This window comes from Tullyiplasma multilocale ATCC 49900, from assembly GCF_000483165.1.
GTDB classification, from domain to species: Bacteria; Bacillota_I; Bacilli_A; order Mycoplasmatales; family Mycoplasmataceae; genus Tullyiplasma; species Tullyiplasma multilocale.
The window spans coordinates 1-49738 of sequence record NZ_AXXW01000008.1 but is presented as its reverse complement, the minus strand read 5'-3'; the positions used below and the strand labels follow the sequence as shown (position 1 = coordinate 49738).

The following is a 49738-nucleotide window of genomic DNA, read 5'->3' as shown; positions in this document are numbered from 1 at the left end:
CGATAATGAAGTTCTCATGCGGTATTACCCTTCGTTTCCAAAGGCTATCCCCCGCTATTAGGTAGATTAGATACGTGTTACTCACCCGTTCGCCACTGGAGTGCAAGCACTCCCGTTCGACTTGCATGTATTAGGCATGCCGCCAGCGTTTATCCTGAGCCAGGATCAAACTCTCATTTGAAAAAAATGTGAATTGATTCTGACTGTTTCTTTTATTATTGTATATGTAATTTTGTTTACTCAAAAATTGATTTTGAACAAGATTGTACAATTTGTTGTTCTATTTAGTTTTCAAAGATCATTGTGTGTTGCCCTTAGTGGGCGACTATTAAATAATAACATATACTAGATGGAAAACAAATACTTTTTTAAAGTTTTTTTAAAAGTTTTTTAGGTTCATTTTCATTAAGTTAATTTATGTATTCAACAGCTTTTAACAAAATAAAAACTAGCATATATCTGTGCTAGTTTTTTAATTGTCAATTGGTGCGGGATGGGGGACTCGAACCCCCACGTCGAAGACGCTAGATCCTAAGTCTAGTGCGTCTGCCAATTCCGCCAATCCCGCATAATGGTGACTCGTCGGAGATTCGAACTCCGGACCCACTGGTTAAAAGCCAGTTGCTCTACCGGCTGAGCTAACGAGTCATGTCGGTTTATTTTATGCTTGATTGTCCAAGGACTATAAAATATTATCACTATAAATTAAATCTTGCAATATATAAATAAAAAAAGAACCGAAGTTCTTTATTTTCTTCAACTCTCAATTTCAATATTAAATGTAGTAATAAACTTTTCAGTTTTATTTGTTTCTTCTTTTGTTTCGATTTCTTCTTCTTTATGAATAGCGAATTCCATTTCAAATGATAGTGAACTAACCGGTTTAAAGATATTGTCTCAAATGTAATTAGCAAAATAAGTAACTTCTTCTTTGTCAAAATTATCTCTTTGGCTAGTTAATCATTCATCTACACTCAAAATTGTGTTTAAAGCAAATATTCTATCATCTGGTCTAAGTGCCCCATTAATTCTCAATGAAATATCAAGATTATTAAAGTCTTCCATTGTTGAATCTTTAGTTCAATCCATTTCCAAATTCTTATTAACTTTATTTAAAATGTTTTGTTCTTTGTCAAAACCTTTTATTAAATCATCAATAACATTTTGACTAAAATGTTTTTTAGTAAAAGTAGCATAAGACTTTTCATCAGGTTTTTCAGCTAGAGTTGATGGTTTTTGTTCTGGATCTTTTATTTCTAGTGATTCTCATAATTCATCTTTGTGTTCAATAATAGTTTTATATAGCGCAAAAATATTATTTAAACTTTGACGTTCTTTTAGATTAATATTTCCCTGACCGGTTTTCTTAATTCCAATATCAGTATTGTAATGTAAATAACTCACTAAGTCATCATATGTTAAGGTAGTTCTATATTCTCCACTATTATGACTTCATGTTCCATTGATAGTATCAATTTGAGTTCCACAAGCAACAACAGTTGCACTAGCAGTAGCAGTTAAAGTAATTGCCCCCAAAATAGCTAATAGTTTCTTCATAAGCATTCTCCTCAATCTTTTTAATATTATATAGGAACTTAAGTTTATATGAAAATAAAAAAAAGACACCGAAGTGTCTTTTTCAATATGCTTAATGGTGCTGACTAAAGGAGTTGAACCCTCGACCTACTGATTACAAGTCAGTTGCTCTACCAACTGAGCTAAGTCAGCATATTAAATCAAATAAAATGGTGGAGTATGACGGGCTCGAACCGCCGACCGCCTGCTTGTAAGGCAGGAGCTCTCCCAACTGAGCTAATACTCCAAAAATGGTAGCCTGTACGGGGTTCGAACCCGTGTATCCACGGATGAAAACCGTGTGTGTTAACCGCTTCACCAACAGGCCAAATAATAAATGGCGGCTTTTACAGGACTTGAACCTGTGACAAATCGGTTAACAGCCGATTGCTCTACCAACTGAGCTAAAAAGCCGTTTATAATTTGTGGTTAAATATTTAATTTCCTTCTTACCAGGACAATAAAAATATTATCATGGGAAAAACCAAAAGTCTACATTTTTTTAAAATTTTTTTTAAAATTGTGTTTTTTTAAAATTTTCAAATAAAAAAGCGACTATTTTAACTGTTCGCCCACTTCTTTATTCGATATCCTTCGACATCGGCTCATCGCTTTATTATTATATATCATTTATTACTAAAAAATAAAAAAAGAAGGTTTTACCCTCTTTTATTATTTATTTCTTCTTGAAAAGAAACCTTGATCTTCATCGTCGTTTTCTTTAACTTCTTCAACAGTTACATCTTTATTAACAACAATAATGTTTTCATCATCATTTTCAGCCACGATAACATTGTCAATTGATTTTTCTTTTTCAACAAATTGTCCATCTAAGATCATTTGTTTTTTAGCTTCGAAGAAAATAACTTTAAAGTCTGCAGAAAATCTTGAAACTAATTTTTCTTCATCAATATCTCCAGCTTTAATTTGGTTTAAGAATTCAACAGCTTTAATGTATTTAGCATCATAAACTTTTTGTTCTCTTTCTTCATCAGTTACTGTTTCATCCAATTTATCTTCGACGATTGATTCAATCGCTTCTAATTCTTGACTTGCTTCAATTGCTGTAATTTCAGTTTTATCTACTTCTTGAGTGAAAATCATTCAGATTCCCCCTGCCATACAAACAACTGAACCAATTGCAATTACTTCGATAAGAACTTTTGCAGAAGTTGTTTTGTTAGACATAGCACTTGCAGATAATGTCACTGATAATGCACACATCATTAACATGTATAAACCACAAATTAATGCTCATAACCCTTTTGTTGAGTATTTCTCTAAGATTTCTTTGTTAGCTTCACTATTGATAGCACTACTACTTAATAATAGTCATAATACTCCCATGAAGAATAGAATTGTCCCTGCGGCCATTCCTAATCCACCACAAATTAAAATACACATATTTGACGCTTTAAAACGCTTATTAAACTGTCATTTACGTTGACTGTTTGCTTTAACAGTCTTTTGATCTTTTTTAGATAAGTTCATAATTTTCTCCTTTTATTTATTTAATATATTATATACCTATTTCAAACCTAAATGTTTTTTATAAAGTTTGACTGTATTTTCCATTAATGTGATTACAGTCATTGGACCAACCCCGCCAGGAACTGGTGTTATATATCCCGCAATTGGAGCAACATTTTCAAAATCAACATCTCCAACTAATTTATTAGTGATTGGATCTCTAACAATTCCGATGTCAATGATTGTGGCATTTGGTTTAACCATATCTTTGGTAATAATAAATTGTTTACCTGTAGCTGATATTAAGATATCGGCATTTTTAGTATGCAGTGAAATATCAACAGTATTTTTATTACACATAGTAACAGTTGCTCCAAGATTTAATAACATTACAGCTAGTGGTTTACCAACAATATTAGAAGTTCCAATCATTGTGACATTTTTACCAACTAAATCAATATTATATTCTTTTAATAAATTAACTACCCCAAGTGGTGTACAAGGAAAGATTGAATCATAACCTTGTAGCATTTTTCCTTGATGAACATAATGAAAACCATCAACATCTTTATTTGGAGCAATTGCCTGTAAATAGTCTTCTTCAACAAAGCGAGGTGGAATCGGAAGTTGTAATAGAATTCCGTCAATTGTTTCGTCACGATTTAAATCATCAATTACTTTATAAAGCTCATCGTGAGTTACATTTTCATTCATTCTAACTGTAATAGCCTCAATCCCAACTTTTTCAGCTGTACGAGTCTTATGTTTTACATAAACCTTACTTGCTTCATCTTCACCAATTAAAATAACGGCAAGTTTAGGTTTACGATTTCCTTCTTCAACAAAACCAGCAATTTCATTTGCTAGTTTCTCTTGAGTTTTTAAAGCTAATGCTTTTCCATCTAAAATTTTCATATTTTCACCTATCCAATCGTTACATCTTCTTCAAGGTATTGGTAAGGTTGTTTTCTTGAAGGTTTGATGAATGCTAATAAAGTATTTGAAATTCCTAATTGTCCCAAGAACATACTGATAATTAATGTTATTTTTGTTAATCACCCAAATGCAATCATTTGTTGTTGGGTGAATGGATTCATCCCAACGGTTCCGAAGGCACTTGTAACTAAGGTGAAGATTTCAATAATTGAGTTGTTACCATTTTTGAATGGGGTATCCCCATCTAATCCCGGTGTTAGATATTGGGCAGAATCACAATATATAATTACAATTGCCAATGCAACAGCTACTGCTGAAATGAAGAATACGGCAAATGCTCTTTTAACTGTTCTTTCGGGAATAGTTTTTTTGAATGCTGAAGTATAGTTTCTATTTCTAATAATTGCTCAGTTCGCCAATAGAATAATGGCAAAAGTGGTTGTTCTAATTCCCCCCGCAGTTGAACTCGGTGCTGAACCAATAAACATTAGAATTGACATAATAGTTTTTGAACCAGCATTAAAGTCATTGATTTTAACAGTTGAGAATCCTGAATTTCGGGCAGCCGTGGTATTAAAGAAGATGTCCATTAACCCTGCTCCAAAGTTTTTCTCACCAATAATGTGAACACTTGAATATTGTCCAGTCACTGAATCTAAAGTATATTCGTAGTTATGGAAAATTAAAGAATTATCATAATTTGCCATTTCTGAACCAAACATTGATAACGGTCCAACCACAAATAAGAATAAGTAAATTCAGAAGTTTAATTTTGTAAATAAGCTAAAACGAACTTTTTGTCCTGTTCTTCTAGCTTTAATTTTTCTTTTAATATCATGGAAAGTTGGATATCCCAATCCTCCAATTACTCATTCTAATAAGAAAACAGTTTGAATCAAATAAGATCTTGACCCTTCAACATTATAAGGTTGGAGTGAATTTGATGAAATTAAATCGAATCCAGCATTATTAATCGCACTAGTTGAGTGAAAGATTGAAAATCATAATGATTTTCCAAAGTTATGATATGGAGAAATTACATCCATCGGAGTTTGAGTAGCCACACCATTCTCATCAATCATTCAGTTATTAGAAACTGTTCCGGGCTGAGAAAAGAAGAAAGCAAAGAATAGAATTGCTGCTGCAAAGATTTGAACCATTGTTAATCAAATAAATCCATCACGAATCATTTCAATAGTTGAACTGGTAGTTGAACTACCACGTTCAGATTGAGCAACAACTGTATCATTTAATGAAATTTTCTTATTAATTGCTAAGAATAAAACAATCTTAAATGTTAATACCCCAATTCCCCCAATTTCAATTAATACTAAGATGATTAATTGACCTCAAAATGAGTAGTGGTGAGATGGATCGACAATATTGATACCAGTATCACTAAATGCTGAACTTGCTGTGAATACCCCTGTTAAAAAGTCTCAGTTAAACTGTTCTCCTGCTTTAGTTAGAACTCCAGGAATAGATAATAAAAATCCACCAAGTAAAACTACTAATAAGTATATTAAAAAGATTCTTCCAGAAATTTTAGATAATGGTCATCAAATTCTAACTTTCGCAAAAAGACTTTGGTTCTTTTTATTACGTTCGTCTGAATCATATCTATTCTTAATGCTATCTTTATTATTTTTATCTCTTTTGAAAAAGCTTAAGCGTGAGCTTAATGTTTTATCATCTTTAGAAGATTTGTTAATCATAAACTCACCTCGTTTCATAAAATCATAATAGATTATATATTATATAAGCTTTAAGTGCTTTGATATCAGCACTTAAAGGATAAAAAAAGACCATCCGAAGATGGTCAAATTATTTTATTTTATTTCTGAGTTTTTTAAATATTATCAAAATATTTGAGTAACTAAGTTACATAGAAAGGAGGTTATAATATGAATTAACAAATTATCACAGGAATAAAAAAAGAAAACATATATGTAAAACAATGAATACTTCTGTTTAGGCAACCATATAAACCACTATAAATGAACTACGCTCTTCACGTGTTCTCCAACATCTACTCTTCGCATATTTGGATTTAATATAGCTTGAACTATGCAAACAGCACATAGTTTACTTGCGTATTTATATAATCACATTTACCTTATACCTCTTCACTATAAGTGCCATACGTAAATGATTTATGTTTTTAATGATAAACTAAGAGTGTTAAAATATCAAGACCTAATTATAAAAACTTAAATGTATGTTTATGTATATAAATATAGAACAATGTATAATAGGTAAAGATAAAGAGGAATTAATATGGCAAAGAAAAAAAGTTTCGCAATTATTGGTGCTTCAAACTTCAGTTTATCTGTTCTTAAAACACTAATTGATAAAAGACAGAATGTAACTGTATTTGACTACGACCAAGATCGTTTAGATTTATATCTTTCAGAATTTGATACAGTTGATGCAATTGTATTGGACTCCACTAACAAAATCGGATTAGCAAAAAATGGAATTAACGCTTATGATGGTGTTATTGTTGGGTTTGGTTCAAACATTGAAGCTTCAATGATGACTATCTTAAACTTACTAGACTTAGAATGCAACAACATTATCGTTAAAGCAAGAGATGAAAAACATAAGCGTATTTTATTAGCTTTAGGTTTAACAGAAAACCAAATCGTTTTACCCGATGTTATTGCTGGGAAAATTATTGGAACACGTGCAGTATTCGATATTGACATGGATATTGATGTTCAATCAATTGATGATGATTTCTTATCAACAACATTAACAGTTACAAACTTAGACATTATTGGTAAGACATTACAAGAAGCTGGACTATCAACAACAAAAGACTTTAACATTATTCAAATTAGACGTAAAGGTAAAACTTTACTTCCAGATGACTATACAGTTATTAAAGCCGAAGATGATGTTGTAGTATTCGCTAAAACAACAGTTATTAATGGTTTAGCTGAAAAAATTGTTGGGGATGGACTTGATGCTATGGATCATGCTTATGTTGACTTTGATGATCTAGTGGATGAAAAAACTAAACAAGAAGAAGTTATGAAAGAAGTTGTCTTTGATGATGACATCGATCAAATGGAAAGAACTGAATCTAGTCTTAAAAAGAAAAAAGATAAAGAAAAAACTATCAAGGATAAAATCTTTGATGAAAAAACAAATATGGATGATATATTTGAAATTGATGATAACTTTACAATTAAAGATGAAGATATTTTTAAATAATAAAAACCCTTTCTCAGAAAGGGTTTTTATTATGATTAAGCTTGGGCTGGTTTAATTTCACCAAGTCCATCAATAATGTTTTGAATTTCTTCTTCGATTTCAGCAACAATCCCTGTTGTAATTTCACCGATTGCTTTTTCAGCAGCTTCAATGTACGCTTTTAATTCAGCAATTTCACCTTCTAAAGCAAGTGCTTTAGTGTCTAAAATAGTAGTGAAGTTTTTAATTGCTTCATTCCCTGCATCATTAATTGCAGCAACTTCAGAAATAATTGTAGCTACGTCTTTTGTTGAGTCTGCAATAATTTCCTTAATTTTAGCAATTTGAGCAGCTGTATCAATATCACCGAAAGCTTCAGCAGCAGCTTCTTTATAAATTACAGATGTTGTTTCTTTAGTTTTAATAGTTTCAATTAAAGTATAAGTTTTTGAAACTGAAGTTCCGAAACCTTCTAAAAGATTTGCTTTATCTTCTTCAAGACCGGCAATCTTTTCATTTTGAGCTTCTACTAACTCTTGGATTTTAGCAATTTTTGCTTCAGTTCCAATAATAGCTATAGCTTCTTCTTCAGTTAAACCTAAAGTTACTAAAATCTTGTCTAAACCTTCAACTGTTTCTGTTGCTAAAGTTTCTAATTGTTTACTTGCTTCAGTTACTCATGTAGCGATTTCAGCTAAGGTATTTGAACTAGTTGGGGCTTCATTAGCTCCAAGTCATGTTTGTCCTGTTTGAGTTGTGTTTAAAACTATTGAAATAGGCTCAACTGATTTAAGTAATTCTGTTTTAACGCCTTCTAATGAAGTGTTAATTTTAGCCAATTGTTCTTTGAATCCTTCCAACTTTGTTTTTAAGTCAGCGATTTGTTGTAGTAATTTTGAATTTACTTCTCTTAATAGTTTAGCTTGTAAAGCTAAACTACTGTTTTCGTTCTTTTGATTCATTACAACATAAGTTGTGGCAAATACTCCTCCAGATAAAGCTAGTGCTCCTAGGGCTGCCATTGTCATTTTTAGTGATTTTTTCATATTATTCCTTTATTTCTATATTCCGATAATGTTTTCAATATCTTCAATTATTTTGTTTATTTGTTGATCTACAAATTGATTAATTTCACCAAGAGCTTTTTCAGCTTTTGCGATTAAATCAAGTAGTTGTTCTTTTTCATCTTCTAATAAAATTAGTTCCTGATTTAGAGTGTTTGTAAATTCATTAACTTTATTTATAGCTTCTTGATTAATTTCATCAAGTGAAGTTATTTTTTCGTCAATTGACAATTCTTCATTTGCAATTATTTCGTCAATTTTTTCAGATATATTACTTGTATCAATTTCATTCATTTTTATTAACTGAATAACTTTTTCCACAAGTTCTGATTTTTGTCCTTGGTTTAAAATCTCATCGATAATTCCATATGTGGAAATTACGATTTTAGCTAAAGTATCTAACAAAATTTTTCTCTCATTTGTTAGTTTTTGAATTAACTGATTTTGTTCTTGGATTTTTTGGTCTATTAATTCTAACTTTTTACCATTGTCTTGCTCAGTGTTTGCTATTTCTTCATCTGTAGCTCCAAGCTTTTCAAGAATTGAATCCAAAGCTGTGGTTTGTTCTCCACTTGAATTCTTAATTTGATTTGTTCCTTCTAAGATTCATTCACTTAATTTAATAAGAGAATTAACATCAATGTCTTTTCGTTGAGTTGGGGCCGGATTATCAGCTAATCACTGTTTTGAAGCTTCACTACCAAACAATTGGATTGAGTCAGCAATGTTTTGACTCGCATTAATTAAGTTTTGTTGTATCTTTTGTAATGCTAATAAAATGTTTTCCAATCTTTGTTTTGTTTCTTTAAGTTCGGAATCCAAATCTTCGATTTGTTGGGTTAACTTTTGATTCTCCCTTTTCAAAATCTGAAGTGCATTCTTCAAATCTTTATTCTCCACCTTAAGTGAATTAATTACCATCACAGATCCAACAATCGCAGTTGCACTCAATGCAATAGCAGCCGTAACTGCCATTATTTTGTTAAATTTACTCATGAGTTTCCTCCGCTGGCTTGTCTTGGATAACCACTATTCTAGATCAAACAACTGGATTAACATCTGTTGAGTTAACATATCTAACATATTTCAACTTAGAGACCTCATATCCTTTTGGATACAGAGGTGTGGGTTTTCCAGCTGTATAATAGTCAGCATTCTTGACATCCCCATCAACATGTCTAGAAAGTTCTTTAACAATCATTGTTAATAAATCTCCGTCGCTAATGTTGATATCAGGCACAACATAAATGCTTGGTCTAGTATTTTTTCAACGAGCAATATCAGTTCATTCTTCTCCCTTTTGGGGAGCTTCTAATAAGAATTGAACTCTTTTCTTTTGATAATTAATTTTCTCTATACTCTGTAACACGTTTTCAAATTCAAAGATGTTATCAACAATTGATTCTGATAACTCACGTATTAAATTAATCTTTTCTTTGTACGCATCTATCATTGACATCGTTAAGTTGTCAAAAATTTCTTCTGGAGTTTTCATTTCACGAATAATTGTTTCAATACTTGCAGACATTTCTTTTCTAACGTTTGCTTTTAAATTGAATAATTGAATATATTCTTCAACCAATTGTTTTTCTTCAGACTTGTCACCGTATTTTTTAAGTTCTTTTTCCACAAGGATAAATTTTATTTCTCATTGCTTTATAAAGTCCATAGTCATCTCTTGAGGCTTAGATATAGATTTTTGTACAAATTGTCCATACCATTCACTCAAAGTTTCGTTAGCTAAGAAATCTTGTTGTACATCTAAGTCAAGAACTTTTGAGTTAGCTTCTAGAACTACAGAAGAAAATATTATTAATCTATAAAACTTTTCAAACAACTTATCATTTTCAGTAACTGGTACCAAACTAATATTTTCATTAATGATTAAGTCCTTGAAATAATGTTGTTCCATTTTTAAATCTGTAATTTGTTTTTGTAAATCAGCTATCTCCAAATCCTTTAGTTTTAGTTCAGACTTTAAATCCGCTATTTCATCAAGGAGATCATTATTTTGCGAAGTAAGATCATTAATCTTAATTTTTAACTCATCAATGAATTTTTGGAATTCATTTATTTTTTCTTTAAAGACTTCATCCAAGCCATTTTGTCCAACTAATTTATCTTTGATGTCATTAAGTTTTTGTTCTAGAGTTTCGATTTGACTGATTAATCTTTGTTTTTGAATTCTAAAAGATTGTTCATTATGATGTTTTTGGGTAATTAAAACAGCTGGCACAATAGATGTGACAGATATGGCAATTGCTCCAATAGCTCCGTAAATAATATTTTTCTTCATCGATTCACATCCATTTAGTATTTATATAAATAATCATAAAGTGTTTTACTTCCCAATATGAGAGTTTAACCTTTCCAAAAAAGAAAGTAAAAGGAATAAAAAGCAGTCCTTGTTTGCAAAGACCGCTTTTTATTTTATAGAAGACACTTAGAAATTTCGTAAGCGACGTATTGATTTAAAATATTTGCCAGATTCCTATCATTTTCAAAGTCTAGCGAAATTCTGATATTTGGTTCGATGGCAAATTCGGAATTTGCATCAGAGATAACTATAATGTCGTCTGTAACTAACCCAACTCTTTCAATTAGTTTAACAAACTCTTTGTGCTCTTTATTTACGAAATTAAACACCACTAAGTCTTGGGAAGTTATTTTTGAAATTAAGATTTCGAAGATGAATGCTCCATTACCTTTATAAACTCTTTCCTTAACATTGGCCACGGTTGAATAAAGCATTTCAACAGCTTGATCATGTGTTTGGTCACCAAATATAAAGATTTGTCCTTCGGCTTTTTTAAGTTTTTCTGCAGCCTTTATGATATTTTCAGCGTATTGAGTGTGAAAGTTATTGAAAATGTTATTTGTGTTGGCAACGACTTTTTCAATTGATGAACAAACCTCTTCAGAACTAATGTGATATTTTGAAATCAACTCATTAAGTTCACTTGTCATTTGTTTATAGTTCTCAAATCCAATTTTCTTAACAAATTTAGAAACAGTGCCTTGACCTATTCCTAACTCTTCAGCCAATTCAGTAATATTAGATATTTTACCAATGACAAATATTTCCTTTAAAAGTTGCTTCGATATAACACTCGCACTTGATTTATTATCTAAATTTGCAAATGTTCTTAGTTTAGTTTCGATGTTCATAATATCATTCCCTTTGTTAATTTTCTATATTGTATCAACCATACTCAATTATTGAACATTTCTTAACTTTCCAAAAAAGAATGATTTAACAATTAAAAAAAACACCTTTAGGTGTTTAATAGAAGATTTTATATATTTGATATACCAGGTAATCTAACAATATTTTAAGAACAAATATATTAGATTCATGTTCATCACAGTCTAAAACTAATTTTACTTTAGCTTTTGTAAATAGTTTGGCTTTGCGACTAGTCGTAATAACAATTATGTTTTCTGTTACATTAGCCATTCTTTCATACATTCCCAAGATTTGCTCAGTCTCACTACCTTGGATCATTAATATTATTAGATCATTTGGTTTCATTTTCTTTATTACAAAATCACTAAAATATCTTATCTCGCTTCTGAATACATTAGATTTAACATTTGTTAAAGTTGCATAAACATAATCTGCGGAATCTGAAGTTTCTTGATTATTGATTACAAAAATATTATTACGTGTTGAAGTTATTATTTTTCCAATTTCTTCTATATTATCTTTATTGCGTTCATCAAAGTGATTCAAAGCTCCTCAAATGCCATCAGTGGCATTATTACTACTTGTAGTCGCTCTCTTTTGCTTTATGAAATCAGTATTAATTATTGCTTCCAATTCCTTTACTAATTCCTTATATCCAGTCAAACCAATTTTTTTAACATATTTAGAAATAGCACTTTGACTAACATTAACTTTTCTAGCTAATTCATTAATATTAAGAATTTTACCCTCTACGAATGTCTCAGTAATAATTTCTTTAGATATGACGCTTGGAGTTGAACCGTCATTAAGATTTGCATATGCTCTAATTTTAGATTCTAATCCCATACATTCACCGTTAAACCTTTCGCGTTATTTCATATTAAATTATATTCCATTTTGGAAACTTTTTGGGATAAGTGCATGTTTTTTATTATTACCAGCAACCTTCTTATATGGTTTTTTTAAATTTTAGTATAAAAAAAATCCCTTCCGGGATTTTAATTATTTACTTTCGATAACTTCAATGATTATTTTCATTGCGATATCGGGGTTGACATTTCCACCTGTAACTTTCATCAGTTGTCCCATTATTGTTTTTGTAACACGTTCGGGACGTTCTGTATATTGTTGTAATAGTTCACTATTTGATTCAAAAATAGGATTTAAGAATTCAACAATTGTATTTTTATCTGAGATAAGTTTCAAGTTTAATCTTTCAACAATTTCTCTTGGTGTTTCTTTTTCATCAACTAAGATAATAGGTAAGATTGTTTTAGTATGTTTAGAAGATATGATCCCTTCCTCAACTAAATTGATCATTTCGGCTAAATTTGCTGGTGAAATTGCGATTTCATCAATCGTCTTATTCAATTTGTTTAATTCAGATTGAATATCTGAAATTAAGAAGTTTGCAACTTTAGTTTTAGAATCTGTTAATTTAATAGTTTCTTCAAAGAAGTTTGTCATTTCTAAACTAGTTAGGATGATATTCGCATCTTCTAAAGTTAAACCATATTGTTCTACATATTTGATTCGTTTTTGATCAGCTAATTCAGGAGAATTTGCAATGATGTTATCAACTCAAGTTTGATCTAATTGAATTGGAGCAATATTTGGCTCTCTGAAGTATTTGTAGTCAAGTGCATCAGATTTAGAACGCATAGCAACAGTTTGACCAGTTGTATCATCAAATCTTCTAGTTTCTTGTTCAATCACTTCGTTGTTCAATAGCATTTGTGTTTGACGTTTAACCTCAAATTCAACGGCTTTTTTCATGTTTGAAATTGAGTTTAGGTTTTTAACCTCAACTTTATTTGAGTATTCTTTAGCCCCAAATGGACGTAAAGATATATTTAAGTCGGTACGTAAAGAACCTTCATTCATTTTTACATCAGAAACTCCTAAGAATAATAAGATCTCGCGTAATTTTTCAACGTACGCTGCAGCCTCATCAGCACTTCTCATAACTGGACGTGTAACAATTTCAACAAGACCAACTCCACTACGGTTGTAATCGATATAAGTTAAATCACCTTTATGAACTTGTTTAGCTGTATCTTCTTCCATGTGTAAACGTTCAATATCGATTATTTTTTTATCACCATTCGGTAAAGTAATTTCTAATGAACCATCTTTTCCGATTGGATTAAATTGTTGAGTAATTTGGAATCCTTTTGCTAAATCTGGGTAAAAGTAATTCTTACGATCAAATTTTAGTAAAGTATCTACTTCCATATTAAGAGCATTGACAGCTAAGATTGCTAATTCAACACCTTTTTTATTAAGGGTTGGCATAGCACCTGGGTAACCTAAATCAACTTCAGACACCATTGTGTTAGGAGTCGCTCCATAACTAACTAGACCTGGGGCAAACATTTTAGTTTTTGTTTTTAATTCAACGTGGTTTTCAATACCAATGATTATTTCAAAATTTTTCATATTAGTCCTCCACGATTCTATTCTTAATACCTGTAATATTTTCAGTCAATTTAGCTGCTTGTAAAACTTTTAAATCCGCTTTAGGTTTAGCATTAAGATTAATTCCAATCGGCATTCCGTCAACTTCAATAAATGGAACTGTGATTGAAGGAAGTCCAGCAAAATTGGCAATTGTTAAAATATCATCTAAGAATTCTTTGTCTTCGTTATGATTTTTATCAAACTCAACCGCAGCATCAATTAATGGAGCTGGTGTTGTTGATGGTGGCAAGATTAAAATATCTACTTCGTCAAATGCTTTCATAGTTTCTTCAACAATCAAGCGTCTTACTTGTTTAGCCTTAATTAAAAATTCAATTTGGTTCTCACGACGTAAGTTTAAAGCTCCAATTAAAAATCTTCTTTTAACAATTTCACCAAAGTTTTTTGTTCTTGTATTTGTCATTATTTCAGCAAAGTCTTCCCCAGCTTCACGTGTTCCGAAATTAATACCATCTAAGTTGGCACTTGTAGAAACAGCTTCACTGAAAGAAATCATCATGTAAACTGGTGCCAACGCTTCTAATAAGTCTTGTCTGTAATTTAATTCAATAACTTCAAATCCTTGTGCTCTTAATTTATCAAAGTAATCATTATAAGCTTTTGCTAATTCCGGTTCAAGATTTTCTTGAACATTTTTTAGATAACCAAATTTTGTTTTAGCATCGATTTTATCAATGTTTTTAAAGAAATCTTTTTGTTCAATTTCAATAGAAGTAAAATCCTTTTTATCATAGCTAAATGTCGCATCACTCAAGATAGCCATATCATCAACTGTTCTTGTGAAGAACCCAACTGTATCTAAACTTGGTGCATATGGAAGAATACCATATCTTGAAATAGCTCCGTATGTTGGTTTAAATCCAACAACACCATTGTATGATGCGGGTTTTCTGATTGAATCACCTGTATCACTACCAGTAGCAAAAGGAACATAACCTTTAGCAACTCCGTAAACAGAACCTGATGATGATCCCCCAACCAATCTTTTATGATCTCTTGGGTTAGTAATAACACCGTATGCTGAATATAATCCAGTTCCACCCATACCTAACTCATCCAATGCTGCCTTACCACTCATAAGAGCATTATTAGAACTTAAAGCTTCAATTACAGTTGCATCAAATACCGGTTTATAAGTATCTAAAATTTTTGAACTAGCAGTTGTTCTAATGCCTTTAGTAGAGAAGTTGTCTTTAGCTAAATAAGGAATACCAAATAGAACTCCATCTTTATTTGCGGCTGCATCCAATTTCTTGGCTTGTTCAAGCATTTCTTCAACTGGTAAAGTTAAAACAGCATTTGAACCTCAATCAGCTTTTAAGTTTTTAATAACTTCTTCAGTTAATTGTGTAATTGTAAATTCCCCATTAACAATAGCGTCGTGTAATTCGATAATTGATTTATTTTTGTAATTCATATTATTTAACCACCTTTACTATTGTGATGTAGTCACCATCTGTTGTTGGAGCATTTGCTAAAACATCTTTTTGTTCTGATTGAATAAACTCTTCATCTTCTCTTAAGAATGTATGATTATTTTCAAATGGGTAAAATAGAGGCTTAACCCCTTCAGTATCAATACTTGTAACTTTTCCAAATTTTTGTCTAATTGAAGATTCTGTATCGATAATATCTTGTGCTTCTTCTTCTGTTAGTTTTAACATTATATCTTCTGCTAAAATATTAATTATTTCATGTAATTCATTTTTTGCCATTTTAATTTCCCTCTCCTAATAATTCTTTAAATGATTGTTCATCTAAAATGTTGATTCCTAATTGTTGTCCCTTATCCAATTTAGAACCAGCAGCTTCTCCTGCTAATATAAAATCCGTTTTCTTAGAAACACTTCCAATAACTTTCCCACCATTTTGTTCAATTATATTTTTGAAATAATCGCGTGATTCAGATAATGTTCCTGTAATTACAAATGATCTATTTGCAATATTAGATTCATAATTAACTTGAGGACCAGTATATTCTAAGTTAACCCCTAAATTATTTAACTCTTCGATCAACTTTTTGTTATCCTCAATTGCAAATCAATCAACGATTGATTGAGCTAAAACTTCTCCAATAGAATCAATTTGACTAAGTTGTTCGAAGTTGGCTGATGCTAATTTATCAATTGAATTAAATCTCTCTGATAAAACTTTGGCAGTCTTAGAACCAATGTGTCTAATCCCTAAACCGAATAATGTTTTATCAAGAGAATTTAGTTTTGATTTTTCAATTGACTCAATTAAATTGATGTAACTTTTTTCACCAAACTTTTCAAAGTTAATTATTTGTTGCTTATGTTCTGAAATTTTATAGATATCTACAATATTTCTCACTAGGCCTTCTTCAAACAATTTCTCAATAGTTTTCCCACCAAGCCCTTCAATGTTTGCAGCTGGTCTTGAGGCAAAGTGTTCAAGCGATCTTAAAATTTGTGCTGGACATGAAAAGTTAACACAGAATTGATCAACTTCACCAAGACTTCTTTCAAGCACTGATTCACAAGCTGGACAAGTTTCATTAATTGTTCACTCTGGTAAAGAGTTATAATTTTCATCTTTAATAACACTGATAACTTCAGGAATAATATCTCCCGCTTTTTTAATCTTTACAGTTGACCCAACTTTAAGTTCCTTCGCCTTAATCATATCGGCATTGTTTAGAGTAGCGGCGCTAACTGTTGTCCCCGCAATTTGAACTGGTTCAAGTTTAGCATTGTAAGTAATTTTTCCTGTTCTTCCAACCGTTGGGAAGATTTCTAATAATTTAGTTTCTTTTATTTCTGCAGGAAATTTATATGCAATAGCTCATTTAGGAGTTTTAGCAGTATATCCAATTTGTTCATGTAAACTGAAATCATTTATTTTCAAAACTATTCCGTCAATTTCATAATCTAATGAACTACGTTTTTCTGTGTACTCATCAATGTAAGCTTTTACTTCTGCTAAAGTTTTACATAATCTTCCCTCTTTATTAACTTTGATACCTAAACTTGAAATCTTATCCAAAGCTTCTTTTTGCGTTTTGATAGAAGTGTCTGAATCGTTCAAATAGTAATACAAGAATGCATCTAGATTACGTTTAGCCACAACTCCAGAATCAAGTTGTCTTAAAGTTCCAGCTGCAGCATTTCTAGGATTTGCAAATAAAGGTTCTCCATTTAAAAGTTTTTCCTTATTAATTTTTTCAAACTCATTCTTAGATAGGAAAACCTCTCCTCTGATTTCGATTTCGGATTTATCCTCAATTCTTAAAGGAATTGATTTAATAACTTTTACATTCGCAGTAACATTTTCACCAACAGTCCCATCACCACGTGTAACCCCACTTTGTAAAACACCATCTAAATAATTAAGGGAAATTGAAAGTCCATCAATTTTAAGTTCAGCATAGTATTCATTATCTAGAGTACCAGTTTCTTTTGAAACTTGCTTATTAAAGTTTTCAAACTCTTCTCAACTAAATACATCTCCTAAAGAAAGCATCGGTTTTTTATGAGTGTATTTTTCAAACTTATCACTAATCTTTCCACCAACCTTTTGTGTTGGAGAATCACTTGTAACTAACTCAGGATATTGTTCTTCTAGTTTGATTAACTCATTCATCGCTAAATCATATTCAGTATCATCTACAGTCGGAGTATCTTCGACATAATACTCTTTAGATCATTGATTTAATTTTAATCTTAATTGCTCTACTAATTCAATAATTGATTTATCCATAATACCCCTTTTCACTCATTATAATTATATCTTTTTTTACCCATCTATTAAATCCATATAGGATTTAGAATAAAAAATAAACACCTGAGTGTTTATTTTGCTTTAGTTCCCTTTATTTTGTAAACTTTTGGTTTCTCTTTGAATTTATATTTTTTAATAAATTCTTCCTGATCAATTTCACTTTCCATATCATTGAACCCATTGATAGCTCTAAGAACAGTATCTTTTTGATTTGCCAAAACATCAATATCAACGTCTTCATTTAAAAGACGTTTAATTTTTGATTCTTCTTTTTGACGTTCAATAATTTGTTTAATAATCGGTAAGTTAAGAATTAATGACAGAGCAACCTTTGGTCTGATAATAGATGGTACAACAATTGATGCCGCAAAACCTAAAACAGCAGTTACTACCATTACCCACAAGATCGTTGGTGCCCCAATTTTAGTTATAGTAATGTCATCAACGCTTATTCCACCACTTCCATCCATTACAAAGAAATCGGTCATTTGAACTGTTTTTGATTTTCATAGTAAAAGTAAAGTAACCATAACTGATAGTGCTATCGGAATTATTAGTGATAAGAAATTAGAAAAGACACTTTTGAAAGTTGAATTATAAGTAACTTTTCGTCATGTGTAAAATCATAAATAAATATATGCACTTCCAATAAATAAAGTTTTCATTGCATAGAAAGTAATTAAAATTGTTTTAATTTTTTCAGGATCTGTATCTGGTTTAATAATATAAATCAAGAATGCAGTTAAACCAGTAGTAACTAGATAAAGTGCTGCCACTATATTAATACCTCTTGTAACTTGAGTATTAACTCCTTTTGCTTGAATCAAAGTGATTTGACTTTGGAACAAAATAATTACCACCATTGAAGCTGAATACAATAATGAAAATCAAGGTGAAGAGAAAATGAATTTCGCAGCTTGGTATTGATTCCCCATTGTAGATTGATATTGCCCCATAATTCATTCAGCTGAATTTTCAGGTAAATTAGCTCAATCTAAACTAGTAAGGAAATTGTATGACTGAGAGTTTAAATCAGCTACAATTGTCTGACCATAAAGACCCGTAACGATGTAAGGACCTAATGTACTCATCAAAATAAAGGTAAAGGCTGCAATTACATACGTATATAATTCATATTTAGAAAACGCTTCTCACGATAGCCTTCCCTCTTTAATGGTTACGGCTAGGAAGTATTCTCTGAATGATGTAATGAAGTTTGTCATTACCAAACGCAGGTTAACTGCAATTACCATGTAAAGAGATAGCATAGATGTAATTTGAAGTCCTGATGTTCCCAAAACTACCATTAGAATGATTAAATCTGAATTCATCAAGATATTTTGTCCAAGGTTTGCTAAGAACAATCTACTTGCAGACTTAGATAACTTGAAGTTATTAAAGTCACCGAAATATTTCAATCACGGATAGAATCTTCTAACATATATCATGATAAAAGTACCTCTTACAATTGGATACGCTATCAAAACAATGAATGGAATAATTGGATTTAATGGTTCAGTACCACTAATTGATATATTTAATAGTACAAATAAAATTCCATAGACGATAACATCGGTTAGCAAGATGATAATTCTTCGTAAACCATTTTTCTGATCGGCTTGAATAATGTTTTCATAAACACCAAAGAAACCAACGGTGAATACTTGCTTAAATCCAAAAAGCATGACAATTAAAATCATTTGTCAAAATGCTACTGTTTTTAAAGCTACTTCAGAACCAATTCCACCAACAGTTGCTTGTGAACCAGTTATTTCAATTCCCCATTCTGAGAATGGCGGAATTTCAGTTCCTCCCAAAATATGCGGGAATAATATAATTTGCATAGGATAAAGTACCGAAATTAAAGTAATCAATACAAATCCCTTTGTCATACCGCGATGATATTTTCTTCGGGCAGTTGAATAAATTTCATTTGCAGAAATTCAGTCATTTTGAGCTATGGGTTTCATTAGAAGAATAACTGTTGAAATAGCTAAAGCCCCTTCAGCAGAACCCCCAAGAATACTCAAAGCAATTGTAATTTTAATGAACCCGTTGAATTGAGTACCATAGGCACTCAAAATTCAATAGATCATTAAGAATTGGATAAATGCATTAGTAAGCGAAATAAGTACACCAACAAGTGCACTGGCTACACCTTGTTTGGCACCAGTATTGATAGTTTCCATTATTTCACTCCCTTTCTAGTATTATCCTTCTACCATTAAGTTTAATTCAACTTGTTCTCCATTTAAATAGTCTAATGGCGCTGGTAGTTTTTTAAAGATTAATTTTGATGCTGATAAGAAAATCATTCTTTCAGTATTTATTTTTCTTCCACCATATCTAAAGTCATTGATAATTGGGTATCCATGGTAAGCTAGTGTAGCTCTAATTTGGTGTTTTCTACCTGTTAATAATTGCGCTTCAATAATTGTTGCATCATCTTGTTCTAAGATAACATCAAATTTTGTTTCACAATATTTGTAACCTGGTTTTTCTTGTTCTGTATAAATAGAAACTTGTTTTTCTTGGTCATAAGTTATTCATCCTTTTGAAATGAATCCCTTTTTGAATCTACTATCAACTTTTGCTACATAGTATTTTTCGATATCATTCTTGTTTTGAATAGCTTTTAATAAAACATCTAAAGCTTGTTTGTTTTTTGCATACATTACTAATCCAGATGTCAATTTGTCTAAACGGTGTACGTGAGAAACTACGAATGAGTTTTCCACTTCTGGGTTGTATTCGTCGTGATCATATAAATATGATTTAACCATGTCATCTAGTGAGATGTTGATAGGTGAATGCATTTCAATATTTGGTTCTTTGTTAATGATGATAATGTTTTCATCTTCATAAGCTACCATCATTCCTTGTCAATCAACGTATTTAAATTCATCTCTAACTACTGGTTTATTTGTGTCATAAACCTCAACTACATCACTTGCTTTGATTAAGTATTTTTGGTCCTTGATTCTTTTACCATTAACTTTGATATCTCCCTTTCTGAATCATTTATAGATTACTGATAAAGGTGTTGTTGAATAACTTTTCTTAACAAACTTGAATAAAGTTTGGTTTTCATCATTATTATTTACTGTAAATTTTGTCATTTCTTTTTCTTTCTATTTGCTTATAATCATCATCAATGCTGTGAAATTATATAATGCATGTATCAATCAATTATATGTTATATTTCCACGAGAAATACTGAAAACTGTTGAAAGTATTAAACCAGCTATTAAATAACTTGGTAATTGTTCAACATCCCCACTACTTACGTGTAACATTCCGAAGAATAGTGTGGCTACAATCAATCCAACTGTTCTATTTCCACTTCCAACAAAAACAGCATGTCTTGCAGTTAATTCTTCGGCTAGCGGAGCCATCATTACAGTTAGTACGAATAAAGTGATTGTATAAACTATCTTAACTGTTTTGTTCGAGCTACCAAGTAATCCTTCTAGAGATTCCTGGTTTTGAGATTGGCCAGCCCCAAGTGCTTGTGCAATTGCAGAATATGCAAATATACAAATACCAATCATAATAACTGAACCTACAAAAACAACTATTAATAATTGTTTTCAATTTTGTTTGAAGGTTTTGATAACCCTCTCTTTCAAATCTATTGTGAAGGCGAATGCCATCCCAATAACAATAATTTCTCCAAGTATTTGGAATCATGTCGAAACTATCGTAGCAGTTTCGGTTAATTTCTTAACTCCATTATCATCCTCATAGCTCAAACTCGGAATCATTCCAATTATCATTGATCCAATTAATACTGAGATGAATGGGATAATTAGGAATGCATAGAATATAAACAAACCAGATTTCATAAATAATCTTGGTTGTCTTGTGTACAGTATAAAACCACCAACAACTCCAGATATAATTCATATTCCTTGATTTAACAAAGCCAATCACTCGGCTCCGTCTTTTCCCATGCCAAAGGCAAAACGGAAAATTAAAAGCGAGATAAAAGGAATTATAAGAATTGTTGAAATGAATATTGCACCTTCAATTTTAGGATTATAAACATTGAATAAAAAACCGTGTTCTTTATCAACTTCAGTTTCTTTTAATTGAACTTTTTCTCAAAAATTAGTTTTAAGTGTTTCCATTTTGTCCTTTCTAAAAAACAACAAAGAATGCCTTTAAGCATCCTTAGTGTTTTAATTTCATTTAGCTTTTTTAAAGTTAGTAAAACTTCTTCTTGTTAAGATGTAGAATTTACCGTCTTTTTCTAGTTGGTTTAAAACTTCTTCAGATGGTTTATTTTGGATAACAAATCCCATAACTTCATCATCGTTTAATGATTTATATTCATTTAATGTTAAGTTGTCAATAAAAATAGCTCTTTGCCCTGTGAAGTTTCTTTCAGTAGCATAACCATAATTCATTAATTCATTAAGTAATAAATCGGTTGCGTATTTAACATTAGATGCGTTTTCAGCCATTTCATCAGCTGACATCAATGAATAAGCATTAAAGAATTTTTCTCCAATTAAATAAACAGAGAACATTGCATTGTATCCCTTGTTTTTAATAAAGTTTTTGATGTCAGCTGTAAAAGTTTGATTTTCTAAAACTTTTAAAACTTCCATTATTTCTTGATCTTGTTCTGCAAATTTTTTGCTTGCTTTGATTTTGTTTTTTACTTCATCAATAGCTGTAATATAGTTTTTACTTTCTAAATTTAAATCAGTTGCTTTTGTACGAGGAACCTCGATTTTAATTTGACTTGATTTAATTAATTGAACTTCACTTGTATCAATTCCAAGTGCCTTAATTGGGTTAATTGATCTGTTGTTGATTACACCAATTTTGAAATCTTTTTTAGCTTCTTGAGCTTTTTCTAATCTCAATTGTAAGTTTTGTTTAGCAATCATCATTTTGTTTAAATCACGATTATTTTTAACCAAACCTCTTTTAATTTTCTTATTTTCTAAATTAATTTTTAAAGTTAAATCATCTAGTAATTCAACCAGACGTTCAATATATTCATTCTCTCACATAATATCATTCTCCCATTTATATAATTTTAAGTTATAAGCAAATAAAAAACAATCTATATACTAGATTGTTTTTTTATATTTATGAGTTAATTAAGCTTCAATTAAAGCTGATTCAACCATAGCGTTTCTTAAACCTTCAATAGCTGCGTCTGCGTCTGCACCTGTAGCTTCGATAGTAACATCTGCACCATGTTTAATAGCCATAGCCATTACGTTCATGATTGATTTTAAGTTCCCTGATTTGTCTCCTGAAACGATTTTGATGTCTGATTCGTATTTTGAAGCTTCTTTTGCTAATACTGAAGCTGGTCTAGCGTGTAAACCAACTTTATCAATAATAGTAGCTGTAAAATTTGCCATAATATTATCTCCTTGTTTTCTTTTGTAATAACTATTTAATTATACATACTTTAATTTTATAAAACAACAATTACCTTTTTTTATTATTTCTTAGATAATGTCGGATTGTCAATTGCAATCATCATCACTCCATACGAAGCATTGTTGAAAGCAATTTGGAATTGTCTACTAATAATTTTGATAACTACACCATCACCAAAAACGATGTGGTTAACTCGATCTCCGACTTTGATATCTGTTTCCATAACATCTGGCATCGCCACTCTTGATGAAGGATATGATGTTGGGGTTGCTTTGTTTGAAGTAATAACTCCATCAGCATGAACAAATAATCCTTGTTCAAAATTATATAGGTCATTGTTCAACTCGGTGATGAATTTTGATGGTGCTAATTCACCTTGTGAAATATATGAATACTCTCCACGAACATAAGAAATGTATAAACGTTGTTCTGCTCGTGTTAGTGCTACATATAGAGCACGACGTTCTTCTTCAAGTTCAGTTGTTGAATGCATTGATAATCTTCCTGGGAAAACGTCTCTATTTAATCCCACAACAAAGACTATTTTATTTTCTAAACCTTTAGCAGAGTGAATTGTTAATAATGTTACTTTATTAGGTTCAGCATTATCATCTTCTTCACTTGATAGAGATTCTTCTTGTAAGAAAGCAATTACGCGATTTTCTTCATTATAGAATTCTGGATCAAAGCTTTGATCAAAGTTATTCAATTGATCATAAAGTGATCGGATGTTTTGAATATCGTCTTCATCATCTAAGACTTTTAATCGTTCTTCATAACCACTATTTACAAGCATGTATTTAAGTAAATCTTCAATTGAGTTATTTGCATGATATATTTCTTCTGCATTTATTAAAACCTCTCTCAATTGTGAAAGGTTTTTAGTAACGGAATTAATGAAGCCTTCATTTGGATGAGTTATTAAATCAAAAATTGATAATTCCATTTCATCAGCCATGGCAATTATTTTCTGGATAGTTACAGCGCCAATCTTGGGAGTAAATCCTAAAACTCTCTCCATACTTAAATCATCTTTAACAGAAACGGATTTAATTAAGGCCATTGAGTCTTTAACAACTTTACGTTCTCTGAATTTTAACCCTCCAATTAATTGGAATGGAATTTTTGAGTTATCAAAAACTTTTTCAAATTCTTGAGATCAAGCATTCATACGGTAAAGAACAAAAACATCACCATATGAATAACCTTGTTTAACTAAATCTTTAATCTCGTTGGCCACAAATTTAGCTTCGGCATATCTTGTTGAACATTCTTTCATTTCAACTTTTTTACCAGAAGGGTTATTTGTATAAATGTTTTTCTTTTCACGATTTTTATTATGATCAATAAAGTCATTTGCTAGATCCAATATTTGTTGGGTTGAACGATAGTTTTCATTCAAGACAATAGAAACGGCATCTTTATATGCTTCATGGAAGTTCATAATAATATTTACTCTAGCTCCACGTCAAGAATAAATTGTTTGATCTGGATCTCCAACTACTGTTAAGTTAGTTTTACCTTTTGTTAAAAATTTAATTAAATCGAATTGCACATCATTTGTATCTTGGAACTCATCAACCATTACATAATCGTAACGGTTTCTTCATTTCTCAACAACTTCTGGGTTTTGGTTAAATAACTGATGAACTTTCATCTGTAAGTCGTTGAAATCGACTGAATTAGCTTCATTTAAGCGTTGTTCATAGATTTTATACACTCTTACAGCATTACGCTCATCAAGGCTGTAAGCATCGCTTGCAGCATCTTCAGGAGTCATGAACATATTTTTTCAATTTGAAATTCTATTCATGATTTGTTTTTCAATTTTACGTTTGTTTTCTTCAGTTGCTAAATCAAGTTCTTTAACAATTTTTTTAATGAATGATCTTTGATCTGACTGATCTAAAATTAAAAATCCTTTTTGTAATCCAACTAATGTAAATTCTTCTCTTAAAACTCTTGAACATCAAGCATGGAAAGTTGAAATGAAAGGTTTAGCATCCATTTGTCCTGTAATTTTTTCAACACGTTCTTTCATTTCTCTAGCCGCTTTATTTGTAAACGTCATTGCCAGTATTTTTCAAGGAGCGATTTTTTCTTCTTGAATTAAATATGCAATTTTTGTAGTAATAACTTTTGTTTTACCACTTCCAGCTCCAGCAATAATTCTTAAAGGTTGTTTTGTTGTTGTGACAGCTTTCAATTGTTGTGGATTTAATCCTTCTAATAAATTACTCATCGTCTTTTTTATCCCCTTTCATTTCAATTTCTTTTTTCTTAGCTTGTTCGATTTTTAAATTCTCAATTAGGTTTTGTTTTTCAACGTTAATTGATTTTTTGAATTCTTCTCTTTCAGAAACATAAATTTCATCAATCATTTCTTGATTGAAGTTACCTGGTTGTTCTGTTAGTGAAATGTGTTTATCCTCACGTGAAAGTTTCTTATCTTGTTTTTCTTTTTTGATAATTACCTTATCTTCTTCAGCAATTGCATTAACTACAAATATACCAAATTTGATATCAATAAAAGATTGTTGTTGATCTTGAACTTTTATTGAAAGCCCAATTAGAATTAATCATCCAGCAAAAAGTAAATAACCAATTTGTCCAATTATTACTCCCACTGCATAAATAGCTTTACTATTTTCTTGATCAACGTCAACTTGTTTAAATATTAAGAAAGCTATTATTTGAGTTATTAAGGTAACAGCTCAAGGTATAAGTATGAAAAATGCTTCACGCGCTGCCAATGCTCCAAAAGTTATCTTTTTATCTTCTTCTTGTACCATCTTGATTCTAAAAATAATTTTCCCCAATGTATTACCATTTAAGAAGAATGGAATGATTACGAAATATAAAGTTAAAAACGCCAAGTTAGTACCTAGGGTTGCGAACATCAAACTTCAATTTTCAATATTTGCCTCACTACCTGGTTTTAGGATTATCCCAACAATGAAACCCGGTAAAGATGCTAAGATGAAATCAAAAAGTCTAGCAAATAACACCCTGTAGATGTTTGCTAGACGATAAGTTTTCTTGTCTTCAGTTAGAGCAGAAATATTTTCATCGCGTAGTTCTAATTCTTGTATTTTATTAACATTGTTAGAACTCATGAAATATTCCTCCTATTTTCCTAATTTTCTTAATTCAGAAGCTGTAAAGTTTTCGAAAGTGTTAATTCTTTTAACAAATGCTTCATCGCGTCCTTCTACGAACACTTCATTAGATTTAATAAATCCCTTTAATTTGTTTTGAGTTTTTGTTTCAGCATATTTTAAAGCTTTTTTGTAAAGTTGTTTGTTGTCAAATTCTTTTACTAAGTTTAAGAAGTCAAAGTTTAATTGGTAGTAGTATGCATAGTTTAATTCATCTTTTAATTCTTTGTAAGCACCAATTCTTCTGTAATAGTTAAGAATATGTGGTCATTGATTTACTAAATCAAATGCAGAATATTTAAGAACGTTTGTTCTATGTGAAACCAATACTTTTGATGACACATGGAAAGTTCTTGCGTGTCCTAATGCTTTATAAACGAATAAAGTATCAAATCTTACTGATCTTCTAAAGTTGATTCTAAAGTCTTTAATGTATTTAGTTCTAAATACTTTTCCATATACTGATTGGTTTACATAAGCATAAACTTCTTTGTCAGTTGGTAAAGAATAAGTGTGATCTAATTTCATTACAGTACCTGTTTGAACTTCATAAATTCCTGAGAATTGTGATTGGTGTTCAATGATATCTAATTTAGGCTTTTTATTAGCTGTCATGTTTTTGATTTCTTCAACAAAGTTAAAGTCTAAGATATCTCCTTCTTTAACGATTGCAAAATAATCTCCACTTGCTAATTCAATAGCTGTGTTTCAGTTAGTTGATGAACCTTGTCCCTTGTTGTTGAATGCAACAATAACTTTTTCATTTTCTTTATACTGGTCTTTGATGAACTCAATTGATTCTTTTTCAATATTTGGGTCATCATTTACAATAATGATTTCGAAATCTGGGTTAGTTTGTTTTCTTAAAGAAGTAATAGTTTTAAATAACTTATCTTCTCTTCCTTGAGCTGAAATAATAAATGATAATAGCATGATGTTTCCTCCAAATATTTATATGTATCTTATATATTTTACACCAAAACCTATTAGTTTTTTTAATAGTGTCTAATATAAAAAGCAAAAAAGGCCATTTGGCCTTTTTTATTAGAATAATAAGTTTTTAGGTGTTCTTGGGTAAAGAATAACATCTCTAATGTTTGAAGCACCAGTAATGTACATTAATAATCTTTCAAATCCTAAACCAAATCCAGTTGATTTAAAGTATCCATAATCACGTAATTTAATATATCAATCTAAATCTTCAGGGTTGATCCCCATTTCTTCACAACGTGCAATGATTTTAGCTGAATCAGATTCTCTTTCTGATCCTCCAACTAGTTCACCAATTCCAGGAACTAATAAGTCAACAGCACCAACTGTTTTACCATCATCATTTTGCTTCATGTAGAAAGCTTTGATTTCTTTTGGATAGTTAATTACAAATGTTGGACATTCGTTGTAAACTTCACAAATATATCTTTCGTGTTCTGTACCTAGGTCTAATCCGAAGAAAATATTGTTATCTTCAAATTTATGACCGTTATCGATAGCTTTTTGTAAGATTTCTAAAACTTCTTCGTAAGTATTAACTTTGAATTGTGAGTTTACGATTCCTGAAATTTTTTCAATTAAACCTTCTTCTAAGTTTGCTTCTAAGAATTTCAATTCATTCATGTTTTTTTCCATAACGTATGAGATTGCAGATTTCAGCATGTCTTCGATTAATTTAATTCCACCTTGTAAATCCATGAATGCAACTTCTGGTTCTACCATTCAGAATTCTGAAGCATGACGGTTTGTGTGTGAGTTTTCAGCTCTAAAAGTTGGACCAAATGTGTAAACTGATTTAAACGCTTGGGCAAATGCTTCAGCATTTAATTGACCAGAAACTGTTAAGGCTGCTTTTTTACCAAAGAAATCATTTGCATAATCTTTATCCTCAGTTGTAGTAACTACGAATTGTTCTCCAGCTCCTTCAGCATCATTTGAAGTAATAATTGGAGTTTGAACATAAACAAAGTCATCTTCTTGGAAGAATTTGTGAATTGCAAATGCTGCAGTTGATCTAATTTTGAAGATTGCATTAAATGTTCTTGTTCTCGCACGTAAGTGAGCAATCTCTCTTAAAAATTCAGGTGAGTGTTCTTTTTTCTGCAATGGGTATTCTTCAACAGCTTGATCTAATAATTCAATATTAGTTGCTTGTAATTCAAATGGTTGTTGTTTACCTGGAGTTAAAATCAAAGTCCCTGTTACTTCAACGATTGAAGAAACTCTCGCTTTTGTTCCATCTTCAAAACCAACAGTAGTTGGTTTGTAAACTACTTGTAAGTCATCAAGATATGTTCCATCATTTATCACCATGAAAGAAACGGCTTTACCTTGTCTATTAGATCTAACTCTGGCAATGATTGAAATTTCTTTTTGGTCTAGAGATTCTTGCTCTCTAAAAATTTGTACTAATTCCATATTAATTATTTCCTTCTTCTAAAATATATTCATTGATAAATTTACCAACTCCACCATTTAAATTAGTGTCAGTGATATATTTAGCAAGTTTTTTAATTGGTTCTACCGCATTTCCAACAGCAACACAATTAGGGATTTTTTCAAACATTGATAAATCGTTCATGTTGTCTCCAAAGACAACCACATCATTAATGTCAATATTTAGCATTTCTGCTAATTTGATGATAGTATCACCTTTTGTAGCTTCAACATTTGTATATTCATAAATTGGCATTGACTCAACATTACTTCTCATTGAGTTGATAACTTTTGAAAGGTTTTCATCTTCAAATCATTTTAATAATTCTGGTTCTTGTTCATCTGGAACAAAAATCATCATTTGAATTACGTTATCAAATCTAAAGTCAACTTCATCAGAAATATCATGAACGATATATTTACTAATTCAGTTTCGGTCAACCATTGATTTTGCTGTTAGCTCAGAACCATTTCAATAAACATGTTGATTTGTTGTGTAGAATGCTAATCAACAAATATCCATTTCAGTACATTTGTCATAAACTTTTTTAACAATATCATGTTCAATATTGCTTACATATAAGGGCTTGAATTCACTAACTTTTGAAATCATAGCTCCATTTGCTAATACTATATAGTCTAAGTTATTTTCGATACCAAAGAAATCTGCTCTTGGTTTAGCACTTGAATAAGTTTGACCAGTAGCAATCGTTACTCCGATCCCTTTTTCATTCAATTTCAATAAAGCTTCTTGATCTGCTGGATTTGATAATTGCCCATGTTGTAAAACTGTTCCATCTAAATCAGTTATAACTAATTTAATATTATTCAACTTCGCCATCGATAACATCCTCTACTTTCTTAGCCTTTTTAGCTTTTTTAATTGGTGTTTTAATTTCTTTTCTTGTTGGGTTTGAATAGAATGTTGATATCTCATCACTTTCATTAAAATCATTGTCAATTATTTCTTGTGAGATTCCTAATTTTTCTAATGCGTTTTTTGTAGCTTCATCATTTCCAATTATCTTATTTTCAAATTGTAATCATCTATAAGCTGTCTGGTAATAATGTGTTTTTAATGAGAAACAATGTGCTGAAAAATTGTAAATCAAGATTTCATCGTCTGGAGAAATTGTTTTTCTATTTGCATACAATCTAAAAGTATCACTGGGTGGTGTTACTTTATCATCCATTCCATGTGAATAAAAGATTGGGAACGGTGCTGGTGCATCCATTTTTTCATAGTATTTAAAAATATCTAAATCTTCTCAATCTAATTTTGTGTCTTTGATTTGCCCATTTATTAATTTATTAATAAATTTCTTAACACTACGTTTTCACAATACGTGACGCATTCTAATATTACGTGTGTGTAATAATAGTGTTCTAATAGAACCATAAGCCACTTCACTAATTCCGAATTTAACTTTATATTTTTCCATTAATTCAGGATTTCTTACAGAAGTGTAGTTCATAGTGAAAGCACCCATACTTGCTCCAGCAACCCCCAAGATATCGTAATCATGATTTTCATATAAGAACTTCATAGCCCCGAGTAAATCTCTTTCTTCTAAGATTCCCATTGTTACATAATGTCCTTGTTCACTATCTCCATGATTTCTGAAATCAAAAGTTAAGACATTGTATCCTAAATCAATAAAAGGTTTTGCTCAATACATACTTCAGTATTTATGACCAGCAAATCAGTGGTTACCAATAATTCATTTTTTTGAGTTTGGATCAGTTATGTATTTCATACCACTAATGATTGCTCCATCGGTAGCTTCAAATTTCACTGGTATTAAATTATCACTAATTGTTATTTGTAATTCAGGTCTTTTGTAGAATTTACGCATGATTTTATTCATACGTTTAATTTCAGGATATAAATAAACATTCTTCTTGCTTCCGGATCCAATATCAGCTAATTTTTCTAACTTTGAATAGAATCTTTTAAATGAACCATTAACACGTCTAAATAACTTGTTACCATTAATTTTTTTGCTCATAGTATCCCCTTTCGCATATTTATATGATTATAAAATAAAAAAAGGCAAATTGCCTTTTATTTGTCTTCATTTGTATTTAAGTAGTGATAAATTAGTAAATCATTGAAATAGTGGAATGGTACTGATTTAGAAATCATTACATTATCATCATCAATTTCAACTCCATCAACGATTAAAGTGTGGATTGAATCTGCAGTTTTAGAAATTGCTATTGAAGGCATTCTTCCTGAAACAAAGATAACTTTTCCGCCTTGTAGATTTATCTTTTGAATGATTTTTTCTAAATGTTTAGATGTTCCATATTTTGTGAAGAGTATAAATAAATCACCTGACTGAACATTTTCAACTCTGCGGTTAATTGTATCTCAATCAGAATCTAATGATGTAGCTTGTAGATGTTGTTCATAAAAGAAGTTTTCAAGATCTTGAGCTGGTCCACGTAAAACGTTTTCTCAATATGCCACAAAGATTCTCGGTGCAGACTTAATTAAAGTTAGTGTTGAGAATAAAGTTCTTTTCTCAATTAAAGAGTAGTTTTGTTTAATGATATTAATGTAACCATTCGCTACATTTTCATCATTTTTAGCAATTTTTATTTCAGCTGAATCAGCATCATTTGCCAATGAAATTGAAAAGTCACGGTAACCTTTGATGTTCAATTTATTTAAAAGTCCATAAATGGCACTATATCCAGTTCCAACTTCTTGAGCCAGTTGTTCAATTTTCATATTGCTTTGAACAATATTTTGTAAATTTTCTCTAATATAATCAACAATTTGTAACTCTCTAGTAGTTAAATCTTTTTCTTCTATCGTTGATAATTTTGCTAAAAATGATCTCATATTATTTCACTCTTTCTATTTCGTATTTTATTTATATCTTGATTTTATCAAAAAAAATGGAAAATTTACCATTTTTAATTAGGCATTTTCCATTTACTATAAATAACTAATAAATAAACATTATTTTCAAGTTTGTTTTTCTCATGCTAATTTAGCGATCATAGCAGCATTATCTGCACAATATTCCATTTTTGGAACAAAAGTATTTTCAATATTATATTTTTGACCTAATCTTGAAATTACTTTACGCATTTCAGAGTTGGCACTAACACCACCAGCAACAGTCAATGTATTTGGTTTGTATTGTTGAATTGCTTTTTCTAATTTATGTTCAACTACTCCGATTGCAACTTTTTGGAAACTTGCAGCGAAATCTTCAAGATTTATTTCTTCATTTTTTTGTTTTAAATTATGAATCAAGTTGACTGATGCGGTTTTCAAACCAGAATAAGAAAATTCATAACTACCATCATCTCTCGGCATTGGCAATTTATAAGCGTCGGGATTTCCGGTTTGGGCAAGTTTATCAATTACTGGTCCCCCAGGATAACTTAAACCAAGAACTCTAGCTACTTTGTCATAACATTCACCGATTGCATCATCACCAGTAGCTCCGATAATTTCAAAGTCAAGAGGAGAGTTAACTAATTCAATTTGAGTGTGCCCCCCACTTACAACCATTGCTAAAACTGGATAAATAAATTCATGTTCGATTGATGCTCCATAAATGTGACCTTCAATATGATGCAATGGTAATAACGGTTTATCAATATATAAAGCAATTGTTTCAGCAACGGTTTTACCAACTATTAGTGATCCAATTAAACCTGGTTTTTCAGTATAAGCTACATAATCAATTTCATCAATTAAAACTTTTGATTCATCTAAAGCTTCATCAATAACTCAGTTCATATTTTGTAAATGCAGACGGGCCGCTAATTCAGGAACTACTCCACCAAATTCTTTATGTTGGGCAATTTGAGAAGAAATTACATTTGTTAAAATTTTTCCATCATCAATAATTGAGATTGAGAATTCATCACAACTTGACTCGATTGCTAGTATTTTCATAATTACTCCTCCTTGCATTGATATTATTATAAAACAAAAAAACCCAAAACATTTGTTTTGGGTTTCATAATATTCATTTACCTTTTTGCCTTATCAAATGGGACCCCATTGGCAGCAGGTGCTTTAGCTTTCTTAGAAAAGATTGCCATTACAACTAATGTAAGTATAAATGGAACTGCTTTAAATAGTTCTTTTAAGTTTTTAACTGTTTCAGATACATTATCAAAGTATCCAATACGTGAAGCTAATGCAAATAATACAGCAAACAATAATGCTCCCAGTGTTATTCATTGGATTTTTCATTGCCCAAAGATCATGATTCCCATAGCTAAAAAACCATAACCGTTTGTAGTTCCTCTGAAGGCTCCGACATTAATTGGTGAAATCACGAATATTCCACCAGCTAAACCAGCAAGCACTCCTGAAAAGAATACAGCTCAATATCTATATTTATTAACATTGATACCAGCAGCATCAATAGCGTTTGGATTTTCACCAACCATTGCATATCTGATTCCTGTTCTGGTGAATTTAAAGAATACGAATATCCCAATTCCTATAACAATAGCCACAAATGTTCACATGAAGAATACCCCGCCTCATTTGATAGCTTCATACCCATGTTTAATTGAGGCACCTTGTGAGTTTTCACCAAATAAACCAGGATAAGTGATTACAAAGGCTGCTAAACCCAAAGCTAAGATGTTGATAGCTGTTCCAGATATTACTTGATTAGATTTCAAAGTAATTGATGGGAAAGCATGCAACATTGCAAATAAACCCGTTAATAAAGAACATCCCAAAATAACTAATATTTGCATATTATTATTTTTAGCCATTCCTTCTTTATTTATTGAGGCACCAATAATTGCTACCATCATAGCCCCAAATGTCATCATCCCTTCAATTCCAATATTAACAACTCCAGCTTTTTCTGAAACCATTCCCGAAAGGGCTGCTAATAGTAAAACAGCAAATAATGCAATTGCAAATTCTAAAAATGAATTAAACATGTATTATGATCTCCCTTCAGTTATTTTTAAATATTTTTGTTCATTAGAAATGATGAATTGTTCTAGATTATCATTGAATTCTGTTTCTAATTCCATTTTTCTATTTTTGATTACTGTTTTTTCTTGATTAATATCAATTCCAGAAACTTTTGTTTTGTTTTCCTGTTTTAAGTTTTTGTAGTAAACAACAACTTCATTTAATAAGTTTTCGTTTTCAATTTGAACCTCATCCATTACAGATTCTATTTTTGTAATGATGTTTGCGATTTGATATTTAGATAAAAATGTTTCTATTTTGATTAATAGATTAGTCTTTTTGATCAAATAGCGTTTCTCATCTAGTGGAGAGAATATCTCTTCTCCTAAAATGTAGTCTTTTTGAACGATTGCTCTTTCATATGCATCAACAACTAGTTCAAATATTTTTTCATCGAATGAATCTTTGCTTGAAAGAATTTCTTCTACATTACTTTTCAATTCTCTATATAAATCTTTTAACGAAAGAACTTCGTTTTTAGTTTTATCTTTATTAATGAATCTCTTACCTTCAGAAATTTCAAATTCAATTTTTTCTAAATCGATTTTGTAATCTTTTTTAGCTTTTGCAATTGCTTGATTATGAATGTCTTTTAACTCATTAACTTTTCTTGGATCACGAATTAATTCTTCTTTTCTGAAGTTGAAATTATTTTGTAAAGTTGCAAGTTCTAATTTAGCATTAACTTTAGTTTCAGAAATTTTTTGTTTTAAAATTGAAATCTCTTGCTCTGCTAAAGTTTTCAATGCTTGTTTTTCAGATATATTATCTGAAGTTAACAGCGCAGATTTAATTCTTAAGTTAGATTTAACTTGATGTATTAATTCTTTAATTTCATAAACAGATTTATCCATGTCAGACTTAATTCTGATTTTTCCGTTAAATAGTTCATACTTAAGTGTTAAGTCTCCCATTGCCCCTTCAAAAGCGACGTTAGCAGCCAATACTTTGTCTTTATACACTTTCTTAACAATTTCTTTTTTACGAGAAGAATAGAATAAAATATTATTTCTTTGAGTTCTAATATTATCTTTGATAATTTCATCATTAAATCTAATTGATGAAATCTCTTCAAGCGCTTTTTCCCTTAAAGTATCGATCGTTGTGTTTCGACGAGTTTTAATACCTCTTATTCCCATCAACATTTTTTCTTGATTTAATGATTGTTTAATTTTTTGTGAATTTTGATTCAAGACATTTAGTTTTGAAGTTCACTTAACTTTATAATCAGCTTTTACGCTTTTAAGGTTATTTTGTAAAATAGCTAACTCTTGTTTTTTAATATTAACAATTTCAAGTTTATTTTTATTATCCTTAATTTCTAAAGTTAGTAAATTAATTTGACCCATGATCTCTTCAGTATCTTTTTTATAATCAGGATTTGATTTAGGGTTTAATATTCATAAGCGATATTTATTTTTCTTAATATTAATTTCATGTAAATTATTTCTTTTATTTTTAGATGTAAATATGTATATTTTAGTTTTGATCATTGCTACAGATCCAAATTTCATTAATAGATTTGAGATAGCAGCAAAGTAAACAATAATACCAAATATTAATCCAGGGATTTCTTTAGGCATTTGCATAATTCCAGCAGAAGCCATTCCACCAGTTTGAATAATTCCTCACAAGAATCCGACCGGTATCAGACCTAATGGATTACTAAATGCTACAAGTGACACAGCAATTGCATCAAAACCAATAGTTGGAAGAACATCAACACCAAAGTTAATATTTCTTGAAACTGTGAAAATTTGGAAGAAAGCAGCCACTCCAGCGATACCACCAGATAATAACATTGCTTGAACAATTTTAGCCTTAACATTAATTCCTGCATATTTAGCAGCTGTTGGTGAACTACCGACAGCTTTTAATTTGTAACCGAATGTAGTTTTTGCTAGAACTACAGCCACAATCAACACTAATACAATCGCCATGATGATTGGAACCACCATATTGTTACCATTGATCGCCAACATATCTGCTGGAAGTCTAATAGCTGTATTTCCTGTTGAATCAGTTCCTCCAGTTAATGAAGCATGATTCATAAATAGATACTTCAATACATAAAACACTGTTCAGTTTAACATGATTGTTGAAACCACTTCATGAATATTGAATAGTGCTTTCAATAAACCTGCCAGTCCCGCTAATAATGCACCCGACACCACACAAACAATAAATATTGTAACTACAGCTCCAGCTGTATTTGTAGATGATGCAAAGAACTTATTATAGAAGATGATAGACATTCCAGAACCAAGTAGCATTTGCCCACTAACTCCGATGTTGAAGACACCAGATTTAAATCCGACTGCTACCCCTAATCCAGTTACCATGAAGATAGCAATTCATGCCACAGTAATTTCACGATAGTTAGTTTGGAAAGCTTTTTCAAACATGTTTCCAAAGAAGTAAAATGGATTATTTCCAAATCCAACTAAAACAACTCCAGCAACTATAAAACCTAATATGATTGCTCATAATGATGATTTTAAATATTTACTTTTTTGTTTTGTTTCACTTGATATGAAGAAATCTTTAAACTTAGATTTGCTCATTCAAATTGCATTTTTAAATCGCATCTTTTACCTCCTTAGTTTTATTACCAGCCATTAAGGCACCAATCACTTCTTTTTTGGCACCTTTTCCTTTAACTTCACCAATCTTCTTACCATCATTTACGACAACAATTCGATCAGCCAAAGCCATTACTTCATTTAATTCATAAGAAACTAGAAGAATAGCTTTTCCTTCTTCTTTTTCTTTTAATAATTCACCATGAATATATTCAATGGCTCCAACATCTAATCCACGAGTAGGTTGAACAACAATTAATAAATCGTGATCTCTTCTCATTTCACGACCAACAACGACTTTTTGTTGGTTACCACCAGATAATCCACGAGCAACAGCTTTTCCTTCTCTAGCTCCCCTTACATCAAATTCAGTAATAATTTGTTGGGTATATTTACTAATCTCGGCGTCTTTTACAAAACCGAATTTAGAAAATGGTTTATTGCTAATTTCTTGTAATATAACATTATCTTTAACACTGAAATCAAGAATCATCCCATGTTTATGTCTATCTTCAGGAATGTGACTCATTCCCATTTTGTAACGTGTTGTAATGTTTTCTCTAAGAATGTTAATTCCTTTGTACACAACACCACCAGTAACGGGTTTTGTTAAACCAGTGATAACATCAATTAATTCTTTTTGACCATTTCCTTCAACTCCAGCAATTGCTACAATTTCTCCAGGTCTAACATCAACTGAAAAACCTTCTAGACCGACAATTTTATTGTTAGATTCTTTTTTAACAGTTAAGTTGATTACACTTAGAATTGGTTCATTACTTTGCACTGGTTTATAAGTATTTTTAGCTTCAACAATTTTACGTCCAACCATAGCTTCAGCTATTTCTTCTGGTGCTGATGTTTTGACGTCAAGAGTTTTGATATATTTACCATGTCTAATGATAGTTGCTTTATCAGCAACTTTTTTAATCTCATCCATTTTATGAGTAATAAAGATAATTGTTTTACCCATCTTTTTAAGGTTAACCATAATATCTAGTAGTGCGGAAATTTGATCTGGTGTTAAAACCGCTGTTGGTTCATCAAAAACAATTATTTCAGCTTTACGATATAGGATTTTAATAATCTCAACCCTTTGTTGCATTCCAACAGAAATGTTTTGGATTTTTGCATCAAGATCAACAAACAAGTTGTACTCATTCATAATTTCTGTTATTTTAGTTTTAATCTTATTTTTATTAATAAATATTTTACCAATCATGTCTTCTTGTCCAAGGGCTATATTTTCTCAAACAGTACTTACTTCAACCAATTTAAAGTGTTGGTGAACCATTCCAATCCCCAATTCATTAGCTTTAATTGGGTTAGTGATAATAGTTGGTTTACCATTAATAATTATTTCTCCAGATGTTGGTTGATATAAACCGAACAAAATACTCATCAATGTAGATTTTCCAGCTCCATTTTCTCCGACAAGGGCATGAATTTCACCTTTTTCAACATCTAAATTAATATCGTCATTGGCAATTAATGTTTCATTGAATATTTTAGTAATGTTCTTCATTTGAATTGCGTATTTATTATTCATATTTCCCCCTCTATTTTAAGTTTTGTAAATCAACATCAAATGCCGCTTTAATACTTTCTCAATTATCTAGCAACAGCTGAGTAGCTTTAGCCACTTCAGTTCCATTCATATATTCTTCTGTTCCTAATCCTGTACTTGCAAATGCCTTGATGATTGTTGATTGTAATTCTGAAACAGCGGCATCATAACCGACAGCTTCATAACTAACTGCGTGTTTTTTAATTAGATTTAAATGATCTTCTTCATTTTCGGCAATAACATTTATTGATCAGTTTTCATGTGGTTTAGCAATTGAACCATCATGAGCTTCTTCATCACTTGCTCCTAATGATTTGGCAGCCAATAATTCATCGGCAATTGCTTGTTCTAAGTTTTTAATAGCGCTTGACAAGAAACGTCCCTTATATGATTCATAACTGTGAGCTTGATTTGTATCAACACCAATTAATTTCATGTGTTTTTTAGTATCGTATGCTTTTTTAGCCAAGATAGCTTCAATTTGAACTCCGGCTACGGGGAATACAATATCAGCACCTTTATTGAAAAGCAGATCAGCCATTGCATTAGCACTATCATCAACTGCGAAACTTTGAGTAAATCATTGATTATCATTTGACTTAACAGCTTTCATATTGGCAAAATCCACAACACCATCTTTAACGATATTATCGTTCGCCAATTGGATTGCTTTGTAGTCTGCATCTCCAGCATTTAACTTATTATATAAATCAACACCTACCAACATTCCTCACATATAGTTATCGACAGAATATTTGTTAGACATACCAGCAAACGTTCCAATCTTGATGATTCCATCTCCATTAGCATCAGCTTCTTCGTAATTACCTTTAACTCAGTGAGCGGCATCAAATCCTGCTTGAAAACCAGCTAATTCAGAGTTGAACTTGATACTAATTACATTGTCGAATTTATCTCCAACTTCATTACCGTTTTTATCACGAGGAACACCATCTGCAAGAACGACTGTTTTACCATTCATTAGCTTTGAAGCCATTTCAATTGTTCCCTCATGAATGAATCCGGCAAGCACCATTGCATCAGCTCCACGATCAAAAGCAACACGATAGGCATCTTCTAAACTTTGAGCATTATTATTTTTAGCTTCAACATAATTGCCTCTATAATCTAAATCGAAATTATCTCTACCATATTTTCTAATTCCATTTAGAGCACCTTCGTTAAATGATTTGTCGTTTACATTTCCACCATCAGTTACAAGAACGGCACGTTTCCCTTCTTCTCCCGCAAGACTAACAGCCCCACAAGAAATTACAGAAGCGCCAGCACTACTTACAACAGCAATACCCATCAATACAGATATAAGTTTTTTCATTATTAATTTACCTCTCATTTTCTTATTTGAAAATTATAGAGAGTATCCAAAGAAAGGAGTGTTTTTTTATACAAAAAAACACTCCTTCAGCGACAGCTTACAGTCCCGAGATTGGTCTTGGGGTGGAGTCAGTAGCCCGTTATGCTACCCTATATAAGTTTTTCAATATTAAGTTAAAATAAGTATCTAACATCAATCTTCTTTTTACAATACGATTTGGTCGATAATAAAAATTTCCATTAACTTTTTTAATAATTAATTTTAGAAAGATTTTAAAAGTATTTCATTGTTTAAAATCTTCCATTTAGTTGATAAATACTACACATTTTATTTAAATGTTTTTGGAAAAAAAATTTCCAAAAAAAATAAGGGTTACCCCTTACTTTCTATTTCTAAGATTGTACTTTTAGAACTGATTACTTCTGTTAAAAATTGAGTCTCCGAAGTTTGGGTCATTCGATATTCATACGATCTATCAATACCGCCAATTCAGTCTGATAAATCCATATAGTTACCATTGACATTGACATCAGAAATATCATATATCGGTTCACCAGTTATGTAAATTTGCTTATTAGCGACACGATTATTAGTGTAATCAACAATATTACCTACTCTAGGAAAAATGTTGTTAGTTCCACCTGTGAAATTAGCTCATTTGTCTGAACCAGTACCAGAAATAAAAACAGCTTCTTCATCATTCCCGATGATTTCAACAAGTTTACCGTTAATTGAATTACCGCCATGATGTGGCATTACATAAATATCAACCGGTTTTTCACCCATTTTTGCGATGAACTTTTTATCTGAAGATAAAGTGATATCACCAGTGTATAAAAACACCTTGCCATTTACTTCAAATCTTAAAACCATTGTTGAAGCGTTAGGATCAGTTGAGGCTTCTTCGATTAAATTTTTTCGATCCGCAAACGCAGTTAAGTTTTCAAATTTAATATCTAAGAAGTTATAAGCTTTTGAAAAACTTGTATCAATATTCCCTTTGAAGTTTTCAAGGCCACGTAGTTGTTTATCTGCATTTCCATAATTTAATGGAAGAACTACGTTTTTCACATTAAAATCGATATCATTTGCTAAATTAAATAACTGATTATAGTGATCTGAGTGATCGTGAGAAATAAAGATTGTTTCGATTTCTTTGACTCCACTTTCAACCATGGTGTTTTTTACTCACTGGTAACTTTTTTGTGAAGCAGAACCTCAGTTCTTTGCTCTTGAATCATGTATTTCTACGGAATTTGGTTTGTTTTTTTGTGTTAAGCCTATACCAGCATCAATTACAATAGCTTTATCACCCTGTTTTAGGTATGAAAAATTACCATTACCAATTGAAAGGGTATAGTATGAAATGTCTCCAGTATAACTTGTTTCAGCAACTGGAGTTGACCCGCTCCCACAAGCGGTTACAAGGATTGGTAAGATTAATATTAATAATAAAAATAAATATTTTATCTTTTTAAACATTAACCTTTACCTCCTCCACCATTACGGCTTGTTAAACCTTTAATAATTCATTTGTTAAATACAACAAAGACAATAAAGATTGGAAGAATAGAAATAACACTGGCAGCCATTTTCATATTGATTGGATCATATGCAAACGGAACTTCTACGAAGTCTTTAATAGCTTCACCAGTAATGTTAATCATTCCATATAACATCATTGGAATAGTAGCCATTGTACTATCTTGATCCATAATTGTGATCGGTCATAAAACTGAGTTTCATGATTGAATGAATGCGATGATCATTGATGTTGCGATAGTTGAAGCAATACCAGGAATTGCAATTCTGATGAAGAAACTAAATGTAGATAAACCATCTACTTTTGCAGCTCTCTTCAAGTCAGGTGATAATGATGAGAAGGCATTACTAATTAAGTAAATTGTGAAGGCATTACCAATAAATGGAACAATTAAAGCCAACATACTGTTTTCTCAACCTAAGTCAATTGCAAATATATATTTCCCAAGTAATAGTGATTCTCCTGGAATCATCATCAATGAAAACATAATAACCATAAAGAATGGGTTTAATTTAGTTTTTCAATTATACAGAGCAAAACCACCAATTAATGAAACTGTCATTTGAGTTATTGCTGATAATCCTGCAACAGAAAATGAGTTTGTTAAGAATCTGCTTACAGGGATTGAAGCTTTTCCAGATTCAGTCATGTAAGTAAACATTGTAGTATAAGCTTCCAATGATCAATGTTTGGGTCAAAGGGTTTCATTTAGTGTTGGGTTTACATCAGCAAATGTTTTAAATGATGTGATAACCATTCAATATAATGGGAATAATATAATTATCGCCATAATAAAGATAAAGAAACCATTTATTGTTTTATTAACAATTCTCTTACCTAAAGTTTCACCAGCCATAGAAACAGTTATTCTTTTTCTAGCTTCAACTTTTCTTAAGTAATAGTTATTAGTTAACTTAGATATTTTAGTTTTAAATTTGATGTTGATAGAAGTACCCATTTTAATGAATAATCTATGAAATTTATTATCAATATCTAATAATTTTTCATCAGCTTCTTTAACGATGTCATTAATAGCAATTTGATCATTTTCAAATTGTTGTTTTTGTAAATCGAATTTTGATTGATTCATAAAGTCTCCTATCTATATTTTCTATTTAAGTATTTTGTCAGTTGTCTATTTAGGATTGTCATAATCATAATGAATCCCATAAGAGCAATAGCAGCAGCTCCACCTTTTCCATAGTTCGGTGCTTTAATAGCATTGAAGATATAGAAAACAATTGTTTGCGCTTCTGAGTTAACTGCAGTTGCATAATCTGGATATAATCCAAACGGCATAAATTTGAAAGCACCAATAATACCAGTTGTTACCATGTAAATAATGATTGGCATAATTTGAGGAATTGAAATTTTTCAGAATTGTTGTCATTCTGGTGTTCCATCAATTGATGCTGCTTGATAAAGTTTTGGATTAACCTTCATGAAAGCAGATGTGAACATCAAAATTTTAAATGGCAACATACTTCATGTACCATATAACACAATTAACATTTTTGAATATTTAGGATCTCTTCAGTTAATTGAATCGAACCCTAATTTTTGCATGATTTGGTTCAAAATAGATGTATCATAGTTTGAAAAAATCATTGAGAAAGCCATAGCGACAGCAATAGCTGATGTAATATACGGCATAAAGAAAATAGATTGCATAAATGAAAATGCTCTCTTATTTAAAATATTTGATAATAGTTTGGCAGTTAGTAAAGCCACCAATAGAGATAATGGAATTGCGAAAATCGCATATATGAATGAGTTTTTAATAGAAATTAAAAACTCTTGTTCTTTAAAAATAACTTTGAAGTTGTCGAAAGTCATTTCAAACTGTTCTCACATTTCTCCAGCAGAAAAACCATTTCTGAAAACGATAAAAATAGCGTAATAAGTAAATAGGAAGATAAAGAAAATCCCAGGTGTAATTCATAATAATTGATTTATGAAATCATATTTACCCTTTTCCATATTTTTAGGCTTATCGTGTTTAAATTTTTTAGTGATCTTATCTACTCTTAATTTAAACCCACTAGTCTTTTCCATAGTTAGTCTCGATTCTTAATTCATCATCGTTAAACAGATAAATTTTATCTGATTTACCATAAATCTTAATAGTTTCACCAATTTCAAATTTCATTAGACTTGGTTCAATTAAGAAAGCAACTTCAGTTTGGTTTTCATCAATGAATGTTTTAACATGATTGTATTTACCTAATTGTTCTACTAAAAATACTTTACCTTTGGCTACAAATGTATCGTGTTCTTTGTTTTTAACAGTAGATAGGTGTTCTGGTCTAATACCAACTTGAACAGTTTGGTTTTTAACTTTTTTATTTGTTAAATTTAATTTAACTTTTGAAGGAAGTTCCACAACCCCATTTTTAACTTCAGTTTTGATGAAGTTAATATTTGGTGTTCCAATAAATTTAGCAACAAAGGCATTTTTAGGTTCATTATAAATTTCCATAGGTGTTCCAAATTGTTGTAACACACCTTTATTCATAACGAAGATACGATCAGATATACTTAAAGCTTCTTCTTGATCGTGAGTAACAAAGATTGTTGTAATACCAACTTTTTGTTGGAAACGTTTAATTCAATCACGTGTTGTTAATCTTAATTTTGCATCTAAGTTAGATAATGGTTCATCTAATAATAAAATTTTAGGTTGTTTAACAATAGCTCTAGCAATAGCCACACGTTGTTGTTGACCCCCTGATAATTCATGAGGTTTTTTATTTAATTGGTTTTCAATTTCTACCTTGGCAGCTGTTTCATGAACTAATTTTTTAATTTTTTCTTTTTTAGAGAAAATTTGCTTTTTAACATCTCTGATTTGATCAGTTAAGTCAATCACTTCACCTTCACCAATTGTTTCCTTAGTTAATAATGCGGTAATTTCAACAGCAAATTTTTCAATACTTGTGTTGTATTTTGAAACCACATCACTTAAGTATTTTTCATTTACTAAGTTTTTCTTTTCTAAGTATTCTGAGTAAATTTGTTTATTTAATTCAGCATTAAAAATATCAATTTGAGGAGTTTCTTCCCCTTTGATACTTAAGTTGTATTTCTTTTGTTCAATCATAATATTTCTTTTACTTACTTTAGCTGTTTTGCTCAAGTTTTTCAAATAATCGTTATGACTTGAAATTTCGAAATTTAAATAATCAATGTAGAATCCAACAGCATCTTTGAACAATGGATTTACATCTTTGTTAATTTTTAGTGTTTTCCCAACTTCTAATAAAGTATGTAAAACATCTATGTAAGTTTTTGTATAAAAGTATTTTGTTTTATCAAATAAATATGTAACCATTTTATTCTCTAGTAAAACATTCTTATTATTTTTAAACAATTGTTTTAGATATCTTTGAATTTCTAATCCATGTTTTTTTAGGAAAGCCTTTTCTTGATCTTCATAGTTCTTAAAAGCTTCTTTGTAGATGTTTTTAAACATTTCACGGATAGTTTTTTGTTCTTCTAAAACATTTACGTAACCTTTAGATAAATTAAGTTGTTTAACAGTCGCTCTATGTCTTTTGTTATCGATTCTTAATTTTTTTGTAAAGTCCTTACTTTGGTATAGAGGATAAGCGATGTTTTTAAACACATTCATGTGAGTGTATAATGCATAACTTTGGAAAACTAATCCAATATTTCTTTTTTGACTAGTTTTATCAGTAACATCAATTCCATCAAAAAGAATTTGTCCAGAAGTTGTGTTAATTAATCCTGCAATAGCATTTAGTGCTGTTGTTTTTCCACACCCAGAAGGGCCTAAAAGGGAAACTAGTTCCCCTGTTTTTATATCAATACTTAAATCATCTACGGCAAGAAAGTTACCATAATCGATTGTTACGTTTTTTAATTTTATACTCATTGTTTCCTTTCATAGAATTTAAATATTTTATTAGGCTAAATTCTATTATTTCATTTTAATTTCAAATTTTTTCAATTCACCAGGTTTGTTTGTTTCTGCTTGTCCCAAAATTGTTCCATTACCTGTTTTGTTTGCTAAAACTCCGATGAAGTGTTTGCTTGCATCACCTTGAACTACAGTTGATTTGATTGAGTTAGAAATTGCATCTCTCATAACTTGTCCTAAAGGGTTGGCTACAGATGTCACTAGGTTAGTGTTTTGTGTTCCTTCCCCTTGTAAGAAGTTATTAACTAAATCAGCCAAGAATACATCAAATTTTGAAAATTTATTTGAAGATTTAGCTTCTGTATATTGAACGTACTCTGGACCTTCAGTAGGTTTTTTACTATCATCCATTCATGCTCCAGTTGCGTTATTGAAAGTTCCATCAACATAGTGTCCGAATCTTTCAGTAGCTTTTTTAGTTGATGGCATATATCCACTTTGTAATGCTAATTTTGTTAACGAAGTTTCTTGCATTGTGTATTGTAAGAATGCTGTTACAACTTTTTCTTTTTCATCAGCATTTTTACCAGTTGATTTGAATCCAGCAATACCAGGACCTTGTTCCATAAAGTAGTCAGCTTTGAAGTCTTCTCCAAAGTCTGTTCCACTTGTTGATCCTGAACTTGCTAATAAATCTTGTTGAAGAGAAACATTAGAAGGCATTGATCATGTTCCCGCAGAAGATGAAGCGGTAGTTAACATAGTACCTTGTGCAAAGTATGTACTTGAATAAGCATTATCCATTCTACCAGGCATCATTGTTCCACGTCATTTTGCTCTTTGATCTGCCAAACCACGGTTAGGCTCTGCAATTTTTGCAACTTGGTCTAAATAATCAAGAACAGTTTTTGTTGAACCTTTACTGTTGATAAATACATCCCCAGATCTCGCTTCTTTGTCTACATTTTCTAAGTGGTATAGGAAGCTTGGTGATTTTTCAACATCAGTTACATCAATACTTGGGTTTTTATCATCTTTAGCAGCTTGCATGTAAAATTTATTGGCTAAATCATCAATTCCGAAAGCATAAGCTTGTCCTTCTGCAAATCCAGAAACCATATCTGTGATTTGAGTTGTATTAAAGTTTGATGTTTTCCCATTAAAGTTATATAGAGCATTATAGAATTTTGTAATTACTAACATTTTCTCATTACTTTTTAGAATAGTTCTCATTGTTTCAATTGTTGGAGTTTCAGTAATTACATTTAAAACTTCTGTTATGAATTCATCTTTGATTTCTTCTCCAACTGACTCAATAGCATTATCTTTGAAAACTTTACCAGTTTTACCTGTTGTGTAATCAAATTTTCCTTCTTTGTTTTTAGTTGGTGCTTCAAATCTTGTCTTCATTTTAACAACAGAAGTAGATAGATCTCCTCCTTCGATTTTTTGAGCAGTGTTTAATCCAATTTCTCTGTCTTTGTTATATTCGTCAATATTAGTCATTAATTTTTCAACAGCGACATTGTCTAAACCACCTTCTGCAACAGTACTTATTAATTCAACAAATAATTTCATGTTAACAGCTGTAAAGTCTACAGATTTAGCAGCAGGCAGAACAGCTAATTTACCATTAACCACTCCCTCATTGTAGAATGATTCTTTTAAGAATTCTTCCTTGATTCCCTCTTGAGCAAGTGATGCTTCCATATCTCTAATTTTGTCTTTAGCACGTCCCATTGAGTTAGCAGATACTAAATCTGGGTAAGCGATATATAAATCCGGTAATGCTTTACCAGCGGCAATATCTTGAGAAATTGGGTCTTCTTTTTTTCATTTGAATTCCACTTTAACTTTTGAATCGTTTTGAGCATTAAAGTCGTTTACTAATTCTTCATAAGCTTTTGCAATTTTTCCTGTTTGTGATGTAGTTTTACCAGGCACCATAAAGATAACGTTAGTTTCTTTGTTTGCTTTTTCACCAGACCCACAAGCAACAACTGCTGTAGCTGAAGAAGCTGTAACAGCAACAGCCCCTAAAATTGTTAATAATTTTTTCATATTTCTCCTTAAATGTTTCTTTTGTAATTATTTATAAGCACTTAAACGGATTTTTATACGGTTGAACATAGAAAAAGGTTTTCTGAACATAGTATGTGCAGAAAACCTTTTATGTTTTGCTTACAGTCCCTAAGTTTGGCAAGGGGTGGAGTCAGTAGCCCATTTCGCTACCCTATATAAGTTTTCCTGTATTAAGTTAAATTAAGTATCTAATTTAATGAAACTATTTTCAACATGAAAAAACAACTAATAAAATTTTCCAGCAAAAAAAGCCACTTTCTAAAAAAATGGCTTTTTTTCGTTTTTTTTCGTCTAAATTTATTGTTGAAAACCTTAATAGGGTTAGGGTTTATTTAACTATTCATAATTCTAATTATTGGAAATAAAATTTCCAATAATTTCTTATTGATACATTTCTAAAATTGTGCTTTTATGGGTAATAGTTTCAGCAACAAGTTTTTTATCTTTTCCTATAGTCATTCTATATTCATAACTACTGTTTAATCCACCGATTCAAGGCATAAAATCCATGTCATAAGTTGGAGTCATTTCCAAATCATAAGGAGGTTCTCCAGTTATAAATACTTGCTTTTCAGCTTTTCTGCCGCGAATATAGTCATATAAGGCTCTTTCTCTAGGGAAATAATCATTTCCTCCACTAAAGTCTCTTCACTCTTCAGAACCAGTACCTGATACAAAAACAGCATCCTGTTCTTTTCCGATAAGTTGAACTATTTTATTATTAATAGAATTACCACCATGATGCGGGATAACATAAACATCAATTTTTTGTTCCCCAATTTTTTTAAGGAATTTAGGGTCTTCATAAGTTATGTCACCTGTAAATAAGAATCACTTCCCATTTACAGCAAATCTTATAACCATTGATTCAGCATTAGGATCAGTTGATGATTGATGAATTAAATCTTCTCTATTGGCATAAGCAGTTAAGTTTTCGAATTTGATTCCTAAGAATTTATATGATTTTGAAAACTTTGTATCAACTTTACCCTTAAAGTTTTTAAGATTTAAAAGTTGTTTTTCAGCATTTCCGTAGTGCAAAGGCAGAATAACATTTTTAACATTGAAGTCAGCATCATTTGCTAAGTTCATAAGCTGATTGAAGTGATCTGAATGCGCATGCGAAATGAAAATTGCTTCAATTTCTTTTACACCATGACCAGTCATTGTGTCTTTAATTCATTTATAACTTTTCTTACTTGCACTTCCCCAGTTTCTTCTAGGCTGAGGACCTTTTTCAAGTTCTAAACTATTTGGTCTATTTTGTTGGGTTAGACCAATACCTGCATCTAGCAATATTGCCTTTTGACCTTGTTTTACATATGAGAAGTTTCCATTTCCTATTGCTAGGGTGTGATACGAAAGATTTCCCTTATATGAACTATCAGAGCACGATATCACCATTGCTGGTAATATCAAAATAATTAACAATAACAAATATTTGATTTTTCTGAGCATTATCCTTTTCCTCCTCCAACGCTTCTTTTTGTCAATCCCTTAATTATTCATTTATTAAATACAACAAACACAATGAAGATTGGTAGGATTGAAATAACACTGGCAGCCATTTTCATATTGATTGGATCATATGCAAATGGGACTTCTACGAAATCTTTAATAGCTTCCCCAGTTATGTTTATCATCCCGTATAACATCATCGGAATTGTTGCAATTTCGCTATCTAAACTTATGATTGTAATTGGTCAAAGTGTAGAGTTTCAAGATGAAATGAAAGCAATAATTGTTGATGTAGCTATAGTTGAGGCGATTCCAGGAATTGCAATTCTAATAAAGTAACTGAATGTTGATAATCCATCAATTTTAGCAGCTCTTTTTAAATCAGGAGATAAGGCCAAGAATGCATTACTGATTAGATATATCGTGAAAGCATTCCCAATAAACGGAATAATCAATGCAAGGATGTTATTTTCTCAACCTAGATTTATCGCAAATATATATTTACCAAGCAATAAAGATTCACCAGGGATCATCATCAGTGAAAACATAATAATCATGAAAAATGGATTAAGTTTTGTTTTTCAATTGAACAAAGCAAATCCCCCAATTAGTGAGACTATAATTTGAGTTCCAGAAGATAATGACGAAACTAAAAATGAGTTAAATAAGAATCGACTTACAGGAACAGTTGCCTTACCACTAGTTGTCATGTAATCAAACATAGTTCTGTATGCTTCAATAGATCATTCTCTCGGTCAAAGTGTTTCATTAAATGTCGGGTTAACGTGTTCAAAAGTTTTGAATGATGTGATAACCATTCAATACAGAGGGAATAGAATGATGATTGCCATAATTGCTATGAAAATCCCGTTAAGCACTCGATTGATAATAACTTTTCCTAGAGTTTCTCCAGCCATCGAAATTGTAAGTCTTTTTCTTGCGGCCACTTTTTTAAGGTAGTAGTGATTTTTAAAGTTAGATTTCTTTTCCAACATTTTTATTTTTATCGCAGCATTCGTTTTAGCGATTACTTTTTGATGAAATTTATCAGACTCAATAAGTTTCTCTTCCAGATCTATGAGAGTGTTTTTTACATCTTCTTGAGATTTTTGATATTCAGATTTTTGTTTTTCAAATTTTGTTTGATTCATAAGCCCCTCCTATCTATACTTTCTATGTAGGTATTTGGTTAATTTACGGTTAAGAATGGTCATCACCATTATGAACGCCATTAGCGATATCGCTGCAGCCCCACCTTTTCCATAGTTCGGAGCTTTAATAGCATTAAATATATAGAAGGAGAATGTACCCCATAGGTGACACAAAATTTTATTTGAGAAAAAGTAGTAATTAAGTTTACTGCTTTTTCTTTTTAAAAAGCAATTAATTTAATATGTGATTGTTTGTTTTGTTTAACTAACACATAAAAAATAATATAGTTCTATTTTTAGGCACCATAACATAAAAGCCCTCTGTCCGATCGAATTTGGTTGTGGTGTCTAAAAATAGAATTATATGAACTTTTAGGACGAGGGGGGGCGATGCCATTGTTTTTTATAAAAGAAGCAAATTATTTGGAGATTTTAGAAAACACTACTGAAATAATTAAAACTACAATTTCCAGAAAACTCAAAAATAAAAAGACTGGCGAAGAATTTGAAGTAAATTTTACTAA

The 49738-nt window shown here is 30.8% G+C and carries 38 protein-coding genes, 6 tRNA genes, 1 rRNA gene and 1 riboswitch; of the genes, 1 reads left to right on the top strand and 44 read right to left on the bottom strand.

Features of this window, described 5'->3' with window-relative positions; genetic code table 4:
- From G319_RS0102820 to G319_RS0102770, 11 genes are all read right to left on the bottom strand, one after another.
- Window positions 1-181, bottom strand: a 16S ribosomal RNA gene (locus G319_RS0102820); the annotation flags it as partial.
- A gap of 303 nt (window positions 182-484) precedes the next feature.
- Window positions 485-568: transfer RNA gene (locus G319_RS0102815), tRNA-Leu, on the bottom strand.
- Between the two features lie 4 nt (window positions 569-572).
- Window positions 573-648 (bottom strand) — tRNA-Lys (locus G319_RS0102810).
- Between the two features lie 99 nt (window positions 649-747).
- On the bottom strand, window positions 748-1557 hold the full coding sequence (locus G319_RS09585; RefSeq protein WP_026389589.1) for a lipoprotein: 810 nt from the start codon (window positions 1555-1557) through the stop codon (window positions 748-750).
- Window positions 1558-1652: 95 nt separating this feature from the next.
- A tRNA-Thr gene (locus G319_RS0102800) sits at window positions 1653-1728 on the bottom strand.
- Between the two features lie 18 nt (window positions 1729-1746).
- Window positions 1747-1822 (bottom strand) — tRNA-Val (locus tag G319_RS0102795).
- Window positions 1823-1827: 5 nt separating this feature from the next.
- Window positions 1828-1903 (bottom strand) — tRNA-Glu (locus tag G319_RS0102790).
- Window positions 1904-1913: 10 nt separating this feature from the next.
- A tRNA-Asn gene (locus G319_RS0102785) sits at window positions 1914-1989 on the bottom strand.
- Between the two features lie 258 nt (window positions 1990-2247).
- Window positions 2248-3066, bottom strand: coding sequence for an MHYT domain-containing protein (locus tag G319_RS09580; RefSeq protein ID WP_026389588.1), 819 nt, complete (start codon window positions 3064-3066; stop codon window positions 2248-2250).
- A gap of 36 nt (window positions 3067-3102) precedes the next feature.
- A complete protein-coding gene (locus G319_RS0102775) occupies window positions 3103-3960 on the bottom strand; it encodes a bifunctional 5,10-methylenetetrahydrofolate dehydrogenase/5,10-methenyltetrahydrofolate cyclohydrolase (RefSeq protein ID WP_026389587.1) in 858 nt (285 codons plus the stop codon).
- A gap of 8 nt (window positions 3961-3968) precedes the next feature.
- The gene (locus G319_RS0102770) at window positions 3969-5696 is read right to left on the bottom strand and encodes a TrkH family potassium uptake protein (protein WP_051350873.1); all 1728 of its coding nucleotides are present in this window, start codon (window positions 5694-5696) and stop codon (window positions 3969-3971) included.
- Between the two features lie 562 nt (window positions 5697-6258).
- Between G319_RS0102770 and G319_RS04700 the strand changes: the two genes are divergently transcribed.
- Window positions 6259-7200, top strand: coding sequence for a potassium channel family protein (locus G319_RS04700; protein WP_084514140.1), 942 nt, complete (start codon window positions 6259-6261; stop codon window positions 7198-7200).
- Window positions 7201-7235: 35 nt separating this feature from the next.
- Here G319_RS04700 and G319_RS09575 read toward each other — a convergent pair whose 3' ends face one another.
- The 33 genes from G319_RS09575 to G319_RS09490 form a co-directional block, all read right to left on the bottom strand.
- A complete protein-coding gene (locus tag G319_RS09575) occupies window positions 7236-8225 on the bottom strand; it encodes a coiled-coil domain-containing protein (protein ID WP_026389585.1) in 990 nt (329 codons plus the stop codon).
- A 15-nt stretch (window positions 8226-8240) separates the two neighbouring features.
- A complete protein-coding gene (locus tag G319_RS09570) occupies window positions 8241-9239 on the bottom strand; it encodes a coiled-coil domain-containing protein (RefSeq protein WP_026389584.1) in 999 nt (332 codons plus the stop codon).
- The gene (locus G319_RS09565) at window positions 9232-10539 is read right to left on the bottom strand and encodes an IncA family protein (protein WP_026389583.1); all 1308 of its coding nucleotides are present in this window, start codon (window positions 10537-10539) and stop codon (window positions 9232-9234) included. Before G319_RS09565 ends, G319_RS09570 begins: the two co-directional genes overlap by 8 nt.
- A 134-nt stretch (window positions 10540-10673) precedes the next feature.
- Window positions 10674-11411, bottom strand: coding sequence for a MurR/RpiR family transcriptional regulator (locus G319_RS0102740; RefSeq protein ID WP_026389582.1), 738 nt, complete (start codon window positions 11409-11411; stop codon window positions 10674-10676).
- 115 nt (window positions 11412-11526) lie between these two features.
- The gene (locus tag G319_RS09560) at window positions 11527-12276 is read right to left on the bottom strand and encodes a MurR/RpiR family transcriptional regulator (protein ID WP_026389581.1); all 750 of its coding nucleotides are present in this window, start codon (window positions 12274-12276) and stop codon (window positions 11527-11529) included.
- Between the two features lie 156 nt (window positions 12277-12432).
- On the bottom strand, window positions 12433-13869 hold the full coding sequence (gene gatB / locus G319_RS0102730; RefSeq protein WP_026389580.1) for an Asp-tRNA(Asn)/Glu-tRNA(Gln) amidotransferase subunit GatB: 1437 nt from the start codon (window positions 13867-13869) through the stop codon (window positions 12433-12435).
- A gap of 1 nt (window position 13870) precedes the next feature.
- Window positions 13871-15328: an amidase family protein gene (locus G319_RS0102725; protein ID WP_026389579.1), complete on the bottom strand. Its 1458-nt coding sequence runs from the start codon at window positions 15326-15328 to the stop codon at window positions 13871-13873.
- Window position 15329: 1 nt separating this feature from the next.
- The gene (locus tag G319_RS0102720; RefSeq protein ID WP_051350872.1) at window positions 15330-15626 is read right to left on the bottom strand and encodes an Asp-tRNA(Asn)/Glu-tRNA(Gln) amidotransferase subunit GatC; all 297 of its coding nucleotides are present in this window, start codon (window positions 15624-15626) and stop codon (window positions 15330-15332) included.
- A 1-nt stretch (window position 15627) separates the two neighbouring features.
- Window positions 15628-17631 carry an NAD-dependent DNA ligase LigA gene (gene ligA / locus G319_RS0102715; protein ID WP_026389577.1) on the bottom strand — a complete coding sequence of 668 codons (2004 nt, stop codon included), beginning with the start codon at window positions 17629-17631 and terminating at the stop codon, window positions 15628-15630.
- A 92-nt stretch (window positions 17632-17723) separates the two neighbouring features.
- Entirely contained in the window at window positions 17724-19841 is a 2118-nt protein-coding gene (locus G319_RS09555) for a hypothetical protein (protein ID WP_051350871.1), read from the bottom strand.
- A 21-nt stretch (window positions 19842-19862) separates the two neighbouring features.
- Entirely contained in the window at window positions 19863-20771 is a 909-nt protein-coding gene (locus G319_RS0102705) for a pseudouridine synthase (protein WP_026389576.1), read from the bottom strand.
- A gap of 12 nt (window positions 20772-20783) precedes the next feature.
- Complete coding sequence (locus tag G319_RS09550; protein ID WP_026389575.1) at window positions 20784-21782, bottom strand: CPBP family intramembrane glutamic endopeptidase; 999 nt, start codon at window positions 21780-21782, stop codon at window positions 20784-20786.
- 51 nt (window positions 21783-21833) lie between these two features.
- Window positions 21834-22676: a phosphoenolpyruvate-utilizing N-terminal domain-containing protein gene (locus G319_RS0102695; protein WP_026389574.1), complete on the bottom strand. Its 843-nt coding sequence runs from the start codon at window positions 22674-22676 to the stop codon at window positions 21834-21836.
- A 90-nt stretch (window positions 22677-22766) separates the two neighbouring features.
- A complete protein-coding gene (locus G319_RS0102690; RefSeq protein ID WP_026389573.1) occupies window positions 22767-23036 on the bottom strand; it encodes an HPr family phosphocarrier protein in 270 nt (89 codons plus the stop codon).
- Between the two features lie 83 nt (window positions 23037-23119).
- Window positions 23120-25300: an ATP-dependent helicase gene (locus G319_RS0102685; RefSeq protein WP_026389572.1), complete on the bottom strand. Its 2181-nt coding sequence runs from the start codon at window positions 25298-25300 to the stop codon at window positions 23120-23122.
- Window positions 25293-26174 (bottom strand): RDD family protein, encoded by an 882-nt coding sequence (locus tag G319_RS09545; protein WP_026389571.1) that lies wholly within the window; start codon window positions 26172-26174, stop codon window positions 25293-25295. The genes G319_RS0102685 and G319_RS09545 overlap by 8 nt, the downstream gene beginning before the upstream one ends.
- A gap of 12 nt (window positions 26175-26186) precedes the next feature.
- On the bottom strand, window positions 26187-27149 hold the full coding sequence (locus G319_RS09540) for a glycosyltransferase family 2 protein (RefSeq protein ID WP_026389570.1): 963 nt from the start codon (window positions 27147-27149) through the stop codon (window positions 26187-26189).
- 111 nt (window positions 27150-27260) lie between these two features.
- The gene (asnS, locus tag G319_RS0102670) at window positions 27261-28625 is read right to left on the bottom strand and encodes an asparagine--tRNA ligase (RefSeq protein WP_026389569.1); all 1365 of its coding nucleotides are present in this window, start codon (window positions 28623-28625) and stop codon (window positions 27261-27263) included.
- A gap of 1 nt (window position 28626) precedes the next feature.
- Window positions 28627-29484, bottom strand: a complete 858-nt coding sequence (locus G319_RS0102665) for a Cof-type HAD-IIB family hydrolase (protein ID WP_035358837.1) — start codon at window positions 29482-29484, stop codon at window positions 28627-28629.
- The gene (locus G319_RS09535; protein WP_280123369.1) at window positions 29468-30652 is read right to left on the bottom strand and encodes an alpha/beta hydrolase family protein; all 1185 of its coding nucleotides are present in this window, start codon (window positions 30650-30652) and stop codon (window positions 29468-29470) included. The genes G319_RS0102665 and G319_RS09535 overlap by 17 nt, the downstream gene beginning before the upstream one ends.
- Window positions 30653-30708: 56 nt before the next feature.
- Window positions 30709-31494 (bottom strand): MurR/RpiR family transcriptional regulator, encoded by a 786-nt coding sequence (locus G319_RS09530; protein ID WP_026389567.1) that lies wholly within the window; start codon window positions 31492-31494, stop codon window positions 30709-30711.
- Between the two features lie 120 nt (window positions 31495-31614).
- Window positions 31615-32565 carry a tRNA (adenosine(37)-N6)-threonylcarbamoyltransferase complex transferase subunit TsaD gene (gene tsaD / locus G319_RS0102650; RefSeq protein ID WP_026389566.1) on the bottom strand — a complete coding sequence of 317 codons (951 nt, stop codon included), beginning with the start codon at window positions 32563-32565 and terminating at the stop codon, window positions 31615-31617.
- 77 nt (window positions 32566-32642) lie between these two features.
- A complete protein-coding gene (locus G319_RS0102645; protein WP_035358835.1) occupies window positions 32643-33578 on the bottom strand; it encodes an ABC transporter permease in 936 nt (311 codons plus the stop codon).
- Window positions 33579-33581: 3 nt separating this feature from the next.
- A complete protein-coding gene (locus tag G319_RS09525) occupies window positions 33582-36203 on the bottom strand; it encodes an ABC transporter permease subunit (RefSeq protein WP_026389564.1) in 2622 nt (873 codons plus the stop codon).
- Window positions 36193-37746: an ABC transporter ATP-binding protein gene (locus G319_RS0102635; RefSeq protein WP_026389563.1), complete on the bottom strand. Its 1554-nt coding sequence runs from the start codon at window positions 37744-37746 to the stop codon at window positions 36193-36195. The genes G319_RS09525 and G319_RS0102635 overlap by 11 nt, the downstream gene beginning before the upstream one ends.
- A gap of 10 nt (window positions 37747-37756) precedes the next feature.
- Window positions 37757-39100: a BMP family ABC transporter substrate-binding protein gene (locus G319_RS09520; RefSeq protein ID WP_026389562.1), complete on the bottom strand. Its 1344-nt coding sequence runs from the start codon at window positions 39098-39100 to the stop codon at window positions 37757-37759.
- A gap of 95 nt (window positions 39101-39195) precedes the next feature.
- Window positions 39196-39259, bottom strand: a riboswitch (nucleoside riboswitch).
- 213 nt (window positions 39260-39472) lie between these two features.
- The gene (locus tag G319_RS09515; RefSeq protein ID WP_026389561.1) at window positions 39473-40582 is read right to left on the bottom strand and encodes an MBL fold metallo-hydrolase; all 1110 of its coding nucleotides are present in this window, start codon (window positions 40580-40582) and stop codon (window positions 39473-39475) included.
- Window positions 40582-41733 carry a carbohydrate ABC transporter permease gene (locus G319_RS09510; RefSeq protein ID WP_026389560.1) on the bottom strand — a complete coding sequence of 384 codons (1152 nt, stop codon included), beginning with the start codon at window positions 41731-41733 and terminating at the stop codon, window positions 40582-40584. Before G319_RS09510 ends, G319_RS09515 begins: the two co-directional genes overlap by 1 nt.
- 8 nt (window positions 41734-41741) lie before the next feature.
- Window positions 41742-42698: a carbohydrate ABC transporter permease gene (locus G319_RS09505; protein ID WP_026389559.1), complete on the bottom strand. Its 957-nt coding sequence runs from the start codon at window positions 42696-42698 to the stop codon at window positions 41742-41744.
- The gene (locus tag G319_RS0102610) at window positions 42685-44538 is read right to left on the bottom strand and encodes an ATP-binding cassette domain-containing protein (RefSeq protein WP_026389558.1); all 1854 of its coding nucleotides are present in this window, start codon (window positions 44536-44538) and stop codon (window positions 42685-42687) included. Before G319_RS0102610 ends, G319_RS09505 begins: the two co-directional genes overlap by 14 nt.
- 45 nt (window positions 44539-44583) lie before the next feature.
- Window positions 44584-46584 carry a lipoprotein gene (locus tag G319_RS09500; RefSeq protein ID WP_026389557.1) on the bottom strand — a complete coding sequence of 667 codons (2001 nt, stop codon included), beginning with the start codon at window positions 46582-46584 and terminating at the stop codon, window positions 44584-44586.
- Between the two features lie 402 nt (window positions 46585-46986).
- The gene (locus G319_RS09495; RefSeq protein WP_026389556.1) at window positions 46987-48063 is read right to left on the bottom strand and encodes an MBL fold metallo-hydrolase; all 1077 of its coding nucleotides are present in this window, start codon (window positions 48061-48063) and stop codon (window positions 46987-46989) included.
- The gene (locus G319_RS09490) at window positions 48063-49214 is read right to left on the bottom strand and encodes a carbohydrate ABC transporter permease (protein WP_026389555.1); all 1152 of its coding nucleotides are present in this window, start codon (window positions 49212-49214) and stop codon (window positions 48063-48065) included. The genes G319_RS09495 and G319_RS09490 overlap by 1 nt, the downstream gene beginning before the upstream one ends.
- Window positions 49215-49738: the final 524 nt, after the last annotated feature.